At 66.0% G+C, this 55544-nt stretch carries 55 protein-coding genes; 33 read left to right on the forward strand and 22 right to left on the reverse strand.

Going from position 1 to position 55544, the window contains the following annotated elements; translation table 11 throughout:
* Positions 1-1190: 2-octaprenyl-6-methoxyphenyl hydroxylase (ubiH, locus tag RBB39_RS16740; RefSeq protein WP_306169204.1), on the forward strand; the 1190-nt coding region annotated here is incomplete at its 5' end.
* Between the two features lie 252 nt (positions 1191-1442).
* On the forward strand, positions 1443-2705 hold the full coding sequence (locus RBB39_RS16745; protein WP_306169205.1) for a UbiH/UbiF/VisC/COQ6 family ubiquinone biosynthesis hydroxylase: 1263 nt from the start codon (positions 1443-1445) through the stop codon (positions 2703-2705).
* 39 nt (positions 2706-2744) lie between these two features.
* Here the strand turns inward: RBB39_RS16745 and RBB39_RS16750 are convergent, their stop codons facing one another.
* The 3 genes from RBB39_RS16750 to gpmI all read right to left on the reverse strand — a co-directional run bounded on the left by RBB39_RS16750 (position 2745) and on the right by gpmI (position 6966).
* The gene (locus RBB39_RS16750) at positions 2745-4049 is read right to left on the reverse strand and encodes a S41 family peptidase (protein ID WP_306169206.1); all 1305 of its coding nucleotides are present in this window, start codon (positions 4047-4049) and stop codon (positions 2745-2747) included.
* A gap of 71 nt (positions 4050-4120) precedes the next feature.
* Entirely contained in the window at positions 4121-5227 is a 1107-nt protein-coding gene (locus RBB39_RS16755) for a murein hydrolase activator EnvC (RefSeq protein ID WP_306169207.1), read from the reverse strand.
* Positions 5228-5394: 167 nt separating this feature from the next.
* Entirely contained in the window at positions 5395-6966 is a 1572-nt protein-coding gene (gene gpmI, locus RBB39_RS16760) for a 2,3-bisphosphoglycerate-independent phosphoglycerate mutase (RefSeq protein ID WP_108449612.1), read from the reverse strand.
* 494 nt (positions 6967-7460) lie between these two features.
* On the opposite strand from gpmI, the gene RBB39_RS16765 reads away from it, so the two are divergent.
* Genes RBB39_RS16765 through RBB39_RS16775 form a run of 3 tightly spaced genes read left to right on the forward strand, consistent with a single transcriptional unit; the run spans position 7461 to position 9209 of the window.
* Positions 7461-7883 (forward strand): rhodanese-like domain-containing protein, encoded by a 423-nt coding sequence (locus RBB39_RS16765; RefSeq protein WP_045990988.1) that lies wholly within the window; start codon positions 7461-7463, stop codon positions 7881-7883.
* A 43-nt stretch (positions 7884-7926) separates the two neighbouring features.
* The gene (gene secB, locus RBB39_RS16770) at positions 7927-8469 is read left to right on the forward strand and encodes a protein-export chaperone SecB (protein ID WP_045990989.1); all 543 of its coding nucleotides are present in this window, start codon (positions 7927-7929) and stop codon (positions 8467-8469) included.
* Positions 8469-9209 carry a 16S rRNA (uracil(1498)-N(3))-methyltransferase gene (locus tag RBB39_RS16775; protein ID WP_222568012.1) on the forward strand — a complete coding sequence of 247 codons (741 nt, stop codon included), beginning with the start codon at positions 8469-8471 and terminating at the stop codon, positions 9207-9209. Before secB ends, RBB39_RS16775 begins: the two co-directional genes overlap by 1 nt.
* Positions 9210-9336: 127 nt before the next feature.
* On the opposite strand, the gene RBB39_RS16780 is transcribed toward RBB39_RS16775, so the two are convergent.
* The gene (locus tag RBB39_RS16780) at positions 9337-9822 is read right to left on the reverse strand and encodes a helix-turn-helix domain-containing protein (protein WP_306169208.1); all 486 of its coding nucleotides are present in this window, start codon (positions 9820-9822) and stop codon (positions 9337-9339) included.
* 154 nt (positions 9823-9976) lie between these two features.
* Between RBB39_RS16780 and RBB39_RS16785 the strand changes: the two genes are divergently transcribed.
* Positions 9977-10465: a DUF2938 domain-containing protein gene (locus RBB39_RS16785; protein WP_306169209.1), complete on the forward strand. Its 489-nt coding sequence runs from the start codon at positions 9977-9979 to the stop codon at positions 10463-10465.
* Between the two features lie 50 nt (positions 10466-10515).
* Here RBB39_RS16785 and RBB39_RS16790 read toward each other — a convergent pair whose 3' ends face one another.
* Complete coding sequence (locus RBB39_RS16790) at positions 10516-11256, reverse strand: FadR/GntR family transcriptional regulator (RefSeq protein ID WP_108449615.1); 741 nt, start codon at positions 11254-11256, stop codon at positions 10516-10518.
* 397 nt (positions 11257-11653) lie between these two features.
* On the opposite strand from RBB39_RS16790, the gene RBB39_RS16795 reads away from it, so the two are divergent.
* The 18 genes from RBB39_RS16795 (at position 11654) to ruvX (ending at position 29371) form a co-directional block, all read left to right on the forward strand.
* Positions 11654-12628, forward strand: a complete 975-nt coding sequence (locus tag RBB39_RS16795; protein ID WP_213227491.1) for a TRAP transporter substrate-binding protein — start codon at positions 11654-11656, stop codon at positions 12626-12628.
* Positions 12629-12710: 82 nt separating this feature from the next.
* On the forward strand, positions 12711-13265 hold the full coding sequence (locus RBB39_RS16800; RefSeq protein ID WP_108449617.1) for a TRAP transporter small permease: 555 nt from the start codon (positions 12711-12713) through the stop codon (positions 13263-13265).
* Complete coding sequence (locus tag RBB39_RS16805) at positions 13262-14545, forward strand: TRAP transporter large permease (protein ID WP_108449618.1); 1284 nt, start codon at positions 13262-13264, stop codon at positions 14543-14545. The genes RBB39_RS16800 and RBB39_RS16805 overlap by 4 nt, the downstream gene beginning before the upstream one ends.
* A gap of 37 nt (positions 14546-14582) precedes the next feature.
* Complete coding sequence (locus tag RBB39_RS16810; protein WP_108449619.1) at positions 14583-15578, forward strand: 4-hydroxythreonine-4-phosphate dehydrogenase PdxA; 996 nt, start codon at positions 14583-14585, stop codon at positions 15576-15578.
* Between the two features lie 76 nt (positions 15579-15654).
* A complete protein-coding gene (locus RBB39_RS16815; protein WP_306169210.1) occupies positions 15655-16827 on the forward strand; it encodes an L-rhamnonate dehydratase in 1173 nt (390 codons plus the stop codon).
* A gap of 7 nt (positions 16828-16834) precedes the next feature.
* The gene (gene araD1, locus RBB39_RS16820; protein ID WP_306169211.1) at positions 16835-17836 is read left to right on the forward strand and encodes an AraD1 family protein; all 1002 of its coding nucleotides are present in this window, start codon (positions 16835-16837) and stop codon (positions 17834-17836) included.
* 79 nt (positions 17837-17915) lie between these two features.
* Positions 17916-18929 (forward strand): TRAP transporter substrate-binding protein, encoded by a 1014-nt coding sequence (locus RBB39_RS16825; RefSeq protein ID WP_306169212.1) that lies wholly within the window; start codon positions 17916-17918, stop codon positions 18927-18929.
* A 25-nt stretch (positions 18930-18954) separates the two neighbouring features.
* On the forward strand, positions 18955-19950 hold the full coding sequence (locus RBB39_RS16830) for an amidohydrolase (RefSeq protein ID WP_306169213.1): 996 nt from the start codon (positions 18955-18957) through the stop codon (positions 19948-19950).
* A gap of 93 nt (positions 19951-20043) precedes the next feature.
* On the forward strand, positions 20044-21039 hold the full coding sequence (locus tag RBB39_RS16835) for a TRAP transporter substrate-binding protein (RefSeq protein WP_306169214.1): 996 nt from the start codon (positions 20044-20046) through the stop codon (positions 21037-21039).
* A 59-nt stretch (positions 21040-21098) separates the two neighbouring features.
* Positions 21099-21680, forward strand: coding sequence for a TRAP transporter small permease (locus RBB39_RS16840; protein WP_306169215.1), 582 nt, complete (start codon positions 21099-21101; stop codon positions 21678-21680).
* Complete coding sequence (locus RBB39_RS16845; protein WP_108449625.1) at positions 21677-22957, forward strand: TRAP transporter large permease subunit; 1281 nt, start codon at positions 21677-21679, stop codon at positions 22955-22957. Before RBB39_RS16840 ends, RBB39_RS16845 begins: the two co-directional genes overlap by 4 nt.
* Before the next feature lie 9 nt (positions 22958-22966).
* On the forward strand, positions 22967-23899 hold the full coding sequence (locus RBB39_RS16850) for an amidohydrolase (RefSeq protein WP_306169216.1): 933 nt from the start codon (positions 22967-22969) through the stop codon (positions 23897-23899).
* A gap of 77 nt (positions 23900-23976) precedes the next feature.
* Positions 23977-25554, forward strand: a complete 1578-nt coding sequence (locus RBB39_RS16855) for an aldehyde dehydrogenase (NADP(+)) (RefSeq protein WP_306169217.1) — start codon at positions 23977-23979, stop codon at positions 25552-25554.
* 146 nt (positions 25555-25700) lie between these two features.
* Entirely contained in the window at positions 25701-26045 is a 345-nt protein-coding gene (locus RBB39_RS16860) for a hypothetical protein (protein WP_083970522.1), read from the forward strand.
* A 409-nt stretch (positions 26046-26454) separates the two neighbouring features.
* A complete protein-coding gene (locus RBB39_RS16865) occupies positions 26455-27114 on the forward strand; it encodes a S1 RNA-binding domain-containing protein (RefSeq protein ID WP_306169229.1) in 660 nt (219 codons plus the stop codon).
* Positions 27115-27241: 127 nt separating this feature from the next.
* Positions 27242-28207 (forward strand): glutathione synthase, encoded by a 966-nt coding sequence (gshB, locus tag RBB39_RS16870; protein ID WP_306169218.1) that lies wholly within the window; start codon positions 27242-27244, stop codon positions 28205-28207.
* 151 nt (positions 28208-28358) lie between these two features.
* Positions 28359-28916 carry a YqgE/AlgH family protein gene (locus tag RBB39_RS16875; protein WP_045993847.1) on the forward strand — a complete coding sequence of 186 codons (558 nt, stop codon included), beginning with the start codon at positions 28359-28361 and terminating at the stop codon, positions 28914-28916.
* On the forward strand, positions 28916-29371 hold the full coding sequence (gene ruvX / locus RBB39_RS16880) for a Holliday junction resolvase RuvX (protein ID WP_306169219.1): 456 nt from the start codon (positions 28916-28918) through the stop codon (positions 29369-29371). Before RBB39_RS16875 ends, ruvX begins: the two co-directional genes overlap by 1 nt.
* 92 nt (positions 29372-29463) lie before the next feature.
* On the opposite strand, the gene RBB39_RS16885 is transcribed toward ruvX, so the two are convergent.
* A complete protein-coding gene (locus RBB39_RS16885) occupies positions 29464-30786 on the reverse strand; it encodes an APC family permease (RefSeq protein ID WP_045993849.1) in 1323 nt (440 codons plus the stop codon).
* A gap of 83 nt (positions 30787-30869) precedes the next feature.
* Positions 30870-31682, reverse strand: a complete 813-nt coding sequence (locus tag RBB39_RS16890) for a carbon-nitrogen hydrolase family protein (protein WP_306169220.1) — start codon at positions 31680-31682, stop codon at positions 30870-30872.
* A gap of 116 nt (positions 31683-31798) precedes the next feature.
* Between RBB39_RS16890 and RBB39_RS16895 the strand changes: the two genes are divergently transcribed.
* Positions 31799-32605: a helix-turn-helix transcriptional regulator gene (locus tag RBB39_RS16895; RefSeq protein ID WP_306169221.1), complete on the forward strand. Its 807-nt coding sequence runs from the start codon at positions 31799-31801 to the stop codon at positions 32603-32605.
* A gap of 43 nt (positions 32606-32648) precedes the next feature.
* Here the strand turns inward: RBB39_RS16895 and pyrB are convergent, their stop codons facing one another.
* A complete protein-coding gene (pyrB, locus tag RBB39_RS16900; protein ID WP_306169222.1) occupies positions 32649-33677 on the reverse strand; it encodes an aspartate carbamoyltransferase in 1029 nt (342 codons plus the stop codon).
* Positions 33678-33950: 273 nt separating this feature from the next.
* Here pyrB and RBB39_RS16905 point away from each other — a divergent pair, with 273 nt between their 5' ends.
* Both RBB39_RS16905 and RBB39_RS16910 read left to right on the forward strand, forming a co-directional pair.
* Complete coding sequence (locus tag RBB39_RS16905) at positions 33951-34847, forward strand: PhzF family phenazine biosynthesis protein (protein WP_181248713.1); 897 nt, start codon at positions 33951-33953, stop codon at positions 34845-34847.
* 78 nt (positions 34848-34925) lie between these two features.
* Positions 34926-35330, forward strand: coding sequence for a hypothetical protein (locus RBB39_RS16910; protein WP_306169223.1), 405 nt, complete (start codon positions 34926-34928; stop codon positions 35328-35330).
* Positions 35331-35418: 88 nt separating this feature from the next.
* On the opposite strand, the gene RBB39_RS16915 is transcribed toward RBB39_RS16910, so the two are convergent.
* The 4 genes from RBB39_RS16915 to hmgA form a co-directional block, all read right to left on the reverse strand.
* On the reverse strand, positions 35419-36627 hold the full coding sequence (locus tag RBB39_RS16915) for a multidrug effflux MFS transporter (RefSeq protein WP_306169224.1): 1209 nt from the start codon (positions 36625-36627) through the stop codon (positions 35419-35421).
* A gap of 150 nt (positions 36628-36777) precedes the next feature.
* Positions 36778-37413, reverse strand: coding sequence for a maleylacetoacetate isomerase (gene maiA / locus RBB39_RS16920; protein ID WP_045993880.1), 636 nt, complete (start codon positions 37411-37413; stop codon positions 36778-36780).
* A gap of 145 nt (positions 37414-37558) precedes the next feature.
* Entirely contained in the window at positions 37559-38581 is a 1023-nt protein-coding gene (locus RBB39_RS16925; RefSeq protein WP_222568032.1) for a fumarylacetoacetate hydrolase family protein, read from the reverse strand.
* Positions 38582-38614: 33 nt separating this feature from the next.
* Positions 38615-39934 carry a homogentisate 1,2-dioxygenase gene (gene hmgA, locus RBB39_RS16930; protein WP_222568033.1) on the reverse strand — a complete coding sequence of 440 codons (1320 nt, stop codon included), beginning with the start codon at positions 39932-39934 and terminating at the stop codon, positions 38615-38617.
* A gap of 701 nt (positions 39935-40635) precedes the next feature.
* Here hmgA and RBB39_RS16935 point away from each other — a divergent pair.
* The gene (locus tag RBB39_RS16935) at positions 40636-41835 is read left to right on the forward strand and encodes a diguanylate cyclase (protein WP_222516231.1); all 1200 of its coding nucleotides are present in this window, start codon (positions 40636-40638) and stop codon (positions 41833-41835) included.
* 111 nt (positions 41836-41946) lie between these two features.
* On the forward strand, positions 41947-42534 hold the full coding sequence (locus RBB39_RS16940; RefSeq protein ID WP_222568034.1) for a MarR family winged helix-turn-helix transcriptional regulator: 588 nt from the start codon (positions 41947-41949) through the stop codon (positions 42532-42534).
* Between the two features lie 26 nt (positions 42535-42560).
* Here RBB39_RS16940 and brnA read toward each other — a convergent pair whose 3' ends face one another.
* The 5 genes from brnA to RBB39_RS16955 form a co-directional block, all read right to left on the reverse strand.
* Positions 42561-42749 carry a type II toxin-antitoxin system BrnA family antitoxin gene (gene brnA, locus RBB39_RS22785; RefSeq protein WP_315901089.1) on the reverse strand — a complete coding sequence of 63 codons (189 nt, stop codon included), beginning with the start codon at positions 42747-42749 and terminating at the stop codon, positions 42561-42563.
* Between the two features lie 12 nt (positions 42750-42761).
* Positions 42762-42959 carry a BrnT family toxin gene (locus RBB39_RS22790; protein WP_367399262.1) on the reverse strand — a complete coding sequence of 66 codons (198 nt, stop codon included), beginning with the start codon at positions 42957-42959 and terminating at the stop codon, positions 42762-42764.
* Positions 42960-43048: 89 nt separating this feature from the next.
* Positions 43049-43423 (reverse strand): Rieske 2Fe-2S domain-containing protein, encoded by a 375-nt coding sequence (locus tag RBB39_RS16945; RefSeq protein ID WP_306169225.1) that lies wholly within the window; start codon positions 43421-43423, stop codon positions 43049-43051.
* Positions 43424-43459: 36 nt separating this feature from the next.
* Positions 43460-44296, reverse strand: a complete 837-nt coding sequence (locus tag RBB39_RS16950; RefSeq protein WP_108131892.1) for an IclR family transcriptional regulator — start codon at positions 44294-44296, stop codon at positions 43460-43462.
* Between the two features lie 123 nt (positions 44297-44419).
* Positions 44420-45229, reverse strand: coding sequence for an enoyl-CoA hydratase (locus RBB39_RS16955; RefSeq protein WP_045993886.1), 810 nt, complete (start codon positions 45227-45229; stop codon positions 44420-44422).
* Between the two features lie 232 nt (positions 45230-45461).
* Between RBB39_RS16955 and RBB39_RS16960 the strand changes: the two genes are divergently transcribed.
* Positions 45462-46025, forward strand: coding sequence for a GNAT family N-acetyltransferase (locus RBB39_RS16960; protein WP_162816504.1), 564 nt, complete (start codon positions 45462-45464; stop codon positions 46023-46025).
* A 96-nt stretch (positions 46026-46121) separates the two neighbouring features.
* On the opposite strand, the gene RBB39_RS16965 is transcribed toward RBB39_RS16960, so the two are convergent.
* The 4 genes from RBB39_RS16965 to serA form a co-directional block, all read right to left on the reverse strand.
* On the reverse strand, positions 46122-47471 hold the full coding sequence (locus tag RBB39_RS16965; protein ID WP_052704445.1) for a uracil-xanthine permease family protein: 1350 nt from the start codon (positions 47469-47471) through the stop codon (positions 46122-46124).
* A gap of 259 nt (positions 47472-47730) precedes the next feature.
* Positions 47731-49086, reverse strand: a complete 1356-nt coding sequence (locus RBB39_RS16970) for an 8-oxoguanine deaminase (RefSeq protein ID WP_222568036.1) — start codon at positions 49084-49086, stop codon at positions 47731-47733.
* 282 nt (positions 49087-49368) lie between these two features.
* Complete coding sequence (locus RBB39_RS16975; RefSeq protein WP_306169226.1) at positions 49369-50271, reverse strand: DMT family transporter; 903 nt, start codon at positions 50269-50271, stop codon at positions 49369-49371.
* A gap of 243 nt (positions 50272-50514) precedes the next feature.
* Positions 50515-51765 carry a phosphoglycerate dehydrogenase gene (gene serA, locus RBB39_RS16980; RefSeq protein WP_045993890.1) on the reverse strand — a complete coding sequence of 417 codons (1251 nt, stop codon included), beginning with the start codon at positions 51763-51765 and terminating at the stop codon, positions 50515-50517.
* Positions 51766-52103: 338 nt separating this feature from the next.
* Here serA and RBB39_RS16985 point away from each other — a divergent pair, with 338 nt between their 5' ends.
* From RBB39_RS16985 to dxs, 3 genes are read left to right on the forward strand one after another with little or no spacing between them, the layout of a single operon-like run.
* The gene (locus RBB39_RS16985) at positions 52104-52382 is read left to right on the forward strand and encodes an exodeoxyribonuclease VII small subunit (RefSeq protein ID WP_045993891.1); all 279 of its coding nucleotides are present in this window, start codon (positions 52104-52106) and stop codon (positions 52380-52382) included.
* 4 nt (positions 52383-52386) lie between these two features.
* Positions 52387-53256 (forward strand): (2E,6E)-farnesyl diphosphate synthase, encoded by an 870-nt coding sequence (gene ispA, locus RBB39_RS16990; protein WP_045993952.1) that lies wholly within the window; start codon positions 52387-52389, stop codon positions 53254-53256.
* A 16-nt stretch (positions 53257-53272) separates the two neighbouring features.
* Positions 53273-55186, forward strand: coding sequence for a 1-deoxy-D-xylulose-5-phosphate synthase (dxs, locus tag RBB39_RS16995; protein WP_045993892.1), 1914 nt, complete (start codon positions 53273-53275; stop codon positions 55184-55186).
* A gap of 82 nt (positions 55187-55268) precedes the next feature.
* On the opposite strand, the gene RBB39_RS17000 is transcribed toward dxs, so the two are convergent.
* A complete protein-coding gene (locus RBB39_RS17000; RefSeq protein ID WP_045993893.1) occupies positions 55269-55451 on the reverse strand; it encodes a hypothetical protein in 183 nt (60 codons plus the stop codon).
* Positions 55452-55544: the final 93 nt, after the last annotated feature.

The following is a 55544-nucleotide window of genomic DNA, read 5'->3' on the forward strand; positions in this document are numbered from 1 at the left end:
GGGCGAGCCTGGGGGCGGCCCTGGCGGAATTGATCGAACATTCCGGCCTCAAGGTCGCGGTGGTCGAGGCCGCACCGATGGCACCGCTCGCACCGTCGCCGCAGGAAGCAGCGCCTTCGGCGGGAGAAGACGACGCCTGGCAGCCAAGCTTCGACGCCCGCGCCAGCGCCATTGCGGCGGGGTCCGCCGCGCACTTTTCGCGCCTCGGGGTGTGGTCGGCCATGGCCGCGAAGGCCAGCGCGATCTCGCTGATCCATGTCAGTGAGAAGGGGCGCCTTGGTGCGACGCGCCTGCGTGCCGACGAAATGGGCGTCGAGGCGCTCGGCTACGTGGTACCCAACGCCTGGATGGGGCGGGTGCTGCACCGCCGCCTGGCCGAACTGCCGCTCGACTGGCACTGTCCGGCTCGGGTGGAGCGTATCGAACCCGTGGCCGCAGGCCATCGTCTGTGGTTGTCCAGCGGCAGCGTGCTGGAAGCCGGCCTGACCGTGCTGGCCGACGGCGGTCGCTCTGGCCTCAAGGAGGCGCTGGGGATCGAGAGCGATGCGGCCCCCTACGATCAGGTGGCAATGATCGCCAATGTCGCGGTCGGGCGCCCCCACCAGGGCGTCGCCTACGAGCGCTTCACACGGCAAGGCCCGATGGCGCTGCTGCCGCTGCCGGGACAGGCCATGGAGCTGGTGTGGACCCATGAAAAGGGCAGCGAACAGCGCCGTCTGGCATTGTCGGACCGCGCCTTTCTCGAAGAGCTGCAGGCCGCCTTTGGCGATCGAGCCGGCGCCTTCGTCAAGGTCGGCCAGCGTCACGTTTACCCGCTGTCGCTGGTCACCGCGCGGGAGACGACACGGCCGGGACTGGCGGTGCTGGGCAACGCCGCCCATGCCCTGCACCCGGTGGCGGGCCAGGGCTTCAACCTCGCGCTGCGAGGGGTGATCGACCTGGTCGAGGCCATCGAGCAAGGGCTCGAGGCCGGCCAGGCGCCTGGCAGCGCGGCGACCCTGGCCGCCTTCGAGCGACGCCGCGAAGCGGACCAGCGCAATGTGGTGCGCTTCAGCGACGGCCTGATTCGGCTGTTCGGCATCGACCAGCCACTGCTGTCCCACGCCCGTGCCGCGGGATTGATTGGCCTGAACCTCGCAGGGCCGCTGAGGCGGGGCCTCGCCAGGCGGGCCATGGGCAGCGAACGATAATTGGGTAGGGGCAACCCTGGCCCGCGTGTCATCTGGCCTACAGGACCTTCCCGTGGCGTCAGGCAGCCTTCAGGCACTGACCCTGAAAGCCTGGCGGTCGAGCATAGGATTGCCCTTGGCGGTACACTGGGTGCGCTGCGTTGCCGCGACCCTGAGGGCGAATCCGCAAAGGACCCCTGAGGGCGAATCCGCAAAGGCACGTGGTGCAAGCGAGTCAGTGATTGTCAGGAAGACTGGGAGAGCGAGACGCCGATGAAGGAGCAGGCAGAGGGTTCAGCCGCCAAGGCAGCGCCGACGGGAGTCGATGTGGTGATCGCCGGTATCGGCATGGTAGGTGCCGTACTGGCCGTGCTGCTGGCACGGGAAGGCTGGACGGTCGCCATGGTGGACCCGCGTCCGGGCCCGCTGGACTCGGATGACCTGCCGGGCAGTGTGCCGGCGCCCCGCGTCAGCGCCCTGACCCCGGTGTCTCGACGGTTGCTGGAAGGCCTCGGTGCCTGGCCGCGCATCGACGCCTGGCGCGCCACGCCCTACACCGCCATGCAGGTGTGGGACGCCGATGGCTCCGGCGAGGTCGGCTTCCGCGCCGATCAGGCCGGCGTACCGGTGCTTGGCCATATCGTCGAAAACGATGTGATTCTTGCGGCGCTGGAAGCCGAGCTGTCGAGGCTGCCTCAGGTGCAACGCCTGCATGGTCGCAAGGTGGTGGCGCTGGACGACGGCGCCGTTCGTCGGCGGGTGACCCTGGATGATGGCAGCGTGCTGGCCGCCCCGCTGGTGGTCGGCGCCGACGGTGCACGTTCACCGCTGCGCGAACTGGCCGGGATAGCGGTACGTGAACAAGACACCGGGCAGTGCGCGCTGGTGACCACGGTGAAGACCGAGCGGCGTCACGGCGGTGTAGCCCGTCAGGCCTTTCTGGCCACCGGCCCCCTGGCCTTCCTGCCGCTGACGGTGGCGGGAGACAGCCACTACTGCTCGATCGTCTGGTCCACCACCCCGCAGGAAGCCGAACGTCTTGCGGCACTCTCGCCGGCGGCGCTGGGCCAGGCCATGGCCGAGGCGCTGGATCATCGCCTGGGGACGGTGGAGGTGCTGGATGAGGCCAGGAGTTTTCCGCTCAGCCAGCGCCACGCCGAGCGCTACCACCTGCCGGGGCTTGCGCTGATCGGCGACGCCGCTCACAGCATTCACCCCCTGGCCGGCCAGGGGGTGAATCTGGGCTTTCTCGATGCGGCGGTACTGGCCGAAGAGTTGCTGAACGGGCGCCGTCGCGGCGTGGCACCTGGCGGCTTGAGCCTGCTGGCCCGCTATGAGCGACGTCGGCGTGGCGATAACGCCATGATGCTGGTGCTGATGGAAGGCTTTCGGCGTCTGTTCGGCAGCCGCCACCCGGGCCTGACGCTGGCGCGCAACCTGGGGCTTTCCGGCGTCGACCGGCTGTCTCCGATCAAGCGCCTGATCATGCAGCAGGCCACCGGCTCACGCGGACGCCTGCCGCTTAGCTGTCGCTAGGGGGCAGGCCGAGTGCGGGCCGGGGCCTAGTCGCCCGGCCTAGCGCGTATCGCGCTGACTGATCACGTTCAGCGCCTTCAGCAGATTCAGTGCCTCGCCCAACTGGTAGTCGCCGTCCAGCCGATCGCTGCGGCTGCTGCCGGCGCGATCTCCACCATCGCCAAGGTGTCCTTCCAGGTCAGACTCGCGAATGCGCAGGTTGCTGGTATCGGCGACCTCGAGCCGGCCGCGCACGACCTCGACGTCGGGCTCGATGCCCTGGGCCTGGATCGAGCGACCGTTAGGGGTGTAGTAGAGCGCGGTGGTCAGCTTGAGCCCTTCACCATTGCCCAGCGGCATGATCTGCTGCACCGAGCCCTTGCCGAAGCTTTCGGTGCCCATCACCACGCCACGGCGCTGGTCCTGCAGGGCGCCTGCGACGATCTCTGCGGCGGAGGCGCTGCCGCCGTTGATCAACACCACCAGCGGCACGTCCGGCGCCGCGGTGCGTTGGGTCGCCGAAAAGCGCATGTCGCTATCGGACAGGCGCCCTTCGGTGTAGACGATCAGGCCACGGTCGAGGAAGGCGTCGGCCACGTCCACCGCCGACTGCAGTACGCCGCCGGGGTTGTTGCGCAGGTCCAGTACGATGCCTGACAGGGCCCCCTGGTCGCGCAATTCGGTCAGGGCATCCTCGACCTGCTCGCCGGTGCGGGCCTGAAACTGACTGATGCGCAGATAGCCGTAGCCGGGCTCGAGGATGTCGCTCCTTACGCTGTCGGTGCGGATGATTTCCCGGGCCAGGGTGACCTCGCGTGGAGCACCATCGCCGGCGCCGACTACGGTCAGGCGAATCTCGGTGCCTGGCTCGCCACGCATCATGTCCACCGCTTCCTGCAGGGATAGCCGATCGGTGGGGGTCTCGTCGATGCGCAGGATGGCGTCCTGAGCCTGAAGTCCCGCGCGCTCGGCCGGGGTGTCGTCGATCGGCGAGATCACCGTCAGCTGGCCGTCGTCGAGCCCGACCTCGATGCCGATCCCGCCAAACTCGCCTTCGGTGGTCTCCCGCAGGTTGCGATAGGCCTCGGCGTCGAGGTAGCTGGAGTGGGGGTCCAGCTCCGAGAGCATGCCGCGCATGGCGTTCTTGAGCAGGGTCGCATCATCGACCTCTTCCACGTAGCCGCGCTTGATCCGCTCGAACACCTCGGAGAAGGCCTGGATCTCGCTGATCGGCAGATCATCGTCGGTCGCCTGGGCGCTGGCCAGCGAAGGCCAGGCCAGGGACGCGGCGAGGCACCACGCAAGGCAAGTCCCGGTCAGTGTCTTGAGGCGCGAGGGACGGTGGGCGGCTCGGGGTTCGGTCATGCGGTCTCCGCTCGACGTAGGGGCAAGGTTCAAGCATAGCCTTAGGCCGGATGGTTGAAAATGGCGTGTGCTCAGCGCCGCGCGATCCAGCCACCAGGATCGATGGGGTCACCGCCACGGCGTACCTCGAAATACAGCCCCGGCGCGTCGCGGCCTCCGCTGACGCCGACGCGGCCCAGTGTCTGGCCACGCTCCACACGGCTGCCAACCTCCGTCTCGAAGCGTTGCAGGTGGGCGTAGAGGGTCATCACCTGGTCGCCGTGGTCGACGATCAGCAGATTGCCGAAGCCGCGCATCCAGTCGGCGAACACCACCCGGCCGGGGTGAACCGCTTCGACCGAAGTCCCGGATGGCGCCTGAATCAGGATGCCGTTGCGGTGGACGCCGCGGGATTCGCGAAAGCGCGACAGCATCATGCCCTGCACCGGCCACGGCAGGTCGCCTCGGGTGCGCTCGATGGCGGTGGACGGCGGCGGGCGCTCGAGCCGTGCCATGGTTTCCTGCACCTCGCGCAGGACCCGCTCGGCGTGGGCCCGGTCCTGGTCCAGCGAGGCCAGCTTCGAGGCCTCGGTGTCGTAGCGTTGGTCGAGCTGTGCCACCAGCGCCTGGCGCTCGCGGCTCTGCCTGGCCAGGGCCTGGCTACGGGCCGCCACATCGGCCTCCAGGGAAGCCAGCTCCTCGCTGCGGTGTTCGAGCTCGCGGCGGTTGTCCTCCAGACGCTGGTCAAGTTCAGCGAGCAGATCGAGGCGCTCGTTGCGGGCGTCGGCAAGATGGTTGAGATAGGCCTGCAGGCGGTCCAGTCGTGCTGGGTCGTCCTGATTCAGCAGCAGCTTCAACTGTGGTGTCAGGCCCATGCGATAGAGCGCATCGAGTTGACGACCCAGGGCTGCCCGCTGCTCCCGGCGTTCGGCTTCCATCAGTTCTCGACGATGCGCAAGCTCGGCCATCTCCTGGTCGAGCCGGCGGTGTTCGGCCTGCAGCGTATCCAGGCGCTGATGGGTCTCGGCCAGTGCCGTTTCCACCTCGCGCAGGGCCTCGCTGGCCTGGTCGCGGGCGCTATCGGTGCTGGCCAGGCGCTGACTGGCCTCTTGAATACGCTCGCCGATGGCGTCGAGCCTTTGCCTGGCCTGCTGCTCGCTGGGACTGGCCTGAGCGAGCGGCAGGCCGGCCTGTGTCACAGGAGTGAGCGGCAGGCCACCCAGCCACAGGACCGCTGCGCCCAGGGCGACAGCCGCGCGGACAAACCCACAACGCCGCCCCGGGCGGGGCGGCGTCGTACGTGGTGGTGGGCAGCTGCCGGGCTGGCGCCTCGAAGGCGCGACTGGGGCTGCGGTGCGCAGAGGTCTCACGACAGCTCGATCAGTACCTCGCCGGTCATCTCCTCCGGCACCGACTCGCCCATCATGGTCAGCAGGGTCGGCGCCAGGTCGCACAGGCGACCGCCGTCCTTTAGCCGGGCTTCGCGGCTGCCCACGTACACCAGCGGCACCGGGAAGGTGGTATGCGCAGTCTGGGGGTTGCCGGTCTCGGGGTGCACCATCTGCTCGGCGTTGCCGTGATCTGCGGTGATCAGGCAGGCACCGCCGGCGCGCTCGATCGCTTCGACCACCCGGCCCACGCACTTGTCTACCGCCTCGATGGCGGCCTTGGCGGCGTTGAAGTCACCGGTATGGCCGACCATGTCGCCGTTGGCGTAGTTGCAGATGATCAGGTCAAAACTGCCGCCGTCGATGGCGTCGACCAGGGTGTCGGTGAGCTCGAAGGCGCTCATCTCGGGCTTCTCGTCGTAGGTCTTGACGTCCTGGGGTGAAGGAATCAGCTCGCGCTTCTCGCCCTCGAATTCCTTCTCGCGGCCGCCGGAGAAGAAGAAGGTGACGTGGGCGTACTTCTCGGTCTCGGCGATGCGCAGCTGGGTCTTGCCGCGCTTCTCCATGACCTCGCCCAGGGTGTTGTTCAGGTCGGCTGGCGGGAAGGCCGAGGGCGCGGGAATATCCGCGGCGTACTGGGTCAGCATGACCAGGCCGTCGGCGGCCAGCGTCGGCTGTACTTGACGGTTGAAGCCGTCGAAGTCCTCGAGCACGAAGGCACGGGTCAGCTCGCGGGCGCGGTCGGCGCGGAAATTCAGGAACAGCACGGCATCACCGTCTTCGGCAGCGACCGGCTTGCCGTTCGGGCGCACGCTGGTGGCGGCGACGAATTCGTCGGTCTCGCCACGCTCATAAGCGGCGTCGAGGCCGGCTTCGGCGCTCTCGGCCTGGTGCTCGCCATGGCCCTCGGTGATCAGGCGATAGGCCTTCTCGACGCGGTCCCAGCGGTTGTCGCGGTCCATGGCGAAGTAGCGGCCGATGATCGAGGCGACGAAGCCGTTGTCCTGACCCACCAGCTCGGCGAGCTTGGCGTTGGCGCGCTCGATGGAGGCCCTGGCGCTCTTGGGCGCGGTGTCGCGGCCGTCGAGGAAACCGTGCAGGTAGATGCGCTTGGCGCCACGCCGCGCGGCCATCTCGGCCACCGCCAGCAGGTGATCCTCGTGGCTGTGAACGCCACCGGGTGACAGCAGGCCGAGCAGGTGGACCGCTTTGTCCGCCTTCACCGCCGCGTCGATGGGCGCGGTCAGCACGGCATTGTCGTCGATCTCGCCGTCTTCGATGGCCTTGGTGATGCGGGTGAAGTCCTGGTAGACGATGCGCCCGGCGCCGAGGTTCATGTGACCGACCTCGGAGTTGCCCATCTGACCGTCCGGCAGGCCCACGTGGCGGCCATCGGTGTGGATCAGGGTGTGCGGGCGTTGCTGCCACAGGCGGTCCATGTTGGGGGTGTCGGCGGCGGCGACGGCGTTGGACGCGGCGTCTTCATTGTGTCCATAGCCGTCGAGGATGATCAGCGCCACCGGGCGCGGTGCGGTCGCAGTATCCGTCATGAGGAATTGCCTCTAGCTCAAGATGACCTCGCCCGGCATCCTTTTGTTGGCGCTCGACGCCTGGCGTCGTCGCCGGATGTCCTGGGGTGTCGTGGGTAAACGCTGGTGCCTGGCGATTCGGGAAGCGCGCCCGACAATAGAATCGGCGCGTCTTCGTGAGTCTCGTGGCTTGCGGTTTCAGGCTCGCGACACGATCCTCCTTGCGGCATCATATCGCACGCTGGCAGCGGTCGTCATTGACCCGACGAGGCAGTGTCCGGAGGCAGGCGGCATCGCCCCCGAGTCGTGTATACTGGCCGCCCTGCGGCGGGTAGCGGTGATCGAGCGCGGGCAACGTACCTGCGTCTCGCGTCGTCCGGTCTGTAGACTGGACTCGCAACACCGGCCTTGAGGCACCGGTCTTGTGACATAGATCTTGTAACAAAGGCCATGGACGCCGATTTCGCCACCCAGGCCACCACCATTTTTGCATCCGACGAGAGTTAGCCGACCCCATGATCGATCAGCTGTTCGAATTTGTGCAGAATCACCCGTTGCTGGTGGCTGCCTTCCTGGCCGTGCTGACGGCCTGGCTGCTGTATGAGCTGCGCAACGCCAACGCCGGTGGCGTCACCACCAGCGAAGCGACCCAGATGGTCAACCGCGAAGACGCGGTAATTCTGGACGTTCGCGACAAGAACGACTTCAAGGCGGGACACATCGCCGGCGCTCGCAACATTCCCCAGAGCAGCCTCGATTCCCGTATCAACGAGCTCGACAAGGTCAAGGCCTCGCCCATCGTGGTGGTGTGCAAGCACGGCCAGAGCTCAGGTGCCGTGGCGGCCAAGCTCAAGAAGGCTGGCTTCGAGCGCGTGTTCAAGCTCAAGGGTGGCATGACCCAGTGGCAGACCGATAACCTGCCCATCGTCAAGAAGTGACCGTCCGCACGATTTCTGATTACCCGATTCAAGGATCTTTCTCATGGCAGACGACAACAACCAGAACGCTGGCGCCCAGGCCGCCGGTCAGCAGGATCAGGAAAAGCCGCAGGTGCAGTTCTCGCTGCAGCGCATCTACGTCAAGGACATCTCCTTCGAGGCGCCGAACTCACCTGGCGTCTTCGGTCAGCCGTTCAAGCCCAAGGTCGGCCTCGACCTGGACACCCGCAGCACCAAGGTCGCCGACGGCCTTTTCGAGGTGGTGATCAAGGTCACCGCCCAGGTCACCCACAGCGAGAGCGGCACCACCTGCTTCCTGGCCGAGATCGAACAGGCCGGCCTGTTCCGCATCACCGGCATCGAAGGTGACCAGCTCGACCACACCCTGGGTGCCTTCTGCCCCAACGTGCTGTTCCCGTACGCCCGCGAGTGTGTCGACAGCCTGGTCAATCGTGGCGGCTTCCCGCCGCTGATGCTGGCACCGGTCAACTTCGAGGCGCTCTACGCCCAGAAGAAGCGCCGCGAGGCCGAGCAGGGCGATGCTCAGGGCACTGCCCAGGGCGAGCAGGCGCCGACCGCCCACTGATGAGCGACGCCGCCTTCCAGGGCCCCCGCATCCACGTCGCCGCCGCGCTTGTCGCCGGCGGCGACGTCGTTCTGCCCGAAGGAGCCGCGCGACATGTGGGGCGCGTGCTGCGGCTCAAGCCCGGTGATTCCCTGGTGCTGTTCGACGGTCAGGGTCGCGAAGCCCGTGCCGACATCTCCGAGTCCGATCGCAAGAAAGTAAGCGTTCACATACTCGAAGTGCGCGATGGAAACGGCGAATCGCCCTTGTCCGTCCATCTCGGGCAGGCGATCTCCAAGGGTGATCGCATGGACTACGCCATCCAGAAGGCGGTGGAGCTCGGCGTCGCCGCGATCACTCCGCTGTACACCGAGCACGGCGATGTGCGCCTCAAGGGCGAGCGTGAGGCAAAGAAGCTGGCCCACTGGCAGGCGGTGGCGGTGAGCGCCTGCGAGCAGTGCGGCCGCGCCACGGTGCCCGAGGTCAGGGCCCCGCAGGCGCTGAGCGAGTGGCTGGGCCAGCGTGACGAGGCGCTCAGGCTGGTGCTCCACCCGGGTACGCCAGGCGTGCTCGAGCGCGCCGAGCATGTCGCCAGCGCCTGCGTGCTGATCGGCCCCGAGGGTGGCCTGTCCCCCCGCGAGGTCGAGGCGGCGACGGCACAAGGATTTGCGGCGCTGACCCTGGGACCACGGGTCCTGCGTACCGAAACTGCCCCGGTGGTCGCGCTGACGCTTCTGCAATCACGCTTTGGGGATATGTAAGTGCTTACTTTAGGCGCTCAGCGTCGTCCCGGCTGACCCGATCCGGCGTCCTGATCCGCGTGTCGAAAAAGGCCCGGCTCCTGTTTCGAGGAGTCGGGCCTTTTTTGCGCTGGTGGCAGAGATCCGTTCAGCCATCTCGCCTCAGTCTTGTTCGTCCTTGCTGGGTTCTCGCCTCTTTCGCCGCTTTCGCCGCTTTCGCCCCTTGTCGCCCAGGCCCTCGCGCTGACTGCCTGGCCAGCGCGATGCGCATCAGACGCTGAAAGGTGGGGCAATCCAGGTGACGAGGTGCGGTGCAGGTCGTGGCATGGCGCAGGCCATCGCGGATCGCGCTCAATTGCTTGATGCGCCGGTCCAGGGCGTCCGCCTTGGCACCCAGTCTTTCGCGGTCGATGTCGGGTTTGCCTTCCGGGCCAAGCATGTCGCCTATCTCGGCCAGCGAAAACCCGGCCGCCTGTCCCAGGGCGATCAGCGACAGGCGTGACAGCACGTCCGGCGCAAAGACCCGCCGCAGCCCACTACGTCCGATCGAGCAGATCAGCCCGATCTCTTCGTAATAGCGCAGTTTCGACGCGGCAACGCCACTTTGCCGGGAGACCTCGGAGATGTCGAGCATGGCGCTTGACCTCAAGTTGACTTGAGGTCGTAAGCTACTTCGGCTTTGCCTGAATCTGCAAGAGAGCGCGCAACCTTGCCGTCTCTTGATCCTCAGGATGCGTTTCTCTTCGATCGGCTCGGCAGCGGGCTCTCTTTGCTGAAGGAGTAGTGCAGTGGCAGAACTTCTGGTTGATGCCCTTTGGCTTGGCGTGGGGGCGACCGCCTTCATGGATGTCGTCGCGCTGGCGCAGCGCCGGGTACTCGGCATTCCCTCTCTGGACTACGCCCTGGTGGGGCGCTGGTTGGGTCACCTGGCGGGAGGCACTGTCGTCCATCGCCCCATCTCGGGAAGCGCGCCGATACGCGCAGATACGGCGCTGGGGTGGACGTTTCACTATCTGACGGGCGTGGTGTTCGCCCTGGTGTTTCTGGTGCTTGTCGGATCGGATTGGCAGCAACGACCGGTGTTCGTGCCCGCGCTGGTGTTCGGTGTGGTGACGGTGCTCGCCCCTTTTCTGGTACTGCAACCGGGGCTGGGCGCAGGCATCGCCGCGCGCAGGACCCCTCAGCCAAACATCGCCAGGCTTCGCAGCCTGACGGCGCACGCAAGCTTTGGTATCGGCCTGTGGGTAGCTGGGCTTGGGGGCATGCTCGCCTTCTAGCTTTCTAGCGGTTCTCTCCGGCTCGTCCCGGTGCGGGTTGCCAATGGGTGTTACTGCCCCTGGTCTTGCCCAAGCTTCGCCCGGGTGGTGCGGTAGACGCTGTCGAGGTGGGCCAGCATGGCGCGCTCGGCGGCGTCGGGGTCACGGCGCTGCAAGGCTTCGAGGATATGGCAGTGTTCGCGATAGCTGCGCTCGATGGCGCCGGGTTCGATCATCACCTGGCGGCGCACATTGAGGCCGTAGGCGTAGAGCTCCTCGCTGTAGCCGGCGAGGATCTCGTTGCGGGCGTACTCCGAGATCAGCTTGTGAAAGTTCTGGTCCGACAGCTGGAAGGGCACCGGGGAGTCGAACATCGCTGCCTGGGCCTCCAGCAACCGCTCCAGCCGCATAAGCCCATCGTCGTCGATGTTCATGGCGGCCTTGCGGGCAATGGCGGCCTCGACCACGATGCGGCTCTCGAACACGCTGTCGACGTCGTGGCGATTGACTGCGTGGCCCTCGTCGAAGCCGTGCTGACGACGATAGGCCTCCAGTGCCTTGTCCGAGGCACACACCCGGGTCTTGGCCCCGTGGGACACGCTGATCAGGCCGTAGCCGCTGACCAGCGACATGGCGCCACGCACCGTCTCGCGGCTGACGCCGAACAGTTGCGCCAGGTCCCGCTCGCTTGGCATCACGTCGCCGTCGCGCAACAGGCCATCCAGAATCATGCCCACCAGCTTGTCCGCCAGTATGTCCTTTTTTGTCTTGTTCTTCAGGGTCTTCTCGAAGGCGAAGGCCGAGGTTTCCATGGCGTGGTCTCCCTGATGCGTCGGCGTTGCTCGACGATGTCGACCAAGCGTCTGGTGCTGCCGAGTCACGTGTTCGTCTCGCTATTGGTGTGGCCTAACCGGGACTTTCGATGGGGTCGTCGGCCTGGTTATCTGGTCTGAATGTTAGACCAGATCGTCACCTGTCGAAACTTACTCCTTGTCGTTTTCGCTTATCTGCTAGACAAAGGTCTAGTTTTTGCTCGAACAGGTTGACTGGTCCGGAACACCCCGCCTAGATTTCGTTTCAACTGGTCTGGTAATCCAACCACTAGACCAGAGTGCGGCGGAGCTTCACCACGGCAGGGCCAGCAGGTGACTCCGGCGTCTTTCGCAGGCACCACCCATAACAACGACACAACGTCACAGGAGCACCTCCATGAACAAGTGCACGCTGACTCTCTCCGCTCTGGCACTGGCCCTGGCGTCCACCGCGGCCCAGGCCGACAAGATCGTCTTCGCCATCGGCGGGCCTCCCGGCAGTCTGCAGGGCCAGACCTCACAGTACTTCGCCGATGCCCTGCAGGAACGTCTGGGCGACGCCCACGAGGTGGAGTACTACCACAGCGGCCAGATCGGCGATGAGCGCCAGCTGATCCAGAAGCTGCGCCTGGGCACCGTCGATCTGGCGGCGATCTCCTCGATCATGTCCTCGGTATCACCGAGCTTTGCGCTGTTCGACCTGCCGTTTCTGGTCAAGGATCGCGATCACCTGGTGGCCATCGACCAGAACATCGTGATGACCGACCTGGCCGAGGACGCCCGCGAGCAGGGGCTCGAGATCGTTTCGACCTGGGAGAACGGCTTCCGTCAGATCACCAACAACGAGCGTCCGATCAATGTGCCGGAAGACCTCGACGGCCTGAAGCTGCGCACCCCCCAGAGCGAGTGGCGTACCCGCATGTTCGAGACCTGGGGCGCCAACCCCACCCCGATGGCCTTCTCCGAGGTGTTCGTGGCGCTGCAGACCGGCGTCGTCGACGGCCAGGAGAACCCGCTCTCCAATATCAACGGGGCCAAGTTCCAGGAGGTGCAGGACTATCTGTCGCTGTCCAACCACGTCTATTCGCCGATCTGGCTGACCGCCGGCAAGGGCGGCTGGGAGAAGCTGCCTGAAGACGTGCGCAGCGCCATTCAGGAGGTGGCCGTGGAGACCCAGGGCTGGGCGCTGGCCAAGGGCGAGCAGCTCGACAGCGAACTGGTCTCGGTGCTCGAGGAGGGCGGCATGGCCGTCAACATGGTCGATCGTGGCGCCTTCGTCGAGGCCAGCGCGCCGGTGTACGAGGCCTTCGCCAACCAGGTGGACGGTGCCCAGGATCTGATCGACCGCGCCATGGCGCTGGCCGAAGAGTGAGCGAGTGCCTGCTTGCAGGGGCGCCCAGGTGGCGCCCCTTGCCGACCCGACCGTCCATCTGCATCCCCAGGAGATCGAGAGCATGACACCGCTCGATACCGCACGCCGCTGGCTGGAGCGCCTGCTCGAGTGCTTCACCGTCACCCTGCTGCTGACCTTGACCACCATCGTGCTGGTGGCGGTGGCGCTGCGCACCTTTGGCGGCAACCTGCCGTGGTACGACGAGGTGGCCTCCATCAACCTCGCCTGGCTGAGTTTCTACGGCGCCTGCCTGGCCGCGCTCAAACGCGCCCACATGGGCTTTCCCGGGCTGGTGGCCAAGGCTAGCCCTGGCCTTCGCAGTTCGCTGTTCGTGATCTCCGAGGCCATCGTCATCGGCTTCTTCGTGGTGGTTGGCTACTACGGCTACAAGGTATTGCCGATCCTGGCCTGGGACAGCCTGGTCGCACTGCCGTCGGTGGGGCTCGATGTGACCCAGTCGGTAATTCCGATCAGCGCTGCGCTGTTCATCCTGTGTGAACTGCTGAGCCTGCCGGTGGCCTGGAACAAGGTGCGCGCGGGCATCGACAGCGAGGAGGAGGCCATCGAGGAGGCCATCCGCATCGCCGAGGAAGACCTGAAGGAGCACCGCTCATGACTCTCTTGATCGTGATCGCCGCATTGTTCGCCCTGGTGCTGATCAATGTGCCTATCGCCGTGGCCATCGGCACCGTCGGGGTGGTCGGGGTCGCCGTCTTCATGGGCGTCGATTCCCTGGTTAACGTGCCGCTGACGCTGTTCACCGGAGCGACCAAGTTCCCGCTGATCGCCATTCCTCTGTTCATCTTCGCCGGGGCCCTGATGAATACCTCCGGCATCTCGCTGCGCCTGATCAACCTGGTCTCGGCCATGGTCGGTTTCGTGCGCGGGGGCCTTGCCATGGTCAACGTTGGCGTCTCGATGTTCTTCGCCGAGATCTCCGGTTCGGCGGTGGCCGACGTGGCCGCCACCGGCTCGGTACTGATCCCGGAAATGAAGCGGCGCAAGTACAACGCCAACTTCTCGGCGGCGATCACCTCGTCGTCGGCGTCGCTGGCGATCATCATCCCGCCGTCGCTGTCGATGATTCTCTACGGCGCCATCGCCGACACCTCCATCGTCAAGCTGTTCGTGGCCGGCATCATCCCGGGCATCCTCGGTGGCGTCGGGCTGGCCCTGGCCTGCTACTACTATGCGGTGAAGTACGACCTGCCGCGGGAAGAGGCGTTCTCGCTGTCGCGCCTGGGCAAGGCCTTCAAGGACGCCTTCTGGGCGCTGACCCTGCCGGTGATCATCCTTGGCGGCATCTTCGGTGGCTTCGTCACTGCCACCGAGGGTGCGGGCATCGCGGTGCTGGCGGCGCTGCTGATCGGCGGACTGGTCTACCGCGAACTCAATCTCAAGATTCTTTACCGCGCGGTGATCGAAGGCGTCATCCAGACCGCGGTAGTGATGCTGCTGGTGGCGACCTCGGCGGTGCTGGGACTGTTTCTCACCGAGATGCAGCTGCCCCAGGAGCTGGCGCGCCAGATCACCGCCATCACCAGCGACCCCGTGGCCGTGCTGGCGCTGCTCAACATCCTGCTGCTGCTGCTCGGCATGTTCCTCCACGGGGCCGCCGCGATCATTCTGGTGGTGCCCATCGTGATGCCGCTGGTACAGCAGATCGGCATCGACCCGATCCACTTCGGCCTGATCCTGACGCTGAACCTGGCGATCGGCCAGCAGACACCGCCGGTGGCCTCGGTACTCGCCACTTCCTGCTCCATTGCCAAGACCGACATGTGGGAAGTCACCAAGGTCAATCTGCCGATGATCTTCGTGCTGTTCGTGGTGCTGATGCTGGTCACCTATGTGCCGGCGATTCCCATGAGCCTGGTACATGCCTTCTACGGCTAGTGCCCGCATGCCTCCAACCCGACAAGGAAACCCTGACATGACCCAGACGACTCCCGTGATTGCGTTGACCCTCGGCGATCCTGGTGGCATCGGCCCGGAACTGGTGGCCAAGCTGCTGGCCGAGGGCGAAGCCACCCAGGACTGCCACACCGTGCTGATTGGTGACCGCTGGCTGTGGCAAGAAGGCCAGCGTGTGGCCGGGGTGAGCCTCGAGCTGCCCGAGGTGACAAGCTTCCGCGAGGCGCGCGATCACGCCGGCCCGGTATTTCTCGAGATGGACACGGTGTCCCGGGATCAGACCGCCTACGCCGAGGCCAACGCCGCCGGTGGCGCCTCGGTGCTGGCGGTGCTCGAGCGCTGCATCGAGGCCAACAAGGCTGGCGAGGTCGACGGCATCTGCTTTGCCCCTCTCAACAAGTACGCCATGAAGCTCGGCGGCCTGGGCCACGAGGACGAGCTGCACTGGTTTGTCGAGAAATTCGGCGTGACCACCTTCTTCAGCGAGTTCAATACCCTGGGCACGCTGTGGACCTCGCGCATCTCGTCGCATATTCCGCTCAAGGAAGCGCACACCTACGTCACTGAAGATCGCATCATCTCCGCTGCCACCCTGATCTACGACACCCTCAAGAAGGCCGGCTTCGACGCGCCCAGGGTCGGCGTCGCCGGCTTCAATCCCCACGGTGGCGAGGGCGGCACCTGCGGACGCGAGGAAGTCGACATCATCGCGCCTGCGGTGGAGAAGTGCGTGGCCCAGGGCTACCCCATCGTCGGTCCCTATCCCGCCGACACCATTTTCCTCAAGGCCCGCGACGGCGATCTCGACGCGGTGGTGACCATGTTCCACGACCAGGGCCAGATCGCCATCAAGATGCTGGGCTTCGATCGCGGCGTGACCATCCTCGGCGGGCTGCCGGTACCGGTGGGCTCCCCGGCCCACGGTACTGCCTTCGATATCGCAGGCCAGGGCAAGGCCAATCTGACCCCGACGCGCAACGCCTTCAACCTGGTCAAGGCGATGTGCCAGCACTGACACGGCGCCGAGGTGGCGGCCTGATCAGGGCCTGGTCACGGCCTTGCAGCCCAATAACAACGCAACAGGAATCGACATGAAGATCACCAACGTACGCACCCGACTGTTCGAGTGGAAGGGCCACACCGTCGCCCCCCAGGCGCACTTCTGCTCCAACGCCATGGACGAGCTGTGGGACAAGGGCGACTCCATGGGCACCTTCCGCTTCCACGGCTGGACCACGGTAGAGGTGGAGACCGACAGCGGCATCGTCGGACTCGGTAACGTGGCGCTGGCGCCGCGCATCGCCAAGGCCATCATCGACCAGTACCTGGCGCCGCTGGTGGTGGGCCAGGACCCCTTCGACTACGAGTACCTGTGGCAGCGCATGTACCGCTCGACCCACGCCTGGGGGCGCCGCGGCATCGGCATGGCGGCCATCTCTGGCGTCGACATCGCGATCTGGGACGTGATGGGCAAGGCCGTCGGCAAGCCGGTGTTCAAGCTGCTCGGCGGTCGCACCAAGGAGAAGATCCCGTGCTACGCCTCCAAGCTCTACCGCACCGACCTCGACGAGATGCAGCGCGAGGCCCAGTCCTACCTGGATCAGGGCTTCAAGGCGATGAAGATGCGCTTCGGCTATGGCCCCAAGGACGGCCCGGAGGGGGTGCGCGAGAACCTCAACAGCGTGGCCGCGGTACGTGAGGTGATCGGCGACGACATCGACCTGATGCTCGAGTGCTACATGGGCTGGAACCTGGAGTACGCCAAGCGCATCCTGCCCAAGCTCGAGCGCTTCGAGCCGCGTTGGCTCGAGGAACCGGTGCTGGCCGACGACGTCGATGGCTACGCTGAACTCAACGCCCTGACCAGCATCCCGATCTCCGGCGGCGAGCATGAGTTCAACCACTATGGCTTCCGCCAGTTGCTGGAGAAGCGTGCGGTGTCGGTGGTCCAGTATGACACCAACCGGGTGGGCGGGATCACCGCGGCACGCAAGATCAACGCCATCGCCGAGTCGTTCAGCGTGCCGGTGATTCCCCACGCCGGCCAGATGCACAACTACCATCTGACCATGTCGACCCTGGCCTCACCGATGTCGGAATTCTTCCCGGTACACGACGTCGAGATCGGCAACGAGCTGTTCTATTACCTGTTCAAGGGCGATCCCGAGCCGGTCGATGGCTTCCTCGACCTGGACGACGACCTGCCGGGCCTGGGGCTGGAACTCAATGAAGAGTACTTCGACCAGTTCACCATCATCGAGTGAGGCGACCATGCGCGTGATTCAATTTGACGACCAGGGCCGCCTGCGCGCGGCCAAGGTCGAAAGCCCCGAGCAGGTGGTGCCGATCGACGTCGAGGGCGGTGTGCTTGGCCTGGCGCGTATTGCCATCGACCAGGGTGCCTCGCTCGAGAGCGTGATCGAGGCCCGTCTCGAAGACACGACCCTCGACTATCAGGCACTGGTCGACCAGGGTCGGCTTTTGCCGCCGGTGACCCACCCGGACCCGGCCCACTGCCTGGTGACTGGCACCGGCCTGACCCATCTGGGTAGCGCCGACACCCGCAGCGCCATGCACGCCAAGATCGAGGGGGCCAGCGAGGCCGAACTGACCGACTCCATGCGCATGTTCCAGATGGGCGTGGAAGGCGGCAAGCCGGGCCCAGGCGAGAGCGGCGCCCAGCCCGAGTGGTTCTACAAGGGCGACGGGCGCTGGGTGGTAGCGCCGGAAGCCGCGCTGCCGTCGCCGGCATTCGCCGAGGACGCCGGCGAAGAGCCTGAACTGGTGGGGCTCTATGTCATCGGCCCGGACGGGCGTCCGTATCGGATCGGTTTCGCCGTCGGCAACGAGTTTTCCGACCACGTCACCGAACGCCACAACTATCTGTGGCTGGCCCACTCCAAGCTGCGCGCGTGCAGCTTCGGCCCGGAGCTGGTGATCGGCGAGCTACCCGACCACCTGGAAGGCGTCAGCCGCATCACCCGTGGTGGCGAAGTGCGCTGGGAGAAGCCGTTTCTCACCGGCGAGGCCAACATGTCCCACAGCATCGCCAACCTGGAGCGCCATCACTTCAAGTACGACGGCTTTCGCCAGCCCGGCGATGTCCATGTGCACTTCTTCGGCACCGCCACCTTGAGCTTTGCCGACGGTATTCAGGTGGCGCCGGGGGATCGCTTCGAGATCGAACTGCCTGCCTTCGGGCGTTCATTACGTAATCCGCTGGCTCAGGAAGAGGCAGCCCCCGAGGCCGCGATCCGGCCCAGCGTGCTCTAGGCGCCGACGAGCGTCGAGCAGGTCGCTGCCACGCCGGGAAGGCGTGGCGGTGTCTTCCACCTCAGACGAGGTCACGATAATGACAAAGCCCCTGAACGCCCTTGCTCCAACGGTTCGTTTCACCGCACTCGCCGCCCTGGCCGGTGCGCTCTCGCTGGGCGCTGCCTCGGTGTCCGCCGCGACCCTGACCTTCGCCCACACCCACCCGGTGCAGGACGCCCAGCACAAGGCCGCCGAACACTTCGCCGAGTTGGTCAAGGAGGGTAGTGGCGGTGAACTCGAGGTGCGCGTCTTCCCGAGTGGCCAGCTCGGCAGCGATACCGCCCTGGTCAGCGGCGTGCGCAGCGGCAGCGTCGACATCGCGCTGACCGGCAACCCCTACTACACCGGTCTGGTGGGTGAGCTCAACGTGCTCGATCTGCCGTTTCTGTTCGACGACTATGCGCACGCCTATCGGGTGCTGGACGGCGAGGTCGGCCAGTCGCTGCTCGACAAGCTCGGCGAGCACGACATGACGGGCCTCGCCTTCTGGGAGATCGGCTTTCGCAACCTCACCAACTCCCGCCGGGCGGTGGAGTCTGCCGCCGACATCGAGGGACTGAAGCTGCGCACTACGCCGAACCCGGCCCATATCGCCGCCTTCCAGGCGCTCGGTGCCAACCCCACCCCGATGCCCTTCACCGAGCTGTTCACCTCGCTCGAGACCCGCACCGTGGACGGCCAGGAGAACCCGGTCAGCCTGATCCGTTCGGCCAACTTCTACGAGGTCCAGGATCATCTGTCGTTGACCGCTCACGCCTACACCGCCGCGCCGTTGGTGATGAACAAGGCGCGCTTCGACGGACTCAGCGAGGAGCTTCAGACTCTGCTGGTGGAATCCGCACGCGAGGCTGCCAGCTACGAGCGCGAGCTGCTTGCCGAAGGCATGGCCGATGACCTGGCCTTCCTCAAGGACCAGGGCATGCAGGTGGTGGAAGCCCCGGATCGGGACTCCATGCGTGAGGTGGTGGCGGACCCGGTGCAGGCGACCTTCGCCGACGAGTATGGTAGCGAGCTGATCGACGCCATCCTGGCCGCCAAGGCCGCCGAATAGCCTGGCGACAGACAGGAGAAGGGCGATGCATCTGCGAAAGGCGCGCCAGCGCTTTCTGGACAGTGGCGATGACCGGGACCTGCCGGTGGTGGACGCCCATCTTCACTTCTGGGACCCGACGCACAACTACCATCCCTGGCTGTGCGACGAGCCGATGATCCCGTTTCGCTACGGCGACTACGGTGCCATTCGGCGGCCCTTTCTGCCCGACGAGTATCGTCGGCTGGCAGGCCCCCACAGTGTGATGGGCTGCGTCTATATGGAGGCCGAGTGGGCACCGGGCCAGGCACTGGAGGAGGCGGACTGGATCCAGCAGTTGCACGAGGCAACCGGCTGGCCCGACGCCATGCTGGCCCAGGCCTGGCTCGATCGTGACGACGTCGAGGACCAGCTGGAGGCGCTGTCGCGCTTTGCGCTGGTCAAGGGCGTGCGCCACAAGCCGGCGAGTCTGCCGCGGGAGGACTATCGGCCGGGCCATGGCCTGGCCGGCTCGCTGGAGTGCCCGCGTTACCAGGCAGGGGTGGCGTCGCTGGCGCGGCGTGGCTGGATCTTCGAGCTGCAGGTGCCCTGGTGGCATTTGGGCGAGCTGGTGGCGCTGCTCGAGCGTCATCCCGAGATGCCGGTGGTGATCAACCACGCCGGCGTACCCGGGGACCGCGCGCCGGCCACCCTGGCCGGCTGGCGTGAAGCGCTGGCGAGGGTCGCGCCCTTTCCCCAGGTCATGCTCAAGCTGTCTGGCATCGGGCTGCCTGACGCACCCTGGCGGGTCGCCGACAACCGTGAAGTGTTGCGCACCGCCATCGCGCTGTTCGGCCCCGAGCGCTGCATGTTTGCCAGCAACTTCCCGGTGGACAGCCTGGTCGTCGATCTCGCCGAGCTGTTCGACGCCTTCAAGGCGGTGAGCGCGGACTATACCCGGGAGCAGCGCCTGGCGATGTTCTGCGACAACGCCCTGCGCTGCTATGGCCTTGATGGCGACGCGTTCAGCGTCACCAGTGACGATGCCGGTGCGGCTGGGTGACAGCCGCCGTCCTGGTTGAGTGCTCGGCGACAACGGCTCGCGCATCAAAACGAATAATGCATAAAAAGCAATAACATAAAAGGAAGCCCCAAGATGAAGATGATAAAGAAGGCCCTACTCACTTCGCTGCTGACGGCCGGTCTCGGTCTCGCCATTACCAGTCAGGCGGCGGTCACCGCACGCATGGGAACCAGCCTGCCCGACACCCACCCCCAGACCCTGGGCGCCAACAAGTTCGCCGAACTGGTCGAGGAAAAGACCGGAGGAGAGGTCAAGGTTCAGGTGTTCAGCAACGGTATCCTCGGCAACGACGTCAACATGACCTCGATGCTGCAGGCTGGCACCCTGGCCTTTACCGCGCCGTCCACCGCCACCCTGGCGAGTCTCAACCCCAACTTCAGCATCGTCAGCCTGCCGTTCCAGTTCGACGACAGCGAGCACGCCGACGCGGTGCTCGACGGCCCGGCCGGGCGCGACCTGTTGGCCAGTCTCGACGACAAGGGCCTGGTCGGTTTCGAGTTCTGGGAAAACGGCTTTCGCCACATCACCAACAGCCGCCGTCCGGTACAGACCGCCGAAGATGTCGAGGGGCTGAAGATCCGCACCATGCAGAACGAGCTGTACATCGACATGTTCAACGGCCTCGGTGCCAACGCCGTGCCGATGCCGGTCAACGAGCTGTTCACCGCGCTGGAGACGCGCACCGTCGACGGCCAGGAGAACCCCTACAGCGTGATCGACACCAAGCGCTTCTTCGAGGTCCAGCAGTACCTGTCCCAGACCGCCCACGCCTACGACGCCCAGGTGCTGATCGGCTCAAAAAGCTTCCTGGACAGCCTCAGCGACGAGCAGCGTCAGGCGGTCCGTGAGGCTGCCCGCGAGGCCACCCTGTATCAGCGCCAGGCCAGCCGCGAACTGAACGCTAGCCTGCTGGCCGAGCTGTCCGACAAGATGGCGATCAACGAGGTACCGCTTGAGCAGCGCCGGGCCATGGGCGAGCGTCTGGCGCCGGTGATCGAGGCGCACCGCAAGGCGCTCGGCGAGGACTTCGTCGCCGCGTTTGAAAAGGCCTTGGCGGACGCCCGCTGAGGTCGACGTGGAAACCTTCGGGGCGGCGTCGCCGCCCCCTCCTTCAGGAGGTCGACGCCATGTCGCAATCCTCTCGTTCCACTCATTCCACTCATTCCACCCCGGAGCACCGAGGCGAGGGCGACAGCGCCGGCTCGGCGACGTTTCTCGCGCGACTGTCGCGTTGGACCGAGCGGGTGCTGAACGCTCTGATGGTGATGGCGCTGGTGGTCATGATCGCGCTGGTGTTCACCAACGTGGTGCTGCGCTACGGCTTCAACAGCGGCATCTCGATGAGCGTCGAGCTGTCGCGCTTCCTGTTCGTCTGGGTGACCTTTCTCGGCACCGTGGTCTGCCTGATGCGCCATGAGCACCTCAGCGTCACCACCTTCAGCGATCGCCTGCCGGCGCCGCTGCAGGCGGTGCTGGCAAGGCTGGTGACCCTGGTCATGCTCGGCTGCTGCCTGATGCTGCTCAAGGGCAGCTATGCCCAGACGCTGCTCAACTGGAGCAATGTCTCGCCGATCAGCGGCATACCGGTCGGCGTCTTCTACCTGGCTGGACTGGTCGCCGGCGCGCTGATGTCGGTGATTCTGGTCTTTCGACTGCTGGCCCCGGCCTCGCTGTTGCGGCCGGCCCCGTCCGTGGAGGGGCTGTCATGACCATCGGACTCTTTCTGACCTCGCTGCTGGCCTCCATCGGGCTCAGTCTGCCGATCGCCTTTGCGCTGCTGGTCAGTGCAGTGGTGCTGATGCTGCACCTGGGGCTGTTCGACTCCCAGATTCTGGCCCAGAACCTGGTCAACGGCGCCGACAGCTACACCCTGCTGGCCATTCCGTTCTTCCTGGTGGCCGGCGAAGTGATGTCGCGCGGCGGTTTGTCCAAGCGCATCGTGGTGCTGGCGATGAGCCTGGTCGGCCATCGCAAGGGCGGGCTCGGCTTCGTCGCCATCTTCGCTGCCATCGTCATGGCCAGCCTGTCCGGCTCGGCGGTGGCGGACACCGCAGCGCTTGCCAGCATGCTGCTGCCGATGATGCGCGAGGCCGGCTACCCGCTGGGGCGTTCGTCGGGGCTGATGGCGGCCGGCGGCATCATCGCGCCGATCATTCCGCCGTCGATCCCGCTGATCATCATCGGCGTGGCCGGCAGCATTTCGATCACCAAGCTGTTTCTGGCCGGCATCGTGCCGGGGCTGATCATGGGCGTGACCCTGGTGCTGATGTGGCTGTTCATGACCCGCAAGGAAGACCTGGTGGTGGCCGAGAAGGCCACCGGCAAGGAGCGCCTCAAGGCGCTGCGCCAGAGCTTCTGGGCCATGCTGCTGCCGGTGATCATCATCGGCGGGATCAAGACCGGCATCTTCACCCCCACCGAGGCAGGGGTGGTGGCCGCGGTCTACGCCATCCTGGTATCGACGCTGATCTATCGCGAGCTGAGCCTTGCCCAGCTCTACCAGGTGCTGGTGCAGGCAGCGCGCTCCACCGCCGTGGTGATGTTCCTGATCGCCGCTGCCAGCGTGGCATCCTGGCTGATCAGCATCGCCCAGCTGCCGATGATGGTGGCGGACCTGCTGTCGCCGCTGGCCGATGACCCGCGCCTGCTGATGCTTGCCATCATGGCCATCGTGCTGATCGTCGGCATGGTCATGGATCTGACCCCGACCATTCTGGTGCTGACTCCGATCCTGATGCCGATCGTCAAGATGGCCGGTATCGATCCGGTCTACTTCGGCATCATGTTCGTACTGAACTGTGCCATCGGTTTGATCACCCCGCCGGTGGGCAATGTGCTCAACGTGATCACCAGCGTCGGTCAGCTCAAGTTCGAGAAGGCGGTGTCCGGCGTCATGCCTTTCGCCCTGGCCTACGTGGTCATCCTGCTGCTGTTCGTGGCCTTCCCCCAGATCATCACCGCGCCGCTCTACTGGCTGGCCGGTTGAGGAGACCGCATGACGACACAACCCTTGATCGACGCACACCATCACTTCTGGGCCCTGGACGGCAGCGTGCACTACCCCTGGCTCGAGGACGAGATCGACCCTCACTTCTTCCTGGGTGACTACGCGGCCTTCCGGCGTCCGTTTCAGGCGCCGGACTTGAAGGCGCTGGTGCCGGACGGTTATCGACTGGTCGGTACGGTGCACTGCGAGGCAGAGGCCGATCGCCGTGAACCCGAGCGCGAAACCCGCTGGCTGACCGTCCACGCCGAGCGCCACGGACTGCCCATCGCGCTGGTCGGCTGGGCGAACTTTCTGGATGCCGGCTGCGAGGCTCAGCTCGAAGCGCAGATGGCCTCGCCGCTGTTTCGCGGCGTGCGCGCCAAGCCGATCACCGCCGCACGGCCCGACAGGCTGGCCGAGGTCCACGGCCAGCCCGGATCACTGGAGGACGCCGACTGGTGCCGGGGATTGCGTCTGCTGGAAGAGCGGGAGCTTTCCTGGGACCTGCGGGTACCGGCCTGGCATCTGCAGGCTGCCGCTCGCACCCTGGAGGCGACGCCGGAGCTGCGAGCCATCCTCAACCATACTGGGCTGCCCTGGGACCGCTCCAGCGCAGGGCTCGAGCAGTGGCGCCAGGGCATGCGCGCCCTGGCCGAGAACCCCGGGGTCACGGTCAAGCTGTCGGAACTCGGCAGCCCCATGGCGGCCTGGGACGAGGCAGCCAACGTCGCCATCCTGGCCGAGGCCATCGAGATCTTCGGACCAGATCGCTGCGTGTTCGCCAGCAACTTCCCGGTGACCGGGCTCAACGCCAGCTACGCCGACTGGCTTGCCATGGTGGAGCGTGCCATCGCCCTGGTGGCGCCCGAGGCCCGACAGGCGATCCTTCACGACAACGCCGTACGCTGCTATCGCCTCGATATCAGCGAGCCAGCGTCCTGAGCCAGGGATGTGCCATCCCTTAGATCTATCTTTTCCACGAATTTGACGTTTTTTACGACCCGACGAGGAGCAGAGTCATGACCCTGGAAGGCAAGCAGCTGATCGGCAGCCAGGCCATCGAGGCCAAGGGCGAGCCCATCCACGCCGTCAATCCGGCCACCGGCGAGACCCTCGAGCCTGGCTACAAGGCAGGTTCCAAGGCCGAGGTCGAGCGCGCCTGCGAACTGGCCTGGGCGGCCTTCGATAGCTACCGCGAGACCGGCCTCGAGGCCCGAGCGACCTTTCTCGAGACCATTGCCGAGGAGATCGAGGCGCTCGGTGATGCCCTGATCGAGCGGGCCATGCAGGAGTCCGGCCTGCCCCAGGCACGTCTTGAGGGCGAGCGTGGCCGCACCTGCGGTCAGCTGCGCTTGTTCGCCTCGGTGGTGCGCGCCGGCGAATGGCTCGACGTGCGCCACGATCCGGCCCTGCCGGACCGTGAACCGATGCCGCGGGTCGACCTGCGCCAGCGCCATATCGCGCTGGGTCCGGTGGCGGTGTTCGGCGCCTCCAACTTCCCGCTGGCGTTCTCGGTGGCCGGTGGCGACACCGCCTCGGCCCTGGCTGCCGGCTGCCCGGTGGTGGTCAAGGCCCACTCGGCCCACCCCGGCACCTCCGAGTTGGTCGGCCGCGCGCTGCAGAAGGCGGTGGCCCGCTGTGAACTGCCGGAAGGCGTGTTCTCGCTGCTGTTCGGCTCCGGTCGCGAGGTCGGCCAGGGCCTGGTCAGCGACGCGCGGATCAAGGCGGTGGGCTTCACCGGCTCGCGCAGCGGTGGCACCGCCCTGATGAAGACCGCCCAGGCGCGTCCCGAGCCGATCCCGGTGTACGCCGAGATGAGCTCGATCAATCCGGTGTTCCTGCTGCCCGAGGCGCTCAAGGCCCGTGGCAAGGCGCTGGGCGAGGCCTTCGTCGGCTCGCTGACCATGGGGGCCGGCCAGTTCTGCACCAACCCGGGGCTGGTGATCGCGGTCAAGGGCGAGGCGCTCGACGGCTTCGTCGAGGCCGCCGCCGAAGCGGTCAAGGGTGCCGGTGCACAGACCATGCTGACGCCGGGCATCCACGACGCCTACACCCAGGGCGTCAACACCCTGGGCGGCAGCGACAAGGCCCGTGAAGTGGCGCGCGGCCCCCAGGGCGACGGACCCAACCAGTGCCAGGCCGGCCTGTTCGTGGCCAAGGCCAGCGACTTCCTCAATGATGAGGCGCTGCAGGCCGAGGTATTCGGTTCGACCTCGCTGGTGGTCGAGTGTGCCGACCTGGACGAGGTCAAGGCACTGGCCGAGGGTCTCGAGGGGCAGCTGACCGCGACCCTGCAGATGGACGACGGCGACATCGACGCAGCCCGTGGCCTGCTGCCGATCCTCGAGCGGCGTGCCGGTCGGGTGATGGCCAACGGCTGGCCCACCGGGGTCGAGGTGTGCCACGCCATGGTCCACGGTGGCCCCTATCCGGCCACCTCTGACTCGCGCACCACCTCGGTCGGCAGCGCCGCCATCCACCGCTTCCTGCGCCCGGTGTGCTATCAGAACCTGCCGGACGCCCTGCTGCCGCAAGCGCTCAAGGATGGCAACCCGCTGAACGTCAGCCGCTTGGTGGATGGCAAGCGCGAGAGCTGAGCCTTTCCCATCAGTCGCTGTCGATGAAGAAAATCACCGTCATTGAGGTGAGCGCTGGGCGCCCGGATCGAGTAGCTTGTAAGGGATAGCGTCTACCCAACTACTCTGAAATGGGTATTCCTGCCCGCTGATGAAGGAGAAGGATGATGGCGAGACGTCGTGCAGCCTCCCCGATGGCTCAATGGGGTACGCCCCTTGGCTACTGGATGATGGGGATGAAGATGACCCAGATGCTGGTCGAGGCCCAGATGGTGATCGGCATGCGACTGATGGGGATGAAAGGGTTCTGGTCGGTGGCTCCCGGCGAGGACCTGCGCATGGTGACCGAGAAGATGACGGCCTTTACCCAGGCCGCCATGGCCGCCCAGCGGGCGGCGATCAGTGGCCGCAGCCCCGACCAGGTGCTGACGGCGGCGATCAAACCCTTGGGGCGCAAGACATCCTCCAACACCCGGCGGTTGAGCAAGCGAGGGCCGAGCTGGCCGACCTGAGCGTCGTTGCACAGGCGTTCGTCCCAAAGGCAGGGTACAGGCCGTCTGTGGGTCTGACCTTGTAGGTGCGAGCTTGCGGGTGTGGGCTTGCATGCGTCAGCTTGCAGGCGTCAGCTTGCAGGCGTCAGCTTGCAGGCGTCAGCAAGGCAAGTGCCGCGGGCTGTATCATATGCCCGCGGCAGTCGCCATAATGGGGCTGCACATTCTTGTGGAACCCCTCCCCATGTCAGATTCCCGCCGTCGTGGTACACCACCGCGCTCCAGCAATGACAAGCCGTCTTCGCATCGCTCTTCGAACAGCGCCTCGAACGACGCTGCGAACAGCCGTTCTCGAAGTGCTGCCGGCAAGTCCTCGCGGTCGACCTCGTCGGGACGATCTCGTCAGGGCCACGGCTCACCCAAGGTCGCCATGGGCGAGGTGGCGGATCTGCGGGTGGTGCAGGTCACCGACTTCGGCGCCTTTCTCGACTGGGGCCACGAGCGTGACCTGCTGCTGCCACTCAGCGAACAGCGCCTGACGCCGGCCGTGGGCCGGCGCGTACTGGTCAAGGTCAGCGAGGACCGCAGTGGACGGCCGGTGGCTTCCCAGCGTCTCGAGCGCTACATCACCGATCACAGCGATGATCATCGCGCCGGCGATGAGGTCGCCCTGGTCATCGCCGACACCACCGACCTGGGGGTCAAGGCGGTGGTCGATCACCGCTGCTGGGGGCTGATCTATCACGATGAGATCAGCCGCCCGCTGCGCCGCGGCCAGCGCCTGACCGGCTACGTCAAGCGGATGCGCGAGGATGGCCGGCTGGACTTGTCGCTGCTGCCGCCGGGCTCGGCCCGTCTGGACGTGGTCGGCGAACAGGTGCTCAAGGCACTGCGCGACGCTGGCGGCTACCTGCCGCTGTCGGACAAGAGTCAGGCCGCCGAGATCAAGGCGCGCCTGGGCGTCAGCAAGAATGCCTACAAGCAGGCCATCGGTCGGCTCTACAAGCGACGCCTGATCATCATCGAGGACAGCGGGGTGCGCCTGGCGCCCAGGGACGCTGGCACCACCACAACCGATGACAGCGCTTGAGGTAGTGCGCTGGACGGCGGAAAGGCGCCTTGCAGGTTTAAGAGGAGTGTCGACAGCGACTGACCTTGGTGGTGCCTGGGGTGTCGGGCATACTTGACGGCATCAACCGCTAGCGGACGACCCCCGAATGACCAATCGCCCCCTTCGTGTCGGCGTGGTGATGGACCCCATCGACCAGCTGACCTACAAGAAAGACACCAGTCTCGCCATGCTGTGGTCCGCTCAGGATCGCGGCTGGTCGCTTTCCTACATGGAACAGGAAGACCTGTTCCTCAAGGAAGGCCGTGCCTATGCCCACCAGCGCCCGCTGCAGGTCCACCGCGACCCGCAGCACTGGTTCGACCTGGGCGAGGTCGAGTCGCGGCCGCTGGCGGAGCTCGACGTCATCCTGATGCGCAAGGACCCGCCGGTGGATGGCCACTTCCTCAACGCCGTGCATCTGCTGGCCTTCGCCGAGCGCGAGGGCGTGCTGGTGGTCAACCCGACCCGGCCGCTGTTCGAGTGCAACGAAAAGCTGTTCGCCCAGCAGTTCCCGCAGTGCTGCACACCGACCCTGGTGTCCTGTCGCGACAGCGAGATCCGCGTCTTCCAGGCCGAGCACGGCGACGTCATCTTGAAGCCGCTGGACGGCATGGGTGGCAGCGGCATCTTCCACATCGGCCCCGAGGGGCGGAACCTGGGGGCGGTGATCGAGACCCTGACCGAACGCGGCCGGCGCCAGATCATGGCTCAGCGCTTTCTGCCGGAGATCAAGGACGGCGACACCCGTATCCTGCTGGTGGACGGCGAGCCGGTGCCCTTTGGTCTGGCGCGGATCCCGTCCGCCGGCGAGACCCGCGGCAACCTGGCCGCCGGCGGTCGCGGCGTCAGCCGCGAGCTGACCGATCGCGACTACTGGCTGGTCGAGCAGGTCAAGCCGGTGATCAAGGAGAAGGGCCTGATGTTCGTCGGGCTCGACGTGATCGGTGACTACATCACCGAGATCAATGTCACCAGCCCGACCTGCGTGCGCGAGATCGATGACCAGCGCGGCACAGACATCGCAGGCCTGCTGATGGACGCCATCGAGCGTCGCCTGGCGGCGCGCGGCTAGACCGTCGATCACGTCGAGTTTTCCCCACAGTCACTGAGCGCCATGCCCCCGGATGGTACACTGGGGGCATCCTGCCGGGCCGTCGGGGCGACGACTCGCCCTGAGGCCTGGCCACGCATCTGGACGGCGCGCAAGACCGCCTGGGAGTCACATGCAAAGCTTGAAGAACCATTTCTTGATGGCCATGCCCCATCTGGAAGACCCGAACTTCGCCGGGACGCTCAGCTACCTGTGCGACCACGACGAGAACGGCACCATGGGCGTGATCGTCAACAAGCCCACCGATCTGACCCTCGACGCCCTGTTCGAACAGCTCGAGATCAGCGTGGAAGAAGCGGCCAACGCCCAGGCCCCGGTGTACTACGGTGGCCCGGTGCACAAGGATCGCGGCTTTATCCTGCACTCGGGCTCCGCCGAACCCTGGGATTCGAGCATCCAGGTCACCGACGATATCGCCCTGACCACCTCCATGGACATGCTCCAGGCGCTGGCCAAGGGCGAGGGCCCCGAGCGCTTTCTGGTGTGCCTGGGCTGCGCCGGCTGGGAGTCCGGTCAGCTCGAGAACGAGCTGATGGACAACGCTTGGCTGACCGTGGAAGGCCGCGCCAACGTGCTGTTCGAGACGCCGCCGGAGCAGCGCCTGTCGGCCAGCGCCGGGATCCTCGGCATCGACTTGAACCTGATGACCCGCGAGGCCGGGCACGGCTGATGGCCAGTCGTAAGCGTGAGCCGGGCGAGCGCTTGATCCTGGCCTTCGACTTCGGCACCCGGCGCATCGGCGTATCGGTGGGCAACGAGCTGTTGCGCAGCGCCAGGGAGCTCGAGCCGCTGCCGGCCCGGGATGGCATTCCCGATTGGCAACGGGTGAGCGCGCTGATCGAGGAGTGGCAGCCCGACCGTTTTGTGGTCGGCCTGCCGCTCAACATGGACGGTAGCGAGAGCGAGATGAGCACCCGTGCGCGCAAGTTCGGCAAGCGGCTGTTTGGCCGCTACGGCGTCGAGTGCGAGATGTTCGACGAGCGCGGCACCACCCGGGAGGCCAAGGCCATCGCCCGGGAGCAGGGACACGGGGGAAATTACCGCAAGGAAAGCGTCGATGGCATCGCTGCGGTGCTGATCCTGGAAGGCTTCTTTGCCCGGGAGGAAGGGTTGCCGAGCCGCTGAGGTTGCCACTGTTGCACCGAACTTGTGAAGCACCAAAAAAAGCCCGAGGCCATGGCCTCGGGCTTTTTTCGGGGCAATCGACCCAGGCAGGTTCAACCCTCCAGGCTTAGCTCCGGTGTCGCCTGGCGGAAGCCGCGGGTCAGCCAGGCCAGCCACGCCAGGCCGCAGGCCAGCCAGATCCCGCCCAGCATCAGTGCGGAGCGGTCCAGGCTGGCCATCAGCCACAGGATCGCTAGCAGACCGATGGTCGGCGCGACGAGGAAGTATAGGCTGTCGGCCAGGCCGCGTCGGCCCTGCTTGATGTAGTAGTGGGCGATCACCGACAGGTTGACCAGGGCGAAGGCCAGGAAGGCCCCGAAGTTGATGAAGGAAGCCGCCGAGAGCACGTCCATGGTCAACGCCAGCAGCGCCACCACGCCGCTGAGTATCAGGCCACCGGTAGGCGTGCCGAAGCGTCCCAGGCGCCCAAGCAGGCGGGTCGACAGGACGCCGTCGCGGCCCATGGCGTAAAGCAGTCGCGAGCCGCTGGCCTGGGCCGCGATGCCGGAGGCAAACTGGCCGACGACCAGGCCGATCAGAAAGATCGAGACGAAGACGTCTCCGCCGATATTGCGGGCGATCTCGTAGGCGGCGGCGTCGGCATTGGCGAACTCGTAGCCCGGCGCGGCGAGCTGCACGAAATAGGACACCAGGATGAAGATCAGGCCGCCCAGCAGGGTGATCAGCAGGATGGCGCGGGGCAGGGTCCGCTCGGCGTCGCGGGTCTCCTCGGTCAGGGTGGTCACCGCGTCAAAGCCGAGAAAGGAGTAGCAGGCGACGGCGGCGCCCGCCATCAGCAGTGGCATCTGGGGGCTGTCGGCGCTGCCGAGGAAGGGCGTCAGGCTCCACAGCGGCTGGCTGGGGTCGCCGAGTACGTAGTGCACCGCCAGGGCGACGAAGGCGGCGATCACCAGCACCTGAACCAGCATCAGCACGCTGTTGACCAGGCTTGCTAGTTTGAGGCCGATGATGTTGATGAAGGTGGTGACCGCGATAAAGGCGATCAGCCACACCGGCACCGGCACGGACGGAAAGGCCGAGTGCAGATAGGCGGCACCGATCAGCCAGATCACCATGGGCAAAAACAGGTAGTCCAGCAGGATGGCCCAGCCGGCCATGAAACCCAGTCGATCGTTGATGGCGTGGCGCACATAGGCGTAGGCGGAGCCGGCCACCGGGTAGGCGCTGGCCATGCGGCCATAGCTGTGGGCGGTGAACAGCATGGCGATCAGTGCCGCCGCGTAGGCGCCGGATACCGCGCCTTCGGAGACCACCGCCAGCACGCCGAAGGTGCCGAGGACGATGATCGGTGTCATGTAGGCAAGGCCGAATAGAACGACCTGCCACAGGCCGAGTTGGGGCTTGGAGTGAGACATCTTGGGGCTCGCGTTATGGTTGTTGGTGATGGACGGTCGGGTCAGGCAACCATGGTCAGGCAATCATGGTCAGGAAAGCCGGGTCAGATGAGGCGGAAGCCGGGGCCTCGTGAGTCGTCGTCGCGCTGAAGGTCCAGCGAGACGCGTCGATCGGCCAGGTAGTCATAGTCCCGCCGGGCACGATTCAATAGCTCGAGGTCGAGCGATACCCGGTGAACCCCCGCGTCGCGATCGGCCTCGAACAGGGTCTCGCCAAGCGGCGAATACGCCGCGCTGTGGCCGGCGAAGGTCAGGCCGGCGCCCTCACCGCAGCGGTTGGCCATGGCGACAAAGCACTGGTTGTCCTGGGCGCGGGCCTGGGCGGCGCGGGCGTGTACCGGCCCGTAGGGGTCCATGTTGCCGTTGGTCACCAGCATCAGGTCGGTGCCCAGCGCGCCCAGGGCCCGTGCGGTCTCGGGGAATTCGATGTCGTAGCAGATCATCAGCCCCAGGGTCAGCCCGCGCCAGCGGGTGACGCCGATGCGCTGGCCCAGGCCGACCAGCTCCCGCTCATCGGGCCACAGGTGGGTCTTGCGATAGGTGAGGGCGATGCCATCTTCCGGGGTGATCAGTAGCGTGGTGTTGTAGACACCATCGGCGGCCCGCTCGAGCAGGCCGATGGCCAGGGCGCAGTCGTGGTCACGGCTGGCCTGGATCAGACGAGCCACCTCCGGGCCATCGAGCGCCAGGGCACGATCGTCGACGTGGTCTTGTTCGGCAAAGCCGCTGAGATGCGTTTCGGGAAAGACCACCAGCGACACCTGGTCGCCGTGGCGTTCCAGGGTGCTCAGGGCGGCGTCCAGGTTGGCCTCGATGTTTCCCTCGATGCCGGGAAGTTGTGCCAGGGCTATCTGCATGGAAGACTCCACAGCCGTTGTTGTCGGTTGGCGTTTTATAGAATGTCAGTATCCTCTATTCACCGAGGCTGCCTATTCCATGGCAGGGTTACCCCCATAGGGTGAGGCGCCGACAGATGTCGCAGAACAGTGAGGAAGGAACCACGGGAATGCTTGAGGCGATGGGCTGGCATCGCGACTTCGCGCGCCTGCTGGCACGCCTGGAAAGTGAAGACTTCTGGGAGGCCGTCAGCCGCACCCTGGCGCGCCACATCGTCTACAACACCTGGGTGGCGCTGGTCTTCCATGCCGACCAGCCGCCGACCATCCTGGCCGAAAGCGACGAGGACGACGGCGCCGATGAAGGCCTGTTCGAGGACTACCAGCGCGGCCTGTATCTGCTGGATCCCTTCTATGTCGCCGCCCGTGACAATGGCCTCGATGGCCTGGTAACGCTGGATGACGTGGCCCCGGCACGGTTCACCGCGACCGAGTACTACCAGCGCTACTTCCGGCGCAATATCGTCAGTGACGAGGTGCAGATCAATCGGTCACTGGGCGCTGGTCGTACCCTGTGCCTGTCGCTGGGTTCCACCCGAACCTTCCTGCACAGCGAAATCGGCCTGCTGCATCTGGTCGAGCCCTGGCTCGGTGAGCTGATGCGACTGCGCATGCACTTCGAGCGCTGCGGCGAGACGCCCGGCCCCCATCCCTGGCATCCGCACCGAGGTGGCGTCGAAGAGACGGCGACCCGCTTCGGGCTGACCGATCGCGAGCGCGAGGTGAGCCAGTTGATGCTGGGCGGCGGGTCGACCAAGGAGATCGCCCGACGCCTGTCTATCTCGGTGGAGACCGTCAGGGTCCACAAGAAGCACCTGTACGCCAAGCTCGGGATCAACACCCAGGCCGAGCTGTTCTCGCGCTTCTGGCAGGAGCGCCCCTGAACCTGTGGCGCCGGCGCCAAGCTTCCGCCCGGCACCGCCGCAGCTAGAACTTGGCGTCGTCCACACCGACGCTACCCGGCACAAACCAGGGCACGTCGCGCAGGTCGCGCTCGATCAGGTGCTCGACCTTGAGCAGGGTGGCGAAGATCGCCATGCGCACCGGAATGCCGTTGTCGGTCTGGCGGAAGATCGCCAGGCGCGGGTCGCCGTTGAGGTCGACGTCCAGATCATTGGCCTCCGGACGGCTGTCCCGGGGCAGCGGGTGCATGATGATGGTGGACGGGTTGCAGCGGCTGTCCATGAAGGCGCGGTGGACGGTGAAGTCCCGCGACAGGTTGAAGCCTTCGCTCATCTCGGCGGTGAAGCGCTCCTTCTGGATGCGGGTGGTGTAGACCACGTCGACATCGGAGAAGTCACCGGCCAGGCTCTCGCGTACCTCCACGTCCAGGCCCTGGCGGCTGACCCGCTCGATCAGGTGGTTGGGCATCTCGAGCCCCGGCGGCGCCACCAGGGTCACGCGCATGGGCGCGTAGAGCGCCAGCAGCTTGATCAACGAGTGCACCGTACGGCCGTACTTCAGATCCCCGGTCATCAGAACGTGGGCACCCTTGAGGGTCTTGCCCTGGCGGCTGAATTCCTTGTCGATGGTGTAGAAGTCCAGCAGCGCCTGGCTCGGGTGCTCGCCGGGGCCGTCACCGGCGTTGATCACCGGTACGTGGGTGGCGCCGGCGAACTCGGCCACCGAGCCCTGGTCCGGGTGACGCATGACGATGGCGTCGCAGTAGCCGGCCATCACGCGGCTGGTGTCGTAGAGCGATTCGCCCTTGGCCATCGACGAGAAGGTGAAGCCGGTGGTGTCGCAGACGCTGCCGCCGAGCCGCGAGAAGGCGGTGTGGAAGCTGACACGGGTACGGGTGCTGGCCTCGAAGAACAGGTTGCCGAGCACCGCGCCTTCCAGCACCCGGGTGACCTTGCGTCGCTGGGCGACGGGTTCCATGGCGGCCGCCACCCGCATCAGGTGATCGATATCGTCGCGGGACAGGGAGTCGATGGAGAGCAGGTGGGACATCACGGCGGCCTCGGCAGTGGGAACGGGCGCTAGTGTACCGCTGGTGCACACTGAGTTCAGCCTCGAAGAGCGCTTGCCGTGCCCCTCATCAGATTAGCGAGGCCGTCAAGGCGGTGACGGATGCTTGCCAACGCTCTAGCGTTGACTTTGCCGTAGAGGGGTTTGCTCGTTCGCGCGCTGGCAAGGTGGACGCCGGGGCCTCTATGCTGGAAGGCGCCACCGGTGTCGGGCGCATGTAGCCTGGCCCTGGTCTACCAAGTCCAAGTGGAGCCGCCTATGCTGCCGTCCCTGACCCGCTACTACCTGCTCGATGTATTCACCGACCAACCGTTCGCCGGGAATCCACTGGCGGTGTTTCTCGACGCCGACGGTATCGCGGGGGAGCGCATGCAGGCCATCGCCAACGAGCTGAACCTGGCCGAGACGGCCTTCGTCGGGCGGGCCCAGGCGAGCCGGCATTTTCCGGTACGTATCTTCACTCCTCACCGCGAGCTGCCGTTTGCCGGCCATCCGAGCATTGGCGTGGCCCATCTGATCGCCGCCCAGGGGCTGGTGCATGCTGGCGAGGTCAGCGCCGATAGCCCGGTCATCCTGGATCTGGCTGGCGGGCCGCTTAAGGTGACCTATGAGGGCGACCTGGCACGCTTCAAGATGGCGCGCACGCCGGAGGTCGGCACCAGCACGCTGGGCCAGTCCAGCGCAGCGGAGCTGGCCGGGCTCGAGCTCGATGACGTCGCCGCGGACCCGGTCCAGGCCTCCTGCGGATTGCCGTTTCACCTGGTCGAACTGGTCAACGTCCAGGCGCTGGCGCGGCTGGCGCTCGATGGCGAAGCCTGGCAGCGCCACGTGTCACCCAGCGCCGTGGAGCAGGTCTACTTCTATGTGCGCGAGGCCAAGGAATCCGGCGAGATTCACGCTCGCATGTTCTCGCGCCACGCCGGCAGCTTTGTCGAGGACCCCGCCACCGGCAGCGCGGCGGCGGCGCTGGCGGGATTTCTGGGACAGCAGTCGAAGAGCCAGGGCAACAACTGGCGCATCCACCAGGGCGAGGCGATGCACCGCCCAAGCCAGATCCACGCCCGCGCCACCCGCGACGACAAGGACAAGGTTACCGTCGAGATCGCGGGGCAGGCGGTGCTGATGGGCGAGGGTGGTCTCTATCCTCGTGACTGAGGCATCGTCCTTGGTGATCGAGGCGTCACCGAAGCCCGTGCCTTTACCACCCTGTCACTGCACTTTCTGGAGTCTTGCATGACCCGTCATCTTGTTCTGGCCTTTGTCGCCGGCTTTCTCGCTGTATTGTGTTTCCACCAGCCGGTAGTGGGGCTGTTGCACGCCTACGGGGTGATCCCCTTTGCCCCCTATTCCACCTCACCCGCCGCCCCCCTGGGCGTGCCGGCCTGGTTTTCGGCGAGTTTCTGGGGCGGCGTCTGGGGGTTTGTGATGATGCTGGTGTTCGCGCTCAGGCGGATCGATCAGGGGGGCTGGTGGAAGGCAGGGTTGTTCGGCGGCATCGCCCTGACCCTGGTGGCCATGCTGGTGGTGTTCCCGCTCAAGGGGCGCGGCATCGACCCGGCGATCTTACCCATCGGCTTTATGGTCAACGGCGCCTGGGGCCTCGGCACCTGGATGTTCGTGCGCGCCTGGCGTCAGTAGATGCGCCCTGCTGAAGCGACAGCGGCCCCGTCTGAAAACAGGCGGGGCCGCTGTCGTTAAGGTTCGCGGGTCCCGTAGCGCTTGGTCGTCAGGCCGACGCCGTCTGCGCTTCCAGGGCGCCCTTGTCGGTGACGATAAAGTGGTAGCAGATCAGCGCCAGCACGCCGGACAGGCCGATGGCGATGGCCATGCTGTGGGAGGTGCCGTCGTGGAACTGTCCGACCAGGGCACCGACACCGGCGGCGATGCTCATCTGGATAAAGCCGAACAGCGCCGAGGCCGAGCCGGCGCAGTGGGGGTTGGGCGCCAGGGCGCCGCCCATGGTCTGCGGCATGATGATGCCGAAGCCGATCATGTAGGCCATGTGGGGGCCGATGACTGCCCAGGGAGTATGCACCCCGGCCAGCGCGAGCAGTGCCATGGCAGAGCCGCCGAGGGCGGCGATCAGGCTGGCGGCGACCAGCAGCTGGTGACGGCTGCGGCGACGGCTGAGCTTGGCGCTGGTCAGCGAGCCGATGAAGAAACCGAGCACGATGGCGGCGAACAGGTAGCCGTAGACGTCGGGGCTGACCCCCATGTAGTCGATCAGCACGAACGACGAACCCGACAGAAAGGCGAACAGACCGGAGAAGGCAGCGGCGTTGGCCAGGGTATAACCGACGAAGTCGCGCTGGCCGAGCAGCGAGCGGAAGGTGATGGCCAGCGCCGAGGGCTTGATCGACTGGCGCCGGTCCCGCGGCAGCGGCTCGGGCATCATCGCGATCAGCCCCAGCATGGCGGCGGCGTAGAGCGCCAGCAGCAGGAAGATGGCGTCCCAGCCGAACCACACCAGTAGCCCCGCACCGACCACCGGGGCCAGCGCCGGGGCCAGTGCCATGACGCTGGCCATGTAGGAGAGGATGCGGCTGGCCTCGAAGGGGCCGTGGATGTCGCGCACCGCGGCGCGGCCCAGCACCGGCCCCGCCGAGCCACCCAGGGCCTGGAAGAAGCGCGCCACCAGCAGCGTCTCGATATTCGGCGCGAAGGCGCAGACCAGGCTCGCCAGCAGAAACACCCCCATCCCGAGTGCCAGCACCGGCTTGCGACCGAAGCGATCGGACAGCGGACCGCACAGTAGCTGCGCCATGGCGAAGCCGATCAGATACAGCGACAGGGTCAGCTGGATCTGATCGGCTCCGGTGCCCAGCGCCTCGCGCATGGCTGGCATGGCCGGCAGGTACATGTCGGTGGCCAGCGGGCCCAGGGCGGTCAGCGCCGCCAGCAGGGCCACGGTGGCGCGGGAGGTCGGGTTCAGCACACGCAACTCCTTGGTGTCAGGTACGGTGACGGTCGGGTCAGGGAAAGCGAAGGGAGCGCTTTTCGCGCTCCCTTCGCGGTGTCGATGCTGCTGCTTGGAGGCAAACATCGTTCCGTCAGTGTTTCCTTAGTCGGCTTATTGTAGCCGATCTCACACAGCGTCTGGCTGAACACCCGGTGCCGCCTTGTCGAAGGCCGGCAGCGCTCGCGCTCGCTCCGATACCGCGCGCACTCGCGCAAAGGGCACGAGGTCGCACTCGAAGCGCTCGGCGTTGAACACCTGGGGTATCAGGCAGACGTCGGCCAGGGTCGGCTCATTGCCGACGCAGAAGTCGCCCATGGTGTGCTCAAGCATCGCCTCGACGGCGGTCAGCCCCGTTGCTACCCAGTGGCGGTACCAGGCGAGCCTGGCGTCATCCGATAGTCCGAGTTCGCCGGTCAGGTGCTTGAGCACCCGCAGATTGTTCAGCGGGTGGATCTCGCAGGCGACGGCCTGGGCCAGCGCCCGGATCTTCGCCCGATGCTCGGCGGAGCCGGGCAGCAGCGGCGGTTCGGGGTAGCGCTCGTCGAGGTATTCGCACAGCGCCAGGGATTGGGTCAGCGCCTGTCCCTGGTCGGTGACCAGGGTCGGCACCAGGCCCTGGGGATTGCGCGCCAGATTGTCGGCATCACGCTGCTCGCCCTTGACCAGATTGACCGGGTGATGGTCGAGGGTGATGCCCTTTAGATTGGCGACGATGCGCACGCGATAGGCCGCCGAAGAGCGAAAGTAACCGTAGAGTTGCATGGCAGGTTCCAGAAATTGGCGGGGGCGGGCGCGATGCTCGTGTGGCGGCCCGAGCGGTGGCGGGACGCCCGCCGGGGACGGCGGGCGTCGAGGGCCGAGGTGTCGACGGTGGTGGACGTCCGCCCCAGGACTTGAGGGGGCTGGCTCAGTCCTTGGGTTGGTACTTCACCACCCGCTGGTCGATGGCGCCGAAGATGCTCTGGCCGGCCTTGTCGAACATCTCGATGCGCACCCGGTCACCAAAGCGCAGGAAGGGCGTCTTGCTGTCGCCGTGCAGGATCTTCTCGACCATACGCACCTCAGCCAGGCAGCTGTAGCCGACGCCGCCGTCGGCCACCGGCTTTCCGGGGCCGCCATCCGGGTCCGGATTGGACACGGTGCCGGAGCCGACCACCGCGCCGGCGCCCAGGTAGCGGGTGCGGGCGGCGTGGGCCACCAGTTGCGGGAAGTTGAAGATCATGTCCGGGCCGGACTCGGGCTCGCCGAACTTGTCGCCGTTCAGATGGACCGTCAGCGGTAGGTGCACGCGGCCATCCTTCCACGCCTCGCCCAGCTCGTCCAGGGTGACGCAGATCGGCGAGAAGCTAGAGGCCGGCTTGGCCTGGAAGAAGCCGAAGCCCTTGGCCAGCTCCCCGGGGATCAGGCCGCGCAGACTGACGTCGTTGACCAGCATCAGCAGCTTGATGTGGCCGGCTGCCTGTTCGGGGCTCACCGCCATCGGCACGTCGTCGGTGATCACCGCGATCTCGCCCTCGAAGTCGATGCCGTGGTCTTCGCTGACCGCCTCGATATCGTCATAGGGACCGATGAAGCTGTCGCCGCCGCCCTGGTACATCAGCGGGTCGGTCCAGAAGGTCTCCGGCATCTCGGCGTTGCGCGCCTGGCGCACCAGTTGCACATGGTTGAGATAGGCCGAGCCGTCGGCCCAGTGATAGGTACGCGGCAGCGGCGAGTGCAGCGCTTGAAGATCGAGCTCGAAGGCCTCCTCGGCGGCGCCGTCGTTGAGGCGCTGGTAGATCTCTTCAAGGCGCGGGGCCAGCTCGTCCCAGTCTTCGACGAGCTGTTGCAGGGTGGTGGCAATCTGCGGCACGCGTACGGCGTGGGTCAGGTCGCGGGAGACGACGATCAGCTCGCCGTCGCGTCCGCTCTTGAGGGTGGCCAGTTTCATCAGAGGGTTCCTTGTGGTCAAAGCAGAGGTCGGTCAGGGCCGCGTCGGATCGAAGTGGGACTTGAGTCCCTTCCACACATCCACGTAGTCGCGCTGGCGGAAATCGGCGGCCAGCGCCTTTTCAGTAGGCTGGAAGACGTAGCGGCTCTCGAACATGAAGGCCAGGGTCGCCCCTTGATACTGAGGCTGGAGGCTGGCGTCGGAGGCCTTCTCGAAGGTCTCGGCGTCGGGGCCGTGGGGCGACATGCAGTTGTGCAGGCTGGCGCCGCCGGGCAGGAAACCTTCGGCCTTGGCGTCGTACTCGCCGTGGATCAGGCCCATGAATTCGCTCATCAGGTTGCGATGGAAGTAGGGCGGGCGGAAGGTGTTGTCGGCCACCATCCAGCGCGGCGGAAAGATCACGAAGTCGATGTTGGCCATGCCCTCGGTGTCCGACGCCGACGTCAGCACGGTGAAGATCGAAGGATCCGGATGGTCGAAGCTGACGGTATTGATGGTGTTGAAGTTGGCCAGGTCGTACTTGTAGGGCGCCACGTTGCCGTGCCAGGCGACCACGTCCAGCGGCGAGTGGTCCAGCCGGGTCGCCCACAGTGCCCCGGAGAACTTGGCCACCAGTTCGAAGTCGCCCTCGAGGTCCTCGTAGGCGGCCACCGGCGACTGGAAGTCGCGCGGGTTGGCCAGGCCGTTGGCGCCGATGGGGCCGAGCCCCGGCAGCTCCAGGGGACTGCCGTAGTTTTCGCAGACATAGCCCCGGGCCTGGTCGCCCTCACTGATGCGGACCTGGAACTTGACCCCGCGCGGGATCACCGCGATCTCGCCGTTGCCCACCTCGAGCGCGCCGAACTCTGTGCCCAGGCGCAGGGTGCCCAGCTGAGGCACGATCAACAGTTCGCCGTCGGCGTTGTAGAAGAAGCGTTCGGTCATGTCCTGGTTGCAGGCATAGACATGGACACCGCAGCCGGCCTGGGTGCCGGCGTCGCCATTGACCGCGATGGTGGCAAGACCATCGATGAAGTCGGTGGCCGCCTCGGGCAGGGGAGCCGGGTCCCAGCGCATCTGGTTGGGGTCCGCGGCGGGACGTGACAGCGGCGCGGTGGCGAGACCGCCGTGCTCCAGCGGGCGGTAGGCGCTCTGGGCCACCGAGGGGCGGATGCGGTAGAGCCAGCTTCTCAGGTTATGGCTGCGCGGCGCGGTGAAGGCCGAGCCGGTGAGCTGCTCGGCGTAGAGTCCGTAGGCGCAGCGCTGAGGCGAGTTCTGCCCCTGGGGCAGGGCGCCGGGCAGCGCTTCGCTGGCGAAGTGATTACGAAAACCGCTTTGATACGCAAGCGGCGTCTGGTCGAGACGTTGGGACATCGGGAAATCCTCCGCTCAGGATGATGAGGTGGCGTGTCGGGATGCTCGCCGCCCCACTGCATACTGAGTCCTGTGATAAAGCTCGGGTCGAGGCGGTCACATCATCGCTATGGCATGCCTGGAATATAGTTTCATTTGAAACTATATTCCAGGCCTTATCGCTAGTGAGACGGTGCCAACCCCACCGGCATCTGATTTATCCTTAAAAAACATGAGATTGATGGGCTAAGACATACGTCTATAGCAATGCCGTGGTGCGAAGCTTCACTGGGCGGTTGGGTGCGGTGTAGACACTATCCCCAAGGGGCCAGGCGACGGTATGAGCGCAGGGGAAAGGTCGCCTAGACCGCGCCCACCCACTTTGGGCAAGTGTGGATCGGCGTCGTGATAGCCAGCGGGGTGTGAAGCTCGCAATACGAGATGGGGGCTACTTCCCGGCAAGTGAAGTGGACTTCGAGAGAGCACGTCAGACGCTGTGCCATTGCCGCGAAAAGCATAGAATTGGGCAGTGCTGCCACGAAAATTAACGTTATCATCGTGTTATTGAGTTATTTTAAAGTCATATAAGCGTTTGTTTAAAAAATAATAAGACGCCGTCAACGTGAAGTGGACAAAAGATCCCTTCGATCTCGACATGACGAAGGTAGTGGGCATCGGTCATCAGACGTCGAGCCTATGCACAGGGAGAACAGCAAGTGTCGATGGCAAAAATGCCCCATCTGGTGCATTGGTTAACCGGACAGTTTCGTGAAACTGAGCGAGAAGCCTGGTATCGCCGCGCGATCAAGCCGAGGGTGCGCTGCGAGTCACGACTGGCCTGGATGCTTGCCGCATTGATATTCGGCATGTTCTCGATTTCCGATTACTTTTATGTCGGCCAGAGCCGCGAGCTCTACCTGTTGCTGGCCATGCGCGTGGTCGTCGTCGGTAGCTGTCTTTTTCTGGCTTGGGCGATTGGTCGATGGGGAAGCTATTCGCAGCGCCTCTGGCTGCATGCTTTGCCGTTGTGGGTTATGGCGACGGGCATCATCCTGATTGTTCCGCTACGTCCGGACTCCCTTTCGACGCAGATGATGGCTGTCATCGTTGCTACCATGGCCTTTTATCTGCTGATTCCCAACCTGCTCACCGTGGTGGCGATGGCGAGCCTGTATCTGGGTATCGGTTTTCTGTGCGCCTCTGCCATCTTTGCCGACAGTTCGCCCGTCGATGTGTTGCGCATGGCGCTGTTGTTGATCATGGCCAATGCGGTCGGGTTCTGCACCTTGCTGCGGGTAGAGCGCCTGCAGCGCAAGCAGTTCGCGATATTGAGCGAAGAGCGCGACCAAAACCGACAATTGCTTCGTGAGATGGCGCATCGTCAGTCCCTTGAAGGTCAGTTGAGACAGCTGGCCGAGCGCGATGCCTTGACCGGTCTCGCCAATCGTCGGCACTTCATGAAGCGGGCCCAGAGCATGTTTGAGTCTGCCCGGGAAGCACAGGCGCCCTTCAGCCTGTTTATGCTGGATGTCGATCACTTCAAGACTATCAATGACACCTGGGGCCACAGTCATGGAGACCGAGTGCTGATGGAGATCGCCCGAGTGTGTGCCGAGTCACTGCGTTCCCATGATCTGATCGCGCGTTTCGGCGGCGAAGAGTTCGTGGTCGCATTGCCTGATACCTCCTTGAGTGACGCTTTGCCGGTCGCACAACGTCTGCATCGAGCGGTCGCCGACCTGGCGCTGCCGTTTGAGGGGGGTGAGAGGGGGGCGGCGGTCACCGTTACCATCGGCATTGTCGAAGCCCGGCCCGATGAGGACAATCTGGAAGTGCTGATTCATCGCGCCGACAAGGCGCTTTACGTCGGCAAGCGTGACGGCAGAGACCAGGTAGTAGCCTGTCGCGAGAGCCAGGCGTGAGTGCGAAAGCGATGCTGATGGTAAGGTCGCGAGCTACGTTGCCGGTTCTGGCGTTCCCGGTTATCGTCAGTGACGGATGGTGGCGTGCCACGCTGGCGTGGCGCTGTCGCGATGGACGCTGACCACGGGGACGAGGCCATGGGCTCGCGTAAGCGAGAAACACCGACCAGCAGCGGGGTACCGCATCTGGATCTTTTGCAGTTCCTGCCGTACCGGCTGAACAGTCTGGCGGACCGTTTGAGTCAGGCGCTTTCGCAGATGTACGCAGAACGTTACCAGTTGACCATTGCCCAGTGGCGAGTGCTGGCGTGGTTGTCGCACCTGGATGAGCTATCGGCCAAGCAGATCGCCCAAGCTACTCGCATGGATAAGGTGCGTATTTCTCGGGCCGTACAGGCCCTGGAGGAGCGTGGTCTGATCCGAAGAACGCCTTCGCCCAGTGACCAGCGTGTACAGCACCTGCGACTGACCGAGGCGGGGCAGGCCTTACTGGCCGACTTGATCCCCGATGCCTTGCAATGGGAGGCCGATGTGGTGGCCGCTCTCTCTCAGGGCGAGTGTCATCAACTGATAAGCGTGATCGGCAAGCTCGAGCGCCAGCTCGATCGGCTGGAGCAGGGCAGTGGCCCCTGGTCCCAGGACCGCTCCGGCGATCCCATGGAGACGCCGGGTTCTCCCGAGCTCGATCAGGATCGCTAGGGCCTGTTCGCGCACTGCTCCAGGCGCTAGGCCAGCCACACCTCGATGATCGATTGGCGAGTCACTCCCGGGCGGCTGGCTTCCTCGTCGAGAGACTCGATCATCCAGACAGGAAAGTCGACGTTGCCCCGTCTTTGTGACTGATTGGGGCGCCGAGCCCTGGACGGGGAGAGGGCTTCCGAGACGTCTTCGCCATCATCGAATTTTTTGATCAAGCGTCCTGGCTTTCATGGAGCTCCACCTCTTCCTTCCGCGAGCGCCTTACAGAGATGATGCGTAGCCCGGTCGCGCGGCGTTACAACGGCAGAACAGTGCTTGCCTTCGATCGAGCCAATAACCAGCAATCCAGGTTCGTCGGGCGTCTTGGCGGGGATCTCGATAAGGAGAGGGTCAAACCAGCGTCGTTGTGCATCAAGGGCGTCAATCCCATGCTTGGCCTTGGGGCCGGGATCGAGGGCAGGTCCTCACTGCGGATAAGGGTCAAGTCGCCACTGCGACAGGCAGATTCGCTCCCTCACTCCCCGATCACCCACCAGCCATCGACTTCCTGCACCGGGACCGGGTCCACTGCCTCGCCCTGGGCGGGGCCGGAGATGCCTTCGCCGCTGTCGAGACGGAAGCAGGCCTGGTGGTGGGTACAGATCAACAGCTCGCCGTCGCGGCTGAGGATGTTGCTGCCGCGGCCGTCCAGCGGCAGGTACTGATGGGGGCAGGCGTTGACGTAGGCGTGCACCCGGCCATCGGCGTGGCGGGCGAGGATCAGCGGGAAGCGGCCGTTGTCGCTCTCGATATTGAGGCAGCGGCTCTCACCCGGGGCCAGGCTGGTCGATTCCAGCACGGCGGTCCCGGGCGGTGGTGCGCTCTTGTACTTGCGCCAGGCGTCGGTCATCGGGGGATCTCTTGAGGGAGCCGGTGAACCCGGGCGTCAGGGCTTGAAGTCCTCGGCGGCGGGAATGCGTCCGCCTAGCTGGGCGGTAATTTCTGCGGCGGTGGCGCGCACCAGCTCGCCGAGCTGGGACAGGCGTTCGTCGGGGATACGCGCCACCGGCCCGGAGACCGAGATGGCTGCGAGTGGCGTGCCCAGTTCATCGTGGATGCAGGCGGCCACGCAGTGCAGGCCGATGGCATGCTCTTCGCGGTCGCAGGCGTAGCCGCGTTCACGGATCTCGGCCATGGCGCGACGCAGCTCGGATGGACTCGACAGGGTGTTGACGGTGACGCGGTCCAGACCGCGTTCGGCCAGTACCCGCTCCAGGTCATCGTCGGGCAGCCAGGCCATCAGCGCCTTGCCTACGCCCGAGGCGTGCAGCGGGGCACGTGAGCCCAGACGGGTGATCATGCGCATCATCTGGGGCGATTCGCTCTGCGCCAGGAACACCGCCGTGGTGCCTTCACGCACGCCTAGATTTGCGGTCTCGCCGGTCTCACGGGTCAGTCGGCGCAGGTAAGGACGGCTGGTGGCAACGAAGTCGCGTGCCTCGAGAAAGCTGTTGCCGATGCGAAAGGTCTTGACGTCGATGCGCCAGACGCCGAGTTCCTCGTCCTGGGTGATAAAGCCCTGGCTCAGCAGGGCCTGCAGCAGGCGATGGGTCGTGGACGGTGCCAGATCGGCCTGCTCGGCGATGTCGGACAGCGCCAGGCCGCCCGGGTGCATCGCCAGCAATTCCAGCAGGTTGAGTCCCCGCACCAGCGACTGGCTGTGGCCTCCGCTGGCCTTGCCGCTGGCCGGTCGGCCGGCCGTTCTGCGCTTGCTTTCCGTCACCTTGCATCTCCTGGGTCAACCGTTTGGCACAGTCCTTAGCATACCTGTTGGCGCGGCCGCTTGTCGCGTTTGCGGAAAAGGCTTCCACAAGCGGCCCTGCCTTGGCTGAGCCTGGTCCGGCGCTCAGCGATGGCGCCAGTGGGGGGCGCGCTTGGCGACGAAGGCGTCGATGCCTTCGGCCACGTCTTCGGCCATCATGTTGGCGGCCATCACCTCGCCTGCGTAGGCATAGGCCTGGCCCAGCGGCAGGGCTCGCTGGCGGGCCAGCATGGCCTTGCCGGTGAACAGCGCCACCTGACTCTTGGCGCGCAGGCTGTCGAGCAGCACCTCGAGACTGTCGTCGAGGGCGTCGTCCTCGGCGACCCGGTTGACCAGGCCCCATTCCAGCGCCTGATCGGCGTCGATGAACTCGCCGGTAAACAGCATCTCGGCGGCCTGCTTGGGACCGATATTGCGGGTCAGCGCCACCGCCGGGGTGGAACAGAAAAGCCCGACCTTGATACCGGAGACGGCGAAGCGCGCCGAGCGGGCGGCCACCGCCATGTCACAGCTGGCTGCCAGCTGGCAGCCGGCGGCGGTGGCAAGCCCCTGAATTCGAGCGATCACCGGCACCGGACAGTCCTGCAGGCGCTGCATGACCCGGGAGCACTGGGCGAAGAGCTGTCGATAGGCGTCCTCGTCGCCGAGCTCGCGCATCTCCTTGAGGTCATGGCCGGCGCAGAAGGCACGGCCCTCGGCAGCGATCACTACCGCCCGCAACGAAGGATCGGGGTCGATTGCGGCAAAGGCATCATCCAGTGCGGTGAGCATGTCCCGGGACAGGGCGTTGAAGCTTGCCGGGCGGTTGAGGGTCAGATGGACGACCCCACGATCATCGTGACGCACCACGGCGAGGTCACCGGTGTCAGGCTGGGCGGAAGGTGAGGCGGGCATCGTCATGGCTCCAACGAGGGAAAACTTCGCAAGCCTAGCGCGTGATGACGCCTTTTCGGGGCCTGCTTCGACCAAAGGGGAAGAGTGGCCTGGCCTCCCTGGTTGACGCCAGAGCGGCGTCAGAGTAGCGCCAGGACGACGACAGGGGCGGCTTGCTGGCGGCCAGCGTCCGTGGTCATGGCCGTGGAGGATGGCGTACATTCGCACAAGCGATCCACGACGCGAGAGGCGCATGATGCAGGACGACAGGCTGAGGCCCAGGCCGATGCAGGGCGACGTGCTGGCCACGCCGCGTAGCCGGCTGCGCCCGCTAGAGCGCTATGATCTGCCTGGCTTGAGCCGACTGCTGGCCGATCCCCGGGTGATGCGTCACTCGCTCCACGGTGTGCAGGACATGGCGGGGAGCCGTCGCTTTCTCGATGCCTGTCGCGCGAGCTACGCCGACAAGGGCTTTGGCTACTGGGCGGTGGTGCACCCGGTATCGCGAGCGTTGATGGGCTTCTGCGGCTTCGATCACGAGATCCTCGACGGCGAGCGGGAGTTGGCCATCGGCTATCGTTACGCCGTGCATCATTGGGGTAGAGGGCTTGCCACCGAGGTGGCCCTGGCGGTGGTGGCCCACGCCTTTGCCATCACCGACTGCGAGTCGCTGGTGGCGGTGGTCGATCCCACCAATGTGCCGTCGAGCCGAGTGGCACAGAACGCGGGCTTTGTGTGGGAAGGGATGACGACGCTCGAGGGCCAGCGAGTGAAGGTCTACAGGCGTCATCGCTACCGTGAAGTCAGAAGCTGCTGAGCCTGGGCTGCGTCCCTGTCCTGGGGAAACGAAGCGGGCCCGCGTGGCGGGCCCGAAAGTGGCGTCATGGTGTCCTCGAGGGGACGGTGTGGCGTGTCAGACGCTGTCGCGGAAGACCCGATCGGCCTTGGGCAGTACCAGATTGAGCACGATGGCAAACAGCGCGCCGGGGATCAGCCCTGACTCGATGATGGCCTGGAGGTTGTCGCTCAGATTGGCGTAGAGCCCTTCCTGGGCCGGCAGGCCCACCGCGGCGGACAGCGAGACCCCGATGATCACCATGTTGCGCTTGTTGAAGTCGATATGGGAAAGCATCTTGATGCCGGCGCTGGCGATCATGCCGAACATGATCAGTACCGCCCCGCCCAGCACCGAATTGGGGATGCTGGAAACGATGGCACCCAGCTTGGGGATCAGGCCCGCCAGCAGCAGGAAGGCGCCGCCGATGGCCACCACATAGCGGCTGACCACACCGGTCAGCGCCACCATGCCCACGTTCTGGCTGAAGCTGATCTGGGGGAAGGCGTTGAAGATCGCGGCGAACACGCTGGACAGGCCGTCGGCCATGACCCCACCGGAGAGCTCCTTGTGGGTCGGCTCGCGGTCCATGCCGCCGGCGGTGGTGCCGACGATGTCGCCGATGGACTCGGCGCAGGTGACCACCGCCAGCAGCACCACCGGCAGGATCGCCGCCAGATGGAATTCAAGCCCGATGGTCAGCGGCACCGGCAGTGACAGCCAGTCGGCGTCACCGATGGTGGAGAAGTCGATATAGCCGAACATGGTGGCCACCACGTAACCGGTGATCAGGCCGATCAGCGGCGCCGCTTCGGACCAGATACCGCGGCCGTACTGGTGCAGACCCAGGGTCACCACCAGTACCAGCGCCCCCAGCAGCAGGTGGTGGGTGGCGCCGAAGTCGGCGGCGCCGAAGCCTCCGCCCCAGTAGGCGAAGCCTACCGGCATCAGCAGGGTGCCGAGCATGACCACGAAGGTGCCGGTGACCACCGGCGGGAACAGAAACCGGAACACCGGCAGAAACATGCCCACCAGGGCCATGGCGACCCCGCCACACAGGGCTGCGCCAAGGGCCGCCGGAAGTCCCATGCCCACGGCAATGGGAATCAGCACCGGGACGAAGCCGAAGCTGGTGCCCATGACGATGGGCAGGCGGGCGCCGATGGGGCCTATCCCCAGCGACTGCACCAGGGTGGCGACACCGGCCACGAACATCGCCGCCTGGATCATGAAGGCGGTCTGGTCCGCCGGCAGGTCGGCGGCGCCGGCGATGATGATCGGCACCGTGACGTTGCCGACGAACATCGCCAGCACGTGCTGCAGGCCCAGCGGAATGGCGCGCCCCAGGGGCGGCATGGCGTTGACGTCATGGGTCGAGCGCACAGATGCGCTTTCCAGGGTGTCCCCGGAGGAGTCGTGGGTGGGCATGGCAGGGTTTTCTCCTGTTGTCGTTGTAGCACCGGCGTCCTTGTCGGAGCGTCGGCGGCGAAACCCCGGAGACCGTGACAGGTGTCAGACCGTCTGTGCTGACTGCCGTGGCACGGCGACCGTTGTCAGGGGGCGGCAGCGTCGGCCCTGGCCCGTGGTGCCGCGCTGCGCTCGAGATCCGTTCGTCGTTCGCTGTTGTTGCCTCTTGTCTTCCCGTCGTCCTGTTCGAAGGTGTGCGTCCAGGCGCGCCCCGAGCCTCCTAGACCGCACGCCTTAGCCGCACCGCCGCCGCGTTGTGGCGGGCCATCAGCTCGCCCAGATCGACGTCGAGCGGCTGGCCGTCGGCCACCCGCCACTGGCCGGCCACCATCACTCGGTCGGCACGGTGGGCACCGCACAGCAGCAGCGCGGCCAGCGGGTTCTCGGCGCCCGAGAAGCGCGGCTCGTCCAGCCGGAACAGCGCCAGATCGGCCTGTTGGCCAACCTTCAGTCCGCCGATGTCGCTGCGCCCCAGACAACGCGCGGAGCCTTCGGTGGCCCAGCGGATGACGTCCTGGTGACGTACCTGGCTGGGCGAGTAGCGCAGGCGGCCGATCAGCATCGCCTGGCGCATCTCCTCGGCCAGGTTGGAGTGATCCGCCGAGGCCGAGCCGTCCACCGCCAGGCCTACCGGGCAACCAGCGGCCTCGAGTTCCAGGGTGCGGCACATGCCAGAGCCCAGCACCATGTTGGATGAGGGGCAGTGGGCGATGCCGGTGCCGGCTTGGCCGAGGCGGGCGACCTCGTCGTCGTTGAAGTGGATGCCGTGGGCCAGCCAGGTGCGATCGCTGAGCCAGCCGGTGGCCTCGAGGTAGTCCAGCGGTCGCATCCCGAACAGCTTCTGACAGTACTGCGTCTCGTCCTCGGTTTCTGCCAGGTGGGTGTGCAGGCGCACGTCCTTCTGCTCGGCCAGACGAGCGCTGTCGACCATCAGCTCACGGCTGACCGAGAAAGGCGAGCAGGGCGCCAGCGCCAGGGTCACCATGGCCCCCTCGCCGCGCTGATGGTAGGCGTCGATCAGACGGGTGCTCTCGTCGAGGATGGTCGCCTCGTCCTGCACCACCGACTGGGGCGGCAGCCCGCCCTGCTCGCGCCCCACGCTCATCGAGCCGCGGGTCAGGGCGGCGCGCACGCCGAGCCGACGCGCGGTCTCCACCTGGACGTCGATGGCGTGCTCGAGCGCGCCGGAGAACACGTAGTGATGGTCGGCCACGGTGGTACAGCCGCTCATCAGCAGCTCCACCATGGCCAGCTCACTGGCCAGCGCCAGCTGGGCCTCGTCGAGGTTGGCCCAGACGTCGTAAAGGGTGGTGAGCCAGGGAAACAGCTCCTTGTTGAGCGCCGGCGAGTAGGCCCGGGTCAGGGTCTGGTAGAAGTGGTGGTGGGTGTTGACCAGGCCCGGCAGCAGAACGTGTCGGGAGGCATCGAAGGTCTGCTCGACGCGGGTTCGGGGCGTCTGGCCGGCGGCCACGGCTTCGATGATCCGGCCGTCCTGAACGACGACACCACCGGCCGCGTCAGGGTCGCTGGCGGCCAGTGGATGCTTGATCCAAGTGACGGGGGGATGTGAGCTCATGCAGTTCTCCTGGGTTGGCTTCGCCGAGCGAAGGGTTACCCAAGCATCGTGCCCTGCTCCCGACGCCGTCCCTTGGTCAAGGAGGGCGAGGGCTCGTCGCGTAGCGGATACCTGGTTCAGGTGCCTTCAGAAACAGCCGCCGAGGGCGGTGAGCGTCATCAGTTTCACGGTTCACGCTGCACCGATATCGAGCGGCCTGTGTACCATTGTGGTACGCAATATATGACCGTTATTGTGTACAAAATGGCCGTGACGTCAGGGCTTGTCAAGTGCCCCTCTGCTTCAGGGCCTGGCGGCCTCGCGGGCGGCCCGACGCCGGCTCAGACGATCCCCGAACAGGTAGGCACCCAGCGCCACCAGAATCAGTAGCGCGCCCAGCAGCATCGAAGGTGAAGGGGTTTCCTGATTGAGCAGCATGCCGAGGGTCAGCGCCAGCACCGGGGTGATCAGGGTCACCAGGGCGACGCTGGCGGCGTGCAGCCGAGACAGGATCAGGTAGTAGCAGAGAAAGCCGATCAGCGAGCCGAACAGCGCAAGGTATAGCACCGCCCACAGCCCACGGGGGCTGAGGGGAATCATCAGCGGTTCGCAGCTGGCGAGCCATAACACCAGAAAGCAGGGCATGGAGCCGGCCAGCGCCCCCACGGTCTGTTGCAAGGGGTCGAGCCCGGCGGCCACACGCTGCACGGCGATGCCGCTGGCGCTGAACAGGGTCACCGCCGACAGCATCATGGCCAGTGCCAGCACCTGGGCGCCGCCGCCGAGCGTCAGGCTGTCGGCGAACACCACCGCCAGCCCCGCCACCCCCAGGCCGCAGCCGATCCAGTGCCAGCGCCTGAGCCGGGTGCTGCCGGGCAGGGCCTGGAGGATGAAGCCGGAGATCAACGGCGCCATGCCGAACATCACCGACAGCAGGCCCGAGGGCAGAAACTGGGAGGCGTGGTAGCTCAGCGCCATGGCGCCGAACACCCCCGGCACCGCGGCGGCGTAGCTGGCAAGGGCGCGGCGATCGAGGCGGACGCCGCGCCTCAGCACCAGCAGGATCAGAGCGCCGGCGATCAGCGCCAGGCCCATGCGCAGCATCACGCTGCCGATGGGGGCGCCGGCCTCGGCGCTCCACTTGATGGCCAGCGGGGTGGAGGCCCACACCAGCACCACGATCAGATAGGCCAGTCCGGTTGGCATCGTGCATCCTTTGAAGAGGTCATCGGGAAGACGCTCAGGATAGGCGTTTTCTCGCTGCGCCACAGGCTTTTGGGCGTCGGCTTGTGATGGTCGGGAACGGGGACCGTGAGCGTGCAGCGAGTAAAAAGGCCTGCGAGTAAAAAGGCGCCACCCTCCCGAAGGAGAGCGGCGCCTCATCGTCATCCCGAGCGCGATAGCTGCCTCGCGGGATAGCTCGCCGCGAGCAGGCGCTACGTCCGCCGCTCAGTCGGCGTAGTTGGTCTCGGAGTACAGCACCCGGGTGCGCAGGGTGTGGTTCACCTCGCGCAGGGCTTCGAGCGCCTGGGGACCGTAGGCCTTGTCGACGTCGATGACCACGTAGCCGACCTTTTCGTTGGTCTGCAGGTACTGGCCGGAGATGTTGATGTCGTTTTCCGACAGCACCCGGTTGATCTCGGACATCACGCCGGGCACGTTCTCGTGGATGTGCAGCAGGCGGTGCTTGTCCGGGTGGGCCGGCAGTGCCACCTCGGGGAAGTTGACCGAGGTGATGCTGGTGCCGTTGTCGGAGAAGGTCACCAGCTTCTCGGACACCTCGACGCCGATGTTCTCCTGGGCCTCCAGGGTGGAACCACCGATGTGCGGGGTGAGGATGACATTCTCGAGGCCACGCAGCGGGCTTTCGAACTCGTCGGCGTTGCCCTTGGGCTCCACCGGGAAGACGTCAATGGCGGCGCCGTTAAGTCGGCCTTCCTTGATCGCCTCGGCCAGGGCCTCGATCACTACCACGCTGCCGCGGGCGGCGTTGATCAGGATGGCGCCGGGCTTCATCAGGCTGATCTGCTCCTCGCCGATCATCCAGCGGGTGGACGGCAGGTCGGGCACGTGCAGGCTGACCACGTCGGAGCGGGCGAGCAGCTCCTCGAGGCTGGCGACCTGGCGCGAGTTGCCCATGGCCAGCTTGGTGATGACGTCGTAGTAGATGACGTCGAAGCCAAGCGCCTCGGCCAGCACCGACAATTGCGAGCCGATGCTGCCGTAGCCGACGATACCGAGGGTCTTGCCGCGGGCCTCGTGGCTGTTCTTGGCGCTCTTCAGCCAGCCGCCCTGGTGGGCACGGGCGTTCTTCTCGGGAATCCCGCGCAGCAGCATGATGGCCTCGGCCAGCACCAGCTCCGCCACCGAACGGGTGTTGGAGTAGGGGGCGTTGAACACCGGAATGCCGCGCACCAGCGCCGCCGTGAGATCGACCTGATTGGTACCGATGCAGAAGCAACCGACCGCCACCAGCTTCTCGGCCGCCGCGAACACCCGCTCGGTGAGCTGGGTGCGGGAGCGAATGCCGATGAAGTGAACATCACGGATCTTCTCGATCAGCGACTCTTCGTCGAGCGAGGTCGGCATATGCTCGATATTGGTGTATCCGGCGTTGAGAAAATTGTCCACTGCACTCTGGTGGACGCCCTCGAGCAGCAGGATCTTGATCTTGCTCTTGTCCAGGGACGTTTTGGCCATGGTCGAATCAACCTCTTGGAGTTGGCGGCAGCCAGCGGCTGTGTGGTGGGGCAGGCGAAAAATCAGGGTCCATAGAGTACCACAGGGCGGCATTTTCACGTTGAAAATCCTTGCACCGCAGCATGAGCCATCTGCATGTACCGCCGTCCTTTCGAGGGGCGCTTCGCGGGCCGCGGATAAGGGCCAGGGCAGACGACCCCGGGGGGAGAGCGTGTATACTGTCGCCCTTTGGGGAAAGGCCGGACGTCGTCAGCGAGCCTGCGTTTCCCGGGTGGCCCATCGTCGGCCGTGAACTCGCAATCTCGGGTCAGCCTTTGACCCGCCGCCTGGAGGGGCGCATGGCAACGCAGGACCGCCAGCCAACACAGAAAGATGACGAGTCGCTCGACTTCGCCTCGGCCATGACCCAGCTGGAGACACTGGTCGAGCGCCTGGAGTCCGGCGAGCTGACGCTGGAGGAGTCGCTCAAGGCCTTCGAGCAGGGCGTGGCCTTGACGCGAGATGCCCAGAAGCGGCTCGACGAGGCCGAACTCAAGGTGCGCAGCCTGACGGAGAACGCCGACGGTGGCATGCAGCTGTCGCCTTTTGATATCGGGGAGGAACCGGGTGAACGCTGACACCATGCTGGCCCGCTTGGCCGCAGACCGGGCGCGGGTAGACCGCTGCCTCGAGGGACTGTTCGAACAGCGCCACGTCGTCGAACCCCGGCTCGAGGCGGCGATGCGCCACGGCCTGCTGGTCGGAGGAAAGCGCCTGCGCCCCATCCTGGTCTACGCCGCAGGGCGTGCGCTGGGGGCCGACGACGACGAGCTGGATATCCCCGCCGCCGCGATCGAGCTGATCCACGCCTACTCGCTGGTCCACGATGATCTGCCGGCGATGGATGACGACGACCTGCGACGTGGCCAGCCCACGGTGCACAAGGCCTTCGATGAGGCCTCGGCGATTCTCGCCGGTGACGCCCTGCAGACGCTGGCGTTCGAGCTGCTGGCGAGCTCTCGCTCGCCCCGCCTGGGCGCCCTGGTGGCGACCCTGGCCAAGGCGTCTGGTCGCGACGGCATGGCCGCCGGCCAGGCGCTGGATCTGGCGGTGGTGGGCGAACGTCCCGACCTGGCGATGCTGGAAACCATGCACCGCCACAAGACCGGTGCGCTGATTCGCGCCGCGGTTCGCCTCGGTGGACTGGTGGCGGTGGCCGAGGACGATTCGCGTCTGGGGGCGTTGGACACCTATGCTGCGGCCATGGGCCTGGCGTTTCAGGTGCATGACGACGTGCTGGACGTCACCGGCGACACCGATACCCTCGGCAAGACCTCGGGGGCCGACGCGGCCCGCGACAAGCCGACCTATCCCGCCCTGCTCGGGCTTGACGGCGCCCGAGCCAAGGCCGGTGCGCTGATCGACGAGGCACTCGACGCCATCGCCCCGCTGGGCGAGGCGGCGGCGCCTCTGGCCGGGCTTGCCCGCTACATGATCGAGCGCGATCACTGACGACCACAGGGCTAACATGAAGCTGTTCGACACGATTCCCACCGAGCGGCCGGCGACACCGCTGCTCGATACTCTGGATACCCCGGCTGCGCTGCGTGCCATGAGCGCAGAGCAGCTCAAGCGCGTGGCCGATGAGCTGCGCGCCTACCTGCTGTATAGCGTCGGCGTTTCCGGCGGCCACTTCGGCGCCGGTCTTGGTGTGGTCGAGCTGACCGTGGCGCTGCACCACGCCTTCCGCACGCCCCACGATCGCCTGGTGTGGGACGTGGGCCACCAGGCCTATCCCCACAAGATTCTGACCGGCCGCCGCGAGGCCATGACCAGCATTCGTCGCTACGGTGGTCTGGCCGCCTTTCCCCGGCGTGCCGAGTCGGAGTACGACACCTTTGGCGTCGGCCATTCCAGCACCTCCATCTCGGCGGCTCTGGGCATGGCCCTGGCGGCGCGCACGCAGAAGCAGGAGCGCCGCGTGTGTGCCGTCATCGGCGACGGCGCCCTGACCGCGGGCATGGCCTTCGAGGCCCTGGCCCACGCCGGCCACGTCAACGCCAACCTGCTGGTCGTGCTCAACGACAACGAGATGTCGATCTCCGAGAACGTCGGGGGCGTGGCCAGCTACCTGGCACGGATTCTGGTCAGCAAGCCCTATCTGAGCATGCGTGAGAACGGCAAGCGGGTGCTGTCCCACCTGCCGGGTGCGCTGGAGCTGGCGCGGCGCACCGAGGAGCACGTCAAGGGCATGGTCAGTCCGGCCACCCTGTTCGAGGAGATGGGCTTCAATTATGTCGGGCCCATCGACGGCCACGATATCGACGCCCTGACCGATGCCCTCACCAGCATGCGTGAGCTGGACGGACCTCAGTTCCTGCACGTGAAGACGTGCAAGGGCCGGGGCTTCCTGCCGGCGGAGTCCGATCCCATCGGCTACCACGCCATCACCAAGCTGGAGACGCCGGAGGCCGCCAAGGCCAAGCCCCCGGCGACCGCGTCGAATGCGCCGCCGAAGAAGAAGTACTGCAGCGTGTTCGGCGACTGGATCTGTGACATGGCCGCCGCCGACGAACGTCTGATCGGTATTACCCCGGCCATGCGCGAGGGGTCGGATTTAATCCGTTTCTCCAGGGAGTACCCCGAGCGCTACTACGACGTGGCCATCGCCGAGCAGCACTCGGTGACCCTGGCCGCCGGCATGGCCTGCGAGGCGATGAAACCGGTAGTGGCGATCTACTCGACCTTCCTGCAACGCGGCTATGACCAGTTGATCCACGACGTGGCGGTGCAGGAGCTGGACGTGACCTTCGCCATCGATCGTGCCGGCCTGGTCGGTGAGGATGGCCCGACCCACCACGGTGCTCTGGATCTGACCTACCTGCGCTGCGTACCGGGCATGGTGGTGCTGGCACCGGCGGACGAGGCCGAGTGTCGCGCCATGCTCAGCGCCGCCTACCATCATCCGGGGCCAGCGGCGGTCCGCTATCCCCGCGGTACCGGTCCCGGTGTGCCCATTCCCGCCGACCTCGAGCCGCTGCCCATCGGCGTGGCCGAGCCGCGGCGTCAGGGCAAGGGCGTGGCGCTGCTGGCCTTCGGTAGCCTCAATGACCCCGCCGGGGTGGTGGCCGAGCGGCTAGACGCCACCCACATCAATATGCGCAGCGTCAAACCGCTGGATCGTGAAGCCGTGCTAGAGGCCGCCCGCAACCACGACCTGCTGGTCACCCTGGAAGAAAACGTGGTGGCCGGAGGCGCCGGCAGTGGCGTCAACGAACTGCTGCTGGCCGAGGGTATCGCGGTGCCGGTGCTCAACGTGGGCCTGCCCGATGTCTTTGCCGAACACGGCAAGCCGGCGGAGCTGCTGCGTGACTGTGGCCTCGATGCCGACGGTATCGAGGCGGCGATTCGTCGGCGTCTGGACAAGCACCGAAAGCGCTGAGCGAGGGCGCCTGCGCGGCGCAAGCGTGTCCGTCATGCCATCGGCCCCCGCTCCAGGGGGCCGATGGCGTATGGGAGCAGGCTCAGCGATGGCTGGCGCTTTCGACCAGGCGTTCGATGACGGACCTGGCATTGTCAGATGGCGGCGTGTCCACCCCCAGCAAACCCTGCCAGGGGAATACCGAAGCATTGGAGGCCAGGCTGACGCTGATGCTGGCGGAAGCGATGGCGCCGACGATGGCAAGGCGCGTGATCGAGAGTCGCATGGGAGTGTGAACCGAGCGGCTTGAAATGGCGTGCAGTGTCGCGCTTGCAGATGACCATTCGATGAAACAGCGAAGGCTGGACCTTCGCCGCCG

Origin of the sequence: Halomonas sp. MMSF_3323, from assembly GCF_030733595.1 — a bacterium.
In the GTDB taxonomy this organism is placed as follows: domain Bacteria; phylum Pseudomonadota; class Gammaproteobacteria; order Pseudomonadales; family Halomonadaceae; genus Halomonas; species Halomonas litopenaei.

Excerpts from the sequence above, each read along its gene's own strand:
- maiA (WP_045993880.1), bottom strand. The coding sequence starts at position 37,413 with ATGCAACTCTACGGTTACTTTCGCTCTTCGGCGGCCTATCGCGTGCGC.
- RBB39_RS16955 (WP_045993886.1), bottom strand. The coding sequence starts at position 45,229 with ATGCCCGCCTCACCTTCCGCCCAGCCTGACACCGGTGACCTCGCCGTG.
- RBB39_RS16865 (WP_306169229.1), top strand. The coding sequence starts at position 26,455 with ATGGGCGAGGTGGCGGATCTGCGGGTGGTGCAGGTCACCGACTTCGGC.
- RBB39_RS16945 (WP_306169225.1), bottom strand. The coding sequence starts at position 43,423 with ATGACCGACGCCTGGCGCAAGTACAAGAGCGCACCACCGCCCGGGACC.
- RBB39_RS17000 (WP_045993893.1), bottom strand. The coding sequence starts at position 55,451 with ATGCGACTCTCGATCACGCGCCTTGCCATCGTCGGCGCCATCGCTTCC.
- RBB39_RS16815 (WP_306169210.1), top strand. The coding sequence starts at position 15,655 with ATGAAGATCACCAACGTACGCACCCGACTGTTCGAGTGGAAGGGCCAC.
- RBB39_RS16750 (WP_306169206.1), bottom strand. The coding sequence starts at position 4,049 with ATGACCGAACCCCGAGCCGCCCACCGTCCCTCGCGCCTCAAGACACTG.
- RBB39_RS16905 (WP_181248713.1), top strand. The coding sequence starts at position 33,951 with ATGCTGCCGTCCCTGACCCGCTACTACCTGCTCGATGTATTCACCGAC.
- dxs (WP_045993892.1), top strand. The coding sequence starts at position 53,273 with ATGAAGCTGTTCGACACGATTCCCACCGAGCGGCCGGCGACACCGCTG.
- RBB39_RS16970 (WP_222568036.1), bottom strand. The coding sequence starts at position 49,086 with ATGAGCTCACATCCCCCCGTCACTTGGATCAAGCATCCACTGGCCGCC.
- RBB39_RS16765 (WP_045990988.1), top strand. The coding sequence starts at position 7,461 with ATGATCGATCAGCTGTTCGAATTTGTGCAGAATCACCCGTTGCTGGTG.
- RBB39_RS16840 (WP_306169215.1), top strand. The coding sequence starts at position 21,099 with ATGTCGCAATCCTCTCGTTCCACTCATTCCACTCATTCCACCCCGGAG.
- RBB39_RS16935 (WP_222516231.1), top strand. The coding sequence starts at position 40,636 with ATGGCAAAAATGCCCCATCTGGTGCATTGGTTAACCGGACAGTTTCGT.
- RBB39_RS16825 (WP_306169212.1), top strand. The coding sequence starts at position 17,916 with ATGACAAAGCCCCTGAACGCCCTTGCTCCAACGGTTCGTTTCACCGCA.
- RBB39_RS16860 (WP_083970522.1), top strand. The coding sequence starts at position 25,701 with ATGGCGAGACGTCGTGCAGCCTCCCCGATGGCTCAATGGGGTACGCCC.
- secB (WP_045990989.1), top strand. The coding sequence starts at position 7,927 with ATGGCAGACGACAACAACCAGAACGCTGGCGCCCAGGCCGCCGGTCAG.
- RBB39_RS16745 (WP_306169205.1), top strand. The coding sequence starts at position 1,443 with ATGAAGGAGCAGGCAGAGGGTTCAGCCGCCAAGGCAGCGCCGACGGGA.
- RBB39_RS16845 (WP_108449625.1), top strand. The coding sequence starts at position 21,677 with ATGACCATCGGACTCTTTCTGACCTCGCTGCTGGCCTCCATCGGGCTC.
- serA (WP_045993890.1), bottom strand. The coding sequence starts at position 51,765 with ATGGCCAAAACGTCCCTGGACAAGAGCAAGATCAAGATCCTGCTGCTC.
- RBB39_RS16780 (WP_306169208.1), bottom strand. The coding sequence starts at position 9,822 with ATGCTCGACATCTCCGAGGTCTCCCGGCAAAGTGGCGTTGCCGCGTCG.
- RBB39_RS16805 (WP_108449618.1), top strand. The coding sequence starts at position 13,262 with ATGACTCTCTTGATCGTGATCGCCGCATTGTTCGCCCTGGTGCTGATC.
- RBB39_RS16790 (WP_108449615.1), bottom strand. The coding sequence starts at position 11,256 with ATGGAAACCTCGGCCTTCGCCTTCGAGAAGACCCTGAAGAACAAGACA.
- RBB39_RS16810 (WP_108449619.1), top strand. The coding sequence starts at position 14,583 with ATGACCCAGACGACTCCCGTGATTGCGTTGACCCTCGGCGATCCTGGT.
- RBB39_RS16885 (WP_045993849.1), bottom strand. The coding sequence starts at position 30,786 with ATGTCTCACTCCAAGCCCCAACTCGGCCTGTGGCAGGTCGTTCTATTC.
- ruvX (WP_306169219.1), top strand. The coding sequence starts at position 28,916 with ATGGCCAGTCGTAAGCGTGAGCCGGGCGAGCGCTTGATCCTGGCCTTC.
- ispA (WP_045993952.1), top strand. The coding sequence starts at position 52,387 with ATGCTGGCCCGCTTGGCCGCAGACCGGGCGCGGGTAGACCGCTGCCTC.
- araD1 (WP_306169211.1), top strand. The coding sequence starts at position 16,835 with ATGCGCGTGATTCAATTTGACGACCAGGGCCGCCTGCGCGCGGCCAAG.
- RBB39_RS16835 (WP_306169214.1), top strand. The coding sequence starts at position 20,044 with ATGAAGATGATAAAGAAGGCCCTACTCACTTCGCTGCTGACGGCCGGT.
- RBB39_RS16850 (WP_306169216.1), top strand. The coding sequence starts at position 22,967 with ATGACGACACAACCCTTGATCGACGCACACCATCACTTCTGGGCCCTG.
- RBB39_RS16895 (WP_306169221.1), top strand. The coding sequence starts at position 31,799 with ATGTCGCAGAACAGTGAGGAAGGAACCACGGGAATGCTTGAGGCGATG.
- gshB (WP_306169218.1), top strand. The coding sequence starts at position 27,242 with ATGACCAATCGCCCCCTTCGTGTCGGCGTGGTGATGGACCCCATCGAC.
- RBB39_RS16795 (WP_213227491.1), top strand. The coding sequence starts at position 11,654 with ATGAACAAGTGCACGCTGACTCTCTCCGCTCTGGCACTGGCCCTGGCG.
- RBB39_RS16925 (WP_222568032.1), bottom strand. The coding sequence starts at position 38,581 with ATGAAACTGGCCACCCTCAAGAGCGGACGCGACGGCGAGCTGATCGTC.
- RBB39_RS16985 (WP_045993891.1), top strand. The coding sequence starts at position 52,104 with ATGGCAACGCAGGACCGCCAGCCAACACAGAAAGATGACGAGTCGCTC.
- RBB39_RS16940 (WP_222568034.1), top strand. The coding sequence starts at position 41,947 with ATGGACGCTGACCACGGGGACGAGGCCATGGGCTCGCGTAAGCGAGAA.
- RBB39_RS16830 (WP_306169213.1), top strand. The coding sequence starts at position 18,955 with ATGCATCTGCGAAAGGCGCGCCAGCGCTTTCTGGACAGTGGCGATGAC.
- RBB39_RS16975 (WP_306169226.1), bottom strand. The coding sequence starts at position 50,271 with ATGCCAACCGGACTGGCCTATCTGATCGTGGTGCTGGTGTGGGCCTCC.
- RBB39_RS16965 (WP_052704445.1), bottom strand. The coding sequence starts at position 47,471 with ATGCCCACCCACGACTCCTCCGGGGACACCCTGGAAAGCGCATCTGTG.
- RBB39_RS16775 (WP_222568012.1), top strand. The coding sequence starts at position 8,469 with ATGAGCGACGCCGCCTTCCAGGGCCCCCGCATCCACGTCGCCGCCGCG.
- RBB39_RS16800 (WP_108449617.1), top strand. The coding sequence starts at position 12,711 with ATGACACCGCTCGATACCGCACGCCGCTGGCTGGAGCGCCTGCTCGAG.
- RBB39_RS16875 (WP_045993847.1), top strand. The coding sequence starts at position 28,359 with ATGCAAAGCTTGAAGAACCATTTCTTGATGGCCATGCCCCATCTGGAA.
- RBB39_RS16960 (WP_162816504.1), top strand. The coding sequence starts at position 45,462 with ATGATGCAGGACGACAGGCTGAGGCCCAGGCCGATGCAGGGCGACGTG.
- RBB39_RS16855 (WP_306169217.1), top strand. The coding sequence starts at position 23,977 with ATGACCCTGGAAGGCAAGCAGCTGATCGGCAGCCAGGCCATCGAGGCC.
- hmgA (WP_222568033.1), bottom strand. The coding sequence starts at position 39,934 with ATGTCCCAACGTCTCGACCAGACGCCGCTTGCGTATCAAAGCGGTTTT.
- RBB39_RS16910 (WP_306169223.1), top strand. The coding sequence starts at position 34,926 with ATGACCCGTCATCTTGTTCTGGCCTTTGTCGCCGGCTTTCTCGCTGTA.
- RBB39_RS16890 (WP_306169220.1), bottom strand. The coding sequence starts at position 31,682 with ATGCAGATAGCCCTGGCACAACTTCCCGGCATCGAGGGAAACATCGAG.
- gpmI (WP_108449612.1), bottom strand. The coding sequence starts at position 6,966 with ATGACGGATACTGCGACCGCACCGCGCCCGGTGGCGCTGATCATCCTC.